This is a genomic window from Planktothrix pseudagardhii, assembly GCF_904830925.1.
Taxonomy (GTDB): domain Bacteria; phylum Cyanobacteriota; class Cyanobacteriia; order Cyanobacteriales; family Microcoleaceae; genus Planktothrix; species Planktothrix tepida.
Genome location: NZ_LR882967.1, coordinates 1 through 57671, shown reverse-complemented (window position 1 = coordinate 57671; position 57671 = coordinate 1). Strand labels below are relative to the sequence as shown.

At 39.8% G+C, this 57671-nt stretch carries 36 protein-coding genes and 2 pseudogenes (1 of these 38 running past the window's edge); 28 read left to right on the top strand and 10 right to left on the bottom strand.

Going from position 1 to position 57671, the window contains the following annotated elements; all coding sequences use genetic code 11:
* A protein-coding gene (locus tag NMK36_RS00180) for a DUF4347 domain-containing protein (protein WP_254172723.1) crosses the window boundary here: on the bottom strand, window positions 1-1310 show its 5' portion. Its footprint begins 3247 nt before the window's first position; only the first 1310 of its 4557 coding nucleotides appear in the window; its start codon is at window positions 1308-1310; its stop codon lies off the left edge, out of view.
* A gap of 747 nt (window positions 1311-2057) precedes the next feature.
* On the opposite strand from NMK36_RS00180, the gene NMK36_RS00175 reads away from it, so the two are divergent.
* The 5 genes from NMK36_RS00175 to fdhD all read left to right on the top strand — a co-directional run bounded on the left by NMK36_RS00175 (window position 2058) and on the right by fdhD (window position 7724).
* Window positions 2058-3449: an ankyrin repeat domain-containing protein gene (locus tag NMK36_RS00175; protein ID WP_072718815.1), complete on the top strand. Its 1392-nt coding sequence runs from the start codon at window positions 2058-2060 to the stop codon at window positions 3447-3449.
* Window positions 3450-3523: 74 nt separating this feature from the next.
* Window positions 3524-4051, top strand: a complete 528-nt coding sequence (locus NMK36_RS00170; RefSeq protein WP_139295034.1) for a cold shock domain-containing protein — start codon at window positions 3524-3526, stop codon at window positions 4049-4051.
* Window positions 4052-4191: 140 nt separating this feature from the next.
* Window positions 4192-4380, top strand: coding sequence for a CsbD family protein (locus NMK36_RS00165; RefSeq protein WP_254172722.1), 189 nt, complete (start codon window positions 4192-4194; stop codon window positions 4378-4380).
* A gap of 78 nt (window positions 4381-4458) precedes the next feature.
* Window positions 4459-6681, top strand: coding sequence for an FdhF/YdeP family oxidoreductase (locus tag NMK36_RS00160; RefSeq protein WP_254172721.1), 2223 nt, complete (start codon window positions 4459-4461; stop codon window positions 6679-6681).
* Window positions 6682-6890: 209 nt separating this feature from the next.
* Window positions 6891-7724 carry a formate dehydrogenase accessory sulfurtransferase FdhD gene (gene fdhD / locus NMK36_RS00155; protein ID WP_072718810.1) on the top strand — a complete coding sequence of 278 codons (834 nt, stop codon included), beginning with the start codon at window positions 6891-6893 and terminating at the stop codon, window positions 7722-7724.
* Here fdhD and NMK36_RS00150 read toward each other — a convergent pair.
* Window positions 7687-10971: an EAL domain-containing protein gene (locus NMK36_RS00150; RefSeq protein WP_254172720.1), complete on the bottom strand. Its 3285-nt coding sequence runs from the start codon at window positions 10969-10971 to the stop codon at window positions 7687-7689. The genes fdhD and NMK36_RS00150 overlap by 38 nt on opposite strands.
* A 492-nt stretch (window positions 10972-11463) precedes the next feature.
* On the opposite strand from NMK36_RS00150, the gene NMK36_RS00145 reads away from it, so the two are divergent.
* The 8 genes from NMK36_RS00145 to NMK36_RS00110 all read left to right on the top strand — a co-directional run bounded on the left by NMK36_RS00145 (window position 11464) and on the right by NMK36_RS00110 (window position 18346).
* Window positions 11464-12756 (top strand): glucosyl-3-phosphoglycerate synthase, encoded by a 1293-nt coding sequence (locus tag NMK36_RS00145; protein WP_254172719.1) that lies wholly within the window; start codon window positions 11464-11466, stop codon window positions 12754-12756.
* 265 nt (window positions 12757-13021) lie between these two features.
* Window positions 13022-14251, top strand: a complete 1230-nt coding sequence (locus tag NMK36_RS00140) for an RNA-guided endonuclease InsQ/TnpB family protein (protein ID WP_254172718.1) — start codon at window positions 13022-13024, stop codon at window positions 14249-14251.
* A gap of 56 nt (window positions 14252-14307) precedes the next feature.
* Entirely contained in the window at window positions 14308-15801 is a 1494-nt protein-coding gene (locus tag NMK36_RS00135; RefSeq protein WP_254172717.1) for a site-2 protease family protein, read from the top strand.
* Between the two features lie 20 nt (window positions 15802-15821).
* Window positions 15822-16139, top strand: coding sequence for a DUF3067 family protein (locus tag NMK36_RS00130; RefSeq protein WP_254172716.1), 318 nt, complete (start codon window positions 15822-15824; stop codon window positions 16137-16139).
* 76 nt (window positions 16140-16215) lie between these two features.
* Window positions 16216-17268 carry an endonuclease NucS domain-containing protein gene (locus NMK36_RS00125; RefSeq protein ID WP_254172715.1) on the top strand — a complete coding sequence of 351 codons (1053 nt, stop codon included), beginning with the start codon at window positions 16216-16218 and terminating at the stop codon, window positions 17266-17268.
* 75 nt (window positions 17269-17343) lie between these two features.
* Window positions 17344-17559, top strand: coding sequence for a hypothetical protein (locus NMK36_RS00120; RefSeq protein ID WP_254172714.1), 216 nt, complete (start codon window positions 17344-17346; stop codon window positions 17557-17559).
* A gap of 122 nt (window positions 17560-17681) precedes the next feature.
* Window positions 17682-17939 carry a hypothetical protein gene (locus NMK36_RS00115; RefSeq protein ID WP_072718803.1) on the top strand — a complete coding sequence of 86 codons (258 nt, stop codon included), beginning with the start codon at window positions 17682-17684 and terminating at the stop codon, window positions 17937-17939.
* Entirely contained in the window at window positions 17930-18346 is a 417-nt protein-coding gene (locus tag NMK36_RS00110; RefSeq protein WP_254172713.1) for a putative toxin-antitoxin system toxin component, PIN family, read from the top strand. Before NMK36_RS00115 ends, NMK36_RS00110 begins: the two co-directional genes overlap by 10 nt.
* A 6-nt stretch (window positions 18347-18352) precedes the next feature.
* On the opposite strand, the gene NMK36_RS00105 is transcribed toward NMK36_RS00110, so the two are convergent.
* On the bottom strand, window positions 18353-19333 hold the full coding sequence (locus NMK36_RS00105) for an aldo/keto reductase (RefSeq protein ID WP_254172712.1): 981 nt from the start codon (window positions 19331-19333) through the stop codon (window positions 18353-18355).
* A gap of 70 nt (window positions 19334-19403) precedes the next feature.
* Between NMK36_RS00105 and NMK36_RS00100 the strand changes: the two genes are divergently transcribed.
* Window positions 19404-20855: an aromatic ring-hydroxylating dioxygenase subunit alpha gene (locus tag NMK36_RS00100; RefSeq protein ID WP_254172711.1), complete on the top strand. Its 1452-nt coding sequence runs from the start codon at window positions 19404-19406 to the stop codon at window positions 20853-20855.
* Window positions 20856-21059: 204 nt separating this feature from the next.
* On the opposite strand, the gene NMK36_RS00095 is transcribed toward NMK36_RS00100, so the two are convergent.
* Window positions 21060-22310: a Zn-dependent hydrolase gene (locus NMK36_RS00095; RefSeq protein ID WP_254172710.1), complete on the bottom strand. Its 1251-nt coding sequence runs from the start codon at window positions 22308-22310 to the stop codon at window positions 21060-21062.
* A gap of 170 nt (window positions 22311-22480) precedes the next feature.
* On the opposite strand from NMK36_RS00095, the gene NMK36_RS00090 reads away from it, so the two are divergent.
* The gene (locus NMK36_RS00090; protein WP_072718631.1) at window positions 22481-22867 is read left to right on the top strand and encodes an allophanate hydrolase-related protein; all 387 of its coding nucleotides are present in this window, start codon (window positions 22481-22483) and stop codon (window positions 22865-22867) included.
* 141 nt (window positions 22868-23008) lie between these two features.
* On the opposite strand, the gene NMK36_RS00085 is transcribed toward NMK36_RS00090, so the two are convergent.
* Window positions 23009-26602, bottom strand: a complete 3594-nt coding sequence (locus NMK36_RS00085) for a PAS domain S-box protein (protein ID WP_254172709.1) — start codon at window positions 26600-26602, stop codon at window positions 23009-23011.
* Between the two features lie 102 nt (window positions 26603-26704).
* Window positions 26705-29503 carry a PAS domain S-box protein gene (locus NMK36_RS00080; RefSeq protein ID WP_254172708.1) on the bottom strand — a complete coding sequence of 933 codons (2799 nt, stop codon included), beginning with the start codon at window positions 29501-29503 and terminating at the stop codon, window positions 26705-26707.
* Between the two features lie 208 nt (window positions 29504-29711).
* On the opposite strand from NMK36_RS00080, the gene NMK36_RS00075 reads away from it, so the two are divergent.
* The 8 genes and pseudogenes from NMK36_RS00075 (at window position 29712) to NMK36_RS00045 (ending at window position 44835) form a co-directional block, all read left to right on the top strand.
* Entirely contained in the window at window positions 29712-31904 is a 2193-nt protein-coding gene (locus NMK36_RS00075; RefSeq protein ID WP_254172707.1) for a two-partner secretion domain-containing protein, read from the top strand.
* Window positions 31790-33409 carry a CHAT domain-containing protein gene (locus NMK36_RS00070; protein ID WP_139295033.1) on the top strand — a complete coding sequence of 540 codons (1620 nt, stop codon included), beginning with the start codon at window positions 31790-31792 and terminating at the stop codon, window positions 33407-33409. Before NMK36_RS00075 ends, NMK36_RS00070 begins: the two co-directional genes overlap by 115 nt.
* Before the next feature lie 2 nt (window positions 33410-33411).
* Window positions 33412-33849 (top strand): calcium-binding protein, encoded by a 438-nt coding sequence (locus NMK36_RS00065; protein WP_254172706.1) that lies wholly within the window; start codon window positions 33412-33414, stop codon window positions 33847-33849.
* Window positions 33850-34209: 360 nt separating this feature from the next.
* Window positions 34210-35151, top strand: coding sequence for an RNA-guided endonuclease InsQ/TnpB family protein (locus NMK36_RS00060; protein ID WP_245824163.1), 942 nt, complete (start codon window positions 34210-34212; stop codon window positions 35149-35151).
* The gene (locus NMK36_RS00055) at window positions 35129-35434 is read left to right on the top strand and encodes a zinc ribbon domain-containing protein (RefSeq protein ID WP_367997202.1); all 306 of its coding nucleotides are present in this window, start codon (window positions 35129-35131) and stop codon (window positions 35432-35434) included. The genes NMK36_RS00060 and NMK36_RS00055 overlap by 23 nt, the downstream gene beginning before the upstream one ends.
* Before the next feature lie 197 nt (window positions 35435-35631).
* Complete coding sequence (locus NMK36_RS00050; RefSeq protein ID WP_254172705.1) at window positions 35632-41787, top strand: DUF4347 domain-containing protein; 6156 nt, start codon at window positions 35632-35634, stop codon at window positions 41785-41787.
* A gap of 54 nt (window positions 41788-41841) precedes the next feature.
* Window positions 41842-42432: pseudogene (locus NMK36_RS28890) on the top strand (calcium-binding protein); the annotation flags it as partial.
* Between the two features lie 48 nt (window positions 42433-42480).
* Window positions 42481-44835 carry a beta strand repeat-containing protein gene (locus NMK36_RS00045; RefSeq protein WP_254172704.1) on the top strand — a complete coding sequence of 785 codons (2355 nt, stop codon included), beginning with the start codon at window positions 42481-42483 and terminating at the stop codon, window positions 44833-44835.
* On the opposite strand, the gene NMK36_RS00040 is transcribed toward NMK36_RS00045, so the two are convergent.
* Window positions 44755-45792, bottom strand: coding sequence for an IS630 family transposase (locus NMK36_RS00040; RefSeq protein ID WP_072718165.1), 1038 nt, complete (start codon window positions 45790-45792; stop codon window positions 44755-44757). The genes NMK36_RS00045 and NMK36_RS00040 overlap by 81 nt on opposite strands.
* 53 nt (window positions 45793-45845) lie before the next feature.
* Between NMK36_RS00040 and NMK36_RS28885 the strand changes: the two are divergent.
* The 3 genes and pseudogenes from NMK36_RS28885 to NMK36_RS00030 all read left to right on the top strand — a co-directional run.
* A pseudogene (locus tag NMK36_RS28885) lies at window positions 45846-46133 on the top strand (hypothetical protein); the annotation flags it as partial.
* Window positions 46134-46172: 39 nt separating this feature from the next.
* Window positions 46173-46757, top strand: a complete 585-nt coding sequence (locus tag NMK36_RS00035) for a calcium-binding protein (protein ID WP_254172703.1) — start codon at window positions 46173-46175, stop codon at window positions 46755-46757.
* A gap of 239 nt (window positions 46758-46996) precedes the next feature.
* A complete protein-coding gene (locus tag NMK36_RS00030; protein ID WP_254172702.1) occupies window positions 46997-49531 on the top strand; it encodes an FG-GAP-like repeat-containing protein in 2535 nt (844 codons plus the stop codon).
* Between the two features lie 53 nt (window positions 49532-49584).
* Here NMK36_RS00030 and NMK36_RS00025 read toward each other — a convergent pair whose 3' ends face one another.
* Both NMK36_RS00025 and NMK36_RS00020 read right to left on the bottom strand, forming a co-directional pair.
* Window positions 49585-50484 (bottom strand): IS982 family transposase, encoded by a 900-nt coding sequence (locus NMK36_RS00025; protein ID WP_254172701.1) that lies wholly within the window; start codon window positions 50482-50484, stop codon window positions 49585-49587.
* Between the two features lie 32 nt (window positions 50485-50516).
* Window positions 50517-50759: a hypothetical protein gene (locus tag NMK36_RS00020; protein WP_254172700.1), complete on the bottom strand. Its 243-nt coding sequence runs from the start codon at window positions 50757-50759 to the stop codon at window positions 50517-50519.
* On the opposite strand from NMK36_RS00020, the gene NMK36_RS00015 reads away from it, so the two are divergent.
* The gene (locus NMK36_RS00015) at window positions 50740-53301 is read left to right on the top strand and encodes a beta strand repeat-containing protein (protein ID WP_254172699.1); all 2562 of its coding nucleotides are present in this window, start codon (window positions 50740-50742) and stop codon (window positions 53299-53301) included. The two genes, NMK36_RS00020 and NMK36_RS00015, sit on opposite strands and share 20 nt — an antisense overlap.
* Before the next feature lie 99 nt (window positions 53302-53400).
* Here NMK36_RS00015 and NMK36_RS00010 read toward each other — a convergent pair whose 3' ends face one another.
* A complete protein-coding gene (locus NMK36_RS00010) occupies window positions 53401-54321 on the bottom strand; it encodes a transposase (RefSeq protein ID WP_254172698.1) in 921 nt (306 codons plus the stop codon).
* A gap of 63 nt (window positions 54322-54384) precedes the next feature.
* On the opposite strand from NMK36_RS00010, the gene NMK36_RS00005 reads away from it, so the two are divergent.
* On the top strand, window positions 54385-57671 hold a 3287-nt coding region (locus tag NMK36_RS00005; RefSeq protein ID WP_302184637.1), incomplete at its 3' end, for a Calx-beta domain-containing protein.

The window sequence follows — 57671 nt, the reverse complement described above, 5'->3', positions numbered from 1 at the left end:
GTTCCCGTAATATCTGTACCAATGTAATTTCCTAAAATTCGATTACCAATAGCATCAATTCCTGTAATATTAATTCCATTAAAGCCATTCCCAGAGATAATATTCCGATCGCTTGCTGTGGTTCCTCCAATAATATTATTAGGCGCATTTTCAATGACAATACCCCCACCTGAATTTGCTAAAGCTGCATTTCCTGTAATAGTTGTGCCGATAAAGTTTCCTAAAATTTGATTATTGGTAGCGATATTTCCTTCGATACGGATTCCTTGAGCCGAAGTGTTATTATTTCCCGAAATGAGATTATCTTGAATAATATTATTAGCAGAATGCAGAATAATAATTCCTGATCCATTCCCCCCTGGATCAACGGTTCCTGTAATATCGGTTCCCAGATAGTTATTTTCTATTTGATTGGCGTTACTATTATTAATTAAAATTGCTGCATTACTAAATCCAGCACGATTAATGACAAACCCTCGAATAATGCTATTTTCTCCGGCTGTAATTTCTATAACTCCATCATCTAATCCTGCTACATTAGTGCCATTAATTTCAATAATCGGAGCACCTGTAAATCCGGCTTGAGTCGTCGCATCTAAAATAACTGAATCTGTGATTGCTGGTAATCTGGATAATGGTAGAATTGTAAAGGAATTAGTCGCTGCATTAAATCCGGGATCACTATTCGGAATATTAAAATCAATTCGATCCGCGCCTGGGGTTGTATTTGCAACAGTAATTGCTTCTCGGAGTGTGGTAATGCCATTGCTTATATCATTATCATTCGTATCTCCTGTACTATTAACAATAAAAGTTGCTAAAACAGAAGGATAAGTTTGAAGTGCTTTTCGATTAAACGGTAAATTGACGTTAAGATTGCCAAGGGTAAATTCAAAATCCCAATTTCCCCCTAAGATTTTGTTTCCGGTTAAGCTTGTTGAAGCTGCTATTTTTGTACCCGTAATTTGATGTAATTGTTTAATAAAACTTTGACCTTTTTCTCCTTGAGCAAGATGACAGCCATAGAGAATTAAAGAATCGACAGCAGAAAAGCTTTGTTTTAAAAGTTGATGGTAGTTTTCTAAGTTTTCTAAATTAAGTTGACTTTTGGCAAACTTTAAACAACCTGAAGCACCATGACTAATTAGATGAACTTCTTGAATCTCCCGTCTTTGTCGTAGATAATCTGCAACTTGTTGAATACTATCTTGACTATTATTAAGTTGGACAACTTCTACTGATTTAACAATATTTTTAATGAAAAATTCACAGCTATTAATTGCTGAATCAATAAAAACACAGATCTTCATAGAGCGTTTCCTACTTGAATAACCGCTTTTAGTTTCCATTTATTTCGATAGGAATTTAACCCGTATTCTATTATAAGGGGTGAAATTTCCAATCAGTTTCTAACATTAATCGTTCTACATGACGAGGTAAGAACGAGCAAGAACTTGACGATTTAAAAGCATCAAAACCAAAGTTGTCTTAGAAGCCTGACAATGGGAACATAAATTTAAAAGAGCAATCTCAGCAGATGAAAGGTGATAAAGCACTGAACTAACCCTAAATAAAAAAATATTAATTAATTATAAAAACATTGTCAATAGGAAAAACACTGATTCCTATTGGTACTTATGTGTTAGTACCAAGATGCGCCAGTGTACAACTACCTAAAAAACGGGGAAACAGAAATTGACCCAAGCTCAATATACCTAAAGTTTGCTACTCAAATGATACAAACCAAGAGAGCATCCTATTACAACCGGAATTTGACAGCTACCGTAAAGTTTTTAAGGAATTTGAGCTAGGCCTAAAACTTTCAGCGATGCTCCTATCGTATATTTACCCGATTGAGGATTTCCTCAAGGACGGCAAGCCGGAGATTGTCACCAGCCGTGGTCGGATTTCAAAGAAGCCGACTAAAAAATATCTAAGTTTATCCAGACAAAAAAACGTCTAAAATGATTCAGGTAAATTGTTGATCGCAATTGTTAGACCCTGATACCCTATTTAACACACTTAACAGGTATGATGCCTGTTCCACAAAAGCCAACATGGGCGCAACTAAACAAAACAGCCAATTGATTCATGCCGTTAAAACCGGGAATATGATTAACACCCGTGCTTTACTCTATAAGGGTGTGAATCCCAATGTTAAGGATAAAGAGGGCATTAGCGTCCTCATGTTGGCAACAACGAAAGGATATACGGAAATTGTTCGGGTCTTACTGGATAGAGGGGCTGAGGTTAATTATGCCAGTAAACGTTATGGGATAACAGCCTTAATGTTGGCGGCGGCTCATCATCAATTAGATGTGGCTCGTTTGTTAATTCAAGGGGGAGCGAATATTAATGCCAAAAATGAAGATGGAAGTACGGCGTTAATGGTGGCGGCGTTGAAGGGCGATACAGAAATGGTTGATTTATTATTAACGGCGGGGGCGGATGTTACGATTGAAGATCAAGACCGAGATACGGCTTTAAAATTAGCCTTGTCTAAGGGGCATTTATCAATTATTGAGGCTTTGCTCAAGGCGGGAAATTCTGATCCCAATGTGGGTTTAGTGCTTTTACAAGCGACACAACAGCAAGCCATTCAAGGGGTACAAATGTTATTAGCTGCTGGGGTGGATGTGAATGTTTGTAACCGAGATGGAGAAACCCCATTAATGTTAGCGGTAGATGGGGGAAATATTGAGTTAGTCCGAATATTATTGGGGGCAAATGCTGATATTAATCGCAGCAATAATGATGGAGGAACGGCATTAATGGCGGCGGCGGCAGCAGGTCATTTAGCGATCGCAGAATTATTATTAGAGGCAGGTGCAGATGTTCATGCAAGCGATCAGGATGGAGAAACTGCCTTAAATTTAGCAGTAGTTGAAGGTCATATAGAAATCGTGGAATTATTACTTAATCACAAAGCTAGGGTTGATGTCAAAAATCGTTTGGGTGATACTCCCCTGATGGTGTCAATATTGCAAGGTTATCCTGGGATTTTTAAGTTATTAGTTAAAAAAGCAAATATTGAAAATTTGCCTAATATTTTAAATTACAAAGTATTTGGAGAAACAATATTAACGGCTGCAATTCAAGGAGGAAATATTGAATTAATTGAGATTTTATTAGAGTCTGGGGCTGATATTAATAGTTGTGCAGACCAGGGAAAAACAGCTTTAATGAAAGCAGCAATTCGGGGAGATATTAGTATTGTTAAGGTACTTTTAAATCGAGGAGCAGATGTTAATATCAAGGATGATTCGGGTTCAACTGCGTTAATGTGGGCGGCTTCACGGGGTTATGAAGAAACGGTTAAATTATTAATTCAGTTTGGAGCTAATATTAATGATAAAAATCAAGGCGGATACACCGCTTTAATGTTAGCTGAATTTCAGGGTTATAAATCTGTTGTTAAAACCTTTAGAAAGGCAAATGCTCAAGAATAATTCAGGTTTGGAGTTTAGGGAAAAGCAAAATACATTATAATTATACTCAATGAAACTGTGATATAAAAATTGTTATGAAAAAAGGGCAACTGACCACCTGGAAAGATGACCGAGGTTTTGGCTTTATTAAACCCGATGATGGGAGTAAAGAGGTTTTTTTGCATATTAGTGCGTTGAAGGGTGCAAGTCGTCGCCCAAAAGTTGGAGATATAATTTTGTATGAGCAGAAAACTGAAGCAAATGGAAAAGTAAGTGCGAGTAAAGCTTCTATTCAAGGTGTTCAATCTCGAAAGGAATTAAACTCGAATAAACGCATCAAAGGGAGTATATTCAAAAATTTTACTAAGATAGGAATTGTCGCTATAATTTTACTTTTAATTCAAAAATGTAGTCTGAGCAAATCTCCTCCTATAATTCTACCTACTATCAAACCCGGATGTAACATTAAAGGCAATATATCCTATAATACAGGCAATAAATTCTATCATCTGCCAGGTATGGAAGATTATGAATCAACTGATATTGATTTATCAAAAGGAGAACGCTGGTTTTGTACAGAGTCAGAGGCGATCAAAAATGGTTGGCGTAAAGCACCTAGATAGTTAAACCTATTGAGTATAACTCCTTATTTTTATGGTTCTGTTCCCTGTTTTCTATCTTGGGATAGAAGCTAATATTTTTTAATTTTTTTACAATTATAACTATAAAAATTAAACTTTGTTTAACAACAAGGAAGGTCAAAATGGGTATGAAAGAAAGAATGGACGCAACGGCTAAAAATATAGAAGGGAAAGCACAGGAAGCCATCGGTGAAATTACGGGTGATCCTCAAGATAAAGCCGAAGGAAAAGCAAAACAAGCTGAAGCTCAATTTCAACATTCGGTTGAAAATATTAAAGATCTCGTGAATCAAGCTTCACGAGATCTTTAAAATTCATTGTAGGGGTGGGTTTTCTCAGCCTTTTTAGGATAAAATTAATGATATCCATCGCAATTGAGGAATAAAGGAATGTTGCGAAAACCCAACAAATTATGGAACCCGGAATATTGGGCGAGTTGGAAACCTTTTGGTTTAGGAGAACAATATCCGAATAATTATTGGGAAGTATTTCGCGCAGCTTGGGTGAATAAAGATCAATTTTCATATACTTGGGATATCTTAAATAACGGGGTTTGTGATGGCTGTTCCCTGGGAACCACCGGGATGAAAGATTGGACGTTAGACGGGTTACATTTGTGTAATGTTCGTCTGCGGTTATTGCGGTTAAATACGATGGCTGCATTTGATCCTAAACTATTAGAAAATGTAGCGGAATTAAAACAAAAAAGTAGTGCAGAATTACGAGAATTAGGGCGAGTTCCCTATCCTATGCGACGAGATAAAGGGGATAAAGGGTTTAGAAGAATTAGTTGGGATGAAGCGTTAGATTTAATCGCCACAAAAATTAAAGCCACTTCTCCGCAGAAATTAGGGTTTTATATTACCAGTCGGGGGACGGTGAATGAAACCTATTATGCAACTCAAAAAGCAGTCCGGGCGATAGGAAGTAATAATATTGATAATGCGGCGAGAATTTGCCATTCTCCGAGCACGGGAGCCTTAAAATCAACATTAGGAGTCGGGGCGACCACTTGTTCCTATAAAGATTGGATAGGAACGGATTTATTAGTCTTTTTTGGCTCTAATGTTGCCAATAATCAACCCGTTACGGTTAAATATTTACACTGGGCAAAAAAAGCCGGAACTCGCATTGTTGTGATTAATACCTATCGAGAACCGGGAATGGAACGATATTGGGTTCCATCAATTCCTGAAAGTGCGTTATTTGGAACTAAATTTGCGGAAGATTTCTTTTTAGTGAATCTAAATGGGGATTTAGCCTTTATTAATGGGGTGATTAAACATTTAATTGAACAGAATTGGGTTGATAATAATTTCATTAAAAATTATACCACAGATTTTGATACTTTAAAAGCGAATTTAGACCAACAATCTTGGGAATTTTTAGAGCAAGTTTCGGGTACAAACCGTGAGGAAATGTACCGGTTTGCTCAAATGGTTCATGAAGCAGAAAAAGCGGTATTTGTCTGGAGTATGGGTATTACTCAACATGAATGCGGGGAAGATAATGTGAAAGCCATTATTAATTTAGCCTTAACGAAAGGATTTGTGGGACGAGAAGGCTGTGGTTTAATGCCCATTCGCGGACATTCTGGGGTACAAGGGGGGGCGGAAATGGGATGTTATGCAACGGTATTTCCAGGGGGGCGAAAAATTAACCCTGAAAATGCAGCAGAACTTTCAAATTTATGGGGGTTTACTGTTCCTGAAACACCGGGTTTAATGACCGCAGAAATGATTCAAGCTGCTTCAGAAAATAACCTAGATGTTCTATTTTCTGTTGGGGGGAATTTCTTAGAAGTGATGCCCGACCCTGACTTTGTAGAAACGGCTTTAAAAACGGTTCCCTTGCGGGTTCATGCGGATATTATTTGTTCTCATCAAATGTTAATAGAACCGGGAGAAACGGTATTAATATTACCTGCTACAACTCGTTATGAAGTACCCGGAGGAGTGACGGAAACCACAACAGAACGACGGGTGATTTTTAGTCCTGAAATTCCGGGGCCAAGGATAGGAGAAGCGCGTCCAGAATGGCAAGTTTTTATGGAGTTAGCGCGGCGAGTTCGTCCTGAATTAACCGAACAATTAACCTTTGAAACCACCGCCGAAATGCGTCAAGAAATTGCCAAAGTTGTACCGCAATATGCAGGTATTCAACATTTAAAAGAAGCGGGAGATCAATTTCAATATGGGGGAACACATTTATGTTTTGGTTGGCAGTTTCCAACAGCCAATGGAAAAGCTCATTTTTGTTCCTTATCTCCAACCCTTGAAACCTTACCAGAGGGGCATTTCTTCGTAGCAACAAGACGGGGAAAACAGTTTAATAGTATGGTACAGGAAAGCAAAGATGCTATTACTGGGGCGATGCGAGAAGCAATATTAATCAACCCTATTGATGCAGAACAGTTGGGTTTAAATAATGGAGATAAAGTCAGGTTAATCAATGATTATGGAGATTATCAAGGACGGATTTATCTTGCCCCTATGACTCCTAAAAATTTACAAGTTCATTGGCCAGAAGGAAACATTTTATTGGATAAAGATAAACGGTCTACTGAAGGGGTTCCTGATTATAATGCTGTTGTTAAACTGGAAAAAATATGATGTTGAAATTTGTGCCGATGTTGTAATATTTTATTGTAGGGGTTTGGTTTTCAAACCCTCTAGGCACCTGGGTTGGATTACCCAAACCCTACAGGACTGTTTTACAAATTCTACAGAGATAGGTAATTTAGAAACTAGGTTTCTAGGGTTAAACCTGGGTCTAAAGTTACAATATAAGGAAAAAGAACCGGGTTTTTAAGTTAGGAATTATGAATACAGGTAATAGTAAAATAAAAGCAAAAATTTGGGTAGTTTTTGAGGGAAAAGAACGTTCTCGTTTTGATGAATTAGCAACGGAAGAACCCTTAGAAATTCGCTTATCTCCGACTAACAAAACCCTGGCAGTGACGATGCGAACCCCTGGGGCTGATTTTGAATTAGTGGCTGGATTTTTGTATAGTGAAGGAATGATTAAAAATAAATCTGATATTGTCAAAATGAGTTATTGCGTTGACCCTAATATTGATGGAGAACAACAACAAAATATTGTTAATGTCGCCCTAAAACCCGAATTAAACCTTGATTTTAAATCCTTAGAACGTCATTTTTTTACAAATAGTTCCTGCGGAGTTTGTGGGAAAGCAAGTATTGAATCTTTAGAGCAAAAAGGTTGTCCGATTTTAACAGAAGATTGGCACGTTACGGCTAATATTATCTATAATTTACCCGAACAATTAAACCAGGCGCAGAGTGTGTTTCATAAAACCGGGGGGTTACACGCTGCGGCGTTATTTAATCCAGAGGGGAATTTATTAAAATTACGCGAAGATGTCGGACGTCATAATGCTTTAGATAAGTTAATTGGGTCAGCTTTTTTAGCGGATGAATTACCTCTAAATCAAGGAATGATAATGGTGAGTGGACGCACCAGCTTTGAAATTATTCAAAAGTGTTTGATGGCAAAAATTCCCATCATTTGTGCGGTTTCTGCACCCAGTAGTTTAGCGGTGAGTTTAGCCCAGGCGTTTAATCTTACTCTGATTGGATTTTTACGCGGTCAACGATTTAATGTTTATTCGGGTTTGTCTCGCCTCCGCTTTTAATAACTGGAAGAATAAAGGGTTGAGGTTTGCCAATTCCAAACCCTTGAACATAGTCAATGCCTATTTTTTTGAGTTCTGTTAAAATAGCATCGTTTTCTACAAATTCTGCAATCGTTTTAATCTTCATCACATGACCAATACGATGAATAGCTTCAACAATTTCACGGGCAACGGGGTCAGTTAAAATATCTTTCACAAAACCCCCATCAATTTTTAAATAATCAATGGGCAGGGTTTTTAGATAAGAAAAAGAAGACATTCCACTGCCAAAGTCATCCAGGGCAAAAGAACACCCTAATCTTTTAAAAGATTGTATCAGTTGTACTGCTTTTTTGAGGTTAGCAATAGCGAGGGTTTCTGTAATTTCAAAGCAAACAACTTGGGGAGGAACTTTATACTGTGCAAATTGGTCATAGAGAAACTCAATAAATTCATCATTATTCAAACTCGCCCCGGATAAGTTAATCGCATAAAATTCTTGAATCTCTGCTAGATTTTCGGAGAGATGGATAGAGAGATAATGCTGTTCTAAATGTTGAAAAACAGTGCGAATAACCCAACGGTCAATGCTTTTCATTAAATCATATCGTTCTGCTGCTGGAATAAATGCCATCGGTGAAATTAATTGACCGGATGTGTCTCGTAACCGCAGTAAAACTTCACCATGTTTATGGGGTTTTGTCGCGGGATTAATGTCCATAATAGGTTGATAATATAAACAGAAGCGATTTTCTTCTAGGGCTTGAGGAATTCGCGCCGCCCAGCGAATTTCACGACGTTGTTGAATCAACTCTTGGTCATCGGCGTGATAAAGGTGAACCCGGTTACGACCTTGATTTTTTGCTGCATAACAAGCCGCATCTGCTGCACTCAAAACCGTTGCTAAATCATGAGTTTTATCAGTGATTTGCACTAATCCAATACTCACTCCAATGGAAAAAACTTTTTCGTCCCAAGCAAAGCGAAAATCTCGAACTACATTACACAAATCTACGGCTTTTTTTTGGGCTTCATCTAAGGAATAGTAATTTAACAATAAACCAAATTCATCTCCTCCTAAACGGGCTAAGGTATCTCGTTCTGTGACTTGATTTTGTAACAAACAACTTAATTGTCGTAGAAGTTCATCCCCAGCTAGATGCCCACAGGTATCATTGACAATTTTAAATTGGTCTAAATCTAAATAACAAATGGCATGATGATGGGGAGATTCGCGCACTAATTTTAACGTTTTTGTCACCTGTCTTTCAAATTCACTGCGATTAATTAATCCCGTTAAGGAATCATGACAAGCTTGCCAAGATAATCGATGAGCGAGTTCTCGTTCTTGGGTAACATCTCGAAATACTAAAACAGCACCAATAATCGCACCATCTCGGCTGCGGATAGGGGCCGCAGAATTATCAATTGCCCGTTCTTTCCCATCCTTTGCCCTTAAAATAACATTATCGGAAAAATCAAAAATACACCCTTCTTTTAAAACTTTTTCAACGGGATTTTCACTAAAGAGATGAGTTTTTACATCCAGAATTTTGAACACATCCTTTAAGGGTAAACCTTTCGCTTCTAAAACTGACCAACCTGTTAATTCTTCAGCCACAGGATTAAGGGATTCAATCTGTCCTTGACTATTAGTGGTAATCACGGCATCACCAATGGATTGTAACGTGACTTGGGCTAATTCTTTGCTTTGTCTTAACTGATGTTCACTGGATTCTAAGGCGGCTAACATTAAAGAATTTCTTAATTCTTGGGCTGTTTCAATTTCAATAGGTTTCCAAGGTAAGGATTTTAATTGAACGATTTCTTTCCAGAGTTCAAAGGATTGGCGTGGGGTTAATCGACGAAATCCTTGTTGTTCAATTTCAATAGAGTCTTGGGGATTTCCAGCCCAGTTCACCGTTTGAATCACTTCTGGCCTAAACCAAATTAAATGATATTCACTTTGATTTGGAGATAAAGAAATAGCCATAATTCCACTGATTAAATCTTTATAAGATTCGGCTTGGGGATACAATTTTGGCAAACAATCCGTATAAAATATTTCTTGATGGCAATATTGAGATAACCAGTCAATTAGTTTTTGGACTTCTCCTAAAGGAGGGGTTTGACCAACTAACATGACATCTTCCCCAAACCGAATCACAGCCCCTTGAGCTTTAACTAAATTCAGTAAATTGGTTTGGTCTTGTACTAAAGTTTTGATAAAAGAGGTTTCTAAAGCAGGGGCATTCAGTAAATTTTTACGCACTAATTTAAGTTTTTCACGGTAATAGAGGTAATCTTCACTAATTTCTTTATAGGGTAATTCTACCGCCATAACTTGCCCTAGAAATTCACAAGCTTTACGGATGGTATAAGAGACATAACGAGGAGAATAATGATGACAAGCAATTAAACCCCAAAGGCTTTCTTTTTTAATTAAAGAAATACAAAGGGTTGCTTGAACCCCCATATTTCGGAGATATTCTAAATGACAGGGAGAAACAGAACGCAGCACCGAAAAACTTAAATCTAAGGGTTTTTGGGTTAGGGGATGAATCGGAGGCACAATATCAACGGGTTGATGATTAATATCAACTAATAATCGCAGCCAATTTCGCTGATAAAGGTCTCTCGCAAATTCAGGAATATCTAGGTGAGGATAATGAAGCCCTAACAAACTTTCTAAATCTTCCTGTTTATCTTCAGCAATCACAACTCCATTTTTTTCTTGATCAAATTGATAAACCATCACTCGATCAAATTCGCTAATTTTGCGAATTTCCTGAGCTAAAAATAAACTTAAATCCTTAAAACTTGTGGCACTTTGAATCTTACAGACAGAGGATCTAACCAGATGATAAAAATTGATAAAAGTGACATTTTCATCCTGATTTAGCTCTAGTTCTAAAATCACAGTATCCTGATATCGATGGAGAATTCCATCACAGATAACTTTTTTATTTTTAATATGGAAAATCAGATGAATCGGGTTATAATATTGAAAATTGTTACTAATTAAACAGTCTTGGATTTGAAAAAATTGGAGTTTGTTTAAAAAATGGCTCAAGGGTCGATTTAGAAAAGCAGACACAGAAACCCCAAACAGCCTTAAAGCATTTCTGCTGACTTGTAAAATTTTTAAATCAGGCTCTTGTAACGTTAACAAAAGACCATGAGGTTGTATTCTACCCGGAGTATTAATAAATTCTTCTTCTAGTGCCACAAAATCCTGATTGAGGATACTTGCTTCTTCCTGTTGCATAATATAAGATTAGGTTAATCGCTCTGGCGGTTGACTGAGTTTATGGTATAGTCTGATACAAAAGCATACCCGATTGAATATTAAAAGTCAAAACCTGGACATAAATCATCACAATAAATTCAAGAATGCTGTTTTCTAACTATTAAGATACTATCTCCTTAGTGTTCAACGAACCTCCCCATTGTTTGGGTCGCTCAAACAGAGTTTGAACGGTTGACTGAATCTCAACCTCTTATCCCTGATGATAGATGCGGATTTTGGCAGACTATTATTAATTTTAAAACTAACTTTAGTATGACACAAATCAAGTTTTTTTTAAAGAGTAAATTTAAACCCTGAACAGCCTTAAAATCCACTGCTAATTCATCTAGCTCTTAACCCTAGGTGAGGCTTTCCTGAGACTATGTTGTAAAAATTTGTATCCGTCTTTGTCATTCAGTGTTAGGATGGAATTTATCATTGGCTTGCAGCCTTGGGAGTTGGGTAACGATAATGGACTATAAACAAGAATTAATTACCACGATTCACGACTTTGGTTGTGATCTTGATTTATTGGAAGCCCGACTCACTCAACTGTGTGAAACTTTCCCCACGGCTGTATTGATTCCGGCTTTATATGAGGAATTAGAACGCCCTGCTTTAACTCGAATTCGAGATTGTCTGACAACCTGCCAGTTTGTGAATACTGTTGTGGTTTGTTTATATGCTAAAAGCCTTGAACAATACACAAAAGCGGTTCACTTTTTTAGTGTTTTACCCCAACCGACTTTGGTGATTTGGGAAAATAGCCCTAGAGTTAATCAATTATTAGAAAAATTGCGGGAAAAAGGCTTAGACCTGATGAGTTTCAAAGGCAAAGGTCGGGCAGTGTGGATTGGTTTAGGGGTGGTATCTTTACAAGCAGAAGCGATCGCCCTTCATGATGCTGATATTATTACTTATGATAAATCCTATCCCCTGAAACTATTATTTCCCCTCCTAGAAAAAGAACTGGGAATTTCTTTTAATAAAGCCTATTATGCTCGTTTAGGAGGAGATCCTAGAGGCTTTCATGGTCGCGTCATGCGTCTATTTGTCACGCCGTTATTAGTCGCTTTAATGGATTTATATGGTTATAACAATTACTTACGTTATTTAAGTGCCTATCGTTATCCTCTATCCGGTGAATTTGCCCTCACCAATGATATTGCTCTCAATACTCGAATTCCGAGTAATTGGGGTTTAGAAATCGGGTTGTTAGCAGAAGTCTATCGCAATCTTGCTCCTCAAAGAATTGCTCAAATTGACCTCGGAAATTTTGATCATAAACATCAAGTGATTGGCACCTCTTCCCAAGAAGGATTACGCAAAATGTGTTCCGATGTTCTGCGGTCAATTTTGCGAACCTTAATCGAAACAGAACGAGTCGTTGTCACCCGTGAACAAATTCACACCCTGCGAATTAAATTTACACGAGAAGCTCAAGATTTTACCCGTCAATATTTTGTTGATGCTCGATTTAATAATTTACATTACGATCGTCATCAAGAAGAGGCAACGGTTGATATCTTTCAACAAGTCATCGCTGAAGCTGGGGAAGAATTTTTTCAAAATCCAGCCGCTGCTCAAATTCCCGACTGGACAAGGGCTTTAGCTGCTATGCCCGCCCTGCGCGAACAATTGCGGGAAGCCACCCGTCGAGATATGGCCGAAGCCAAAGCCATTTTAGCCGCCAATCCTGACTTCATCCCCCTAGAGGATTCCAACCCCCAGCCCAAGAGTCCTAACCCCTTAAATTCGATCTAAATCGAGTCAGAGAACTCCTATTAAGGGCGACTTGACAGGAGAAGTTCCAGGAGTTAGGACACCCCAACCGCTAAAGAGCCGATTGCTATTATGCTTTTATCTAGGATCTCGGTTTGAAGACTCCCGTTACACCGCCCGGTTAACGCCGGGCTGTGAATAAAGATGAAAAACCGAGCAACAAAACCAGATTGGCACGACATAGAAACAGTTGACACCAAACAAAAACTTGTGCTAACCTAGATTTAGGTCGAGATAGGTAGCATAAATGTTGGTTTTAGAATTTAAAGTTAGAGCCGGATTGCAACAAAGCAAGGCAATAGATGAAGCCATTCGTACAGCCCAATTCGTCCAAAACAAATGTTTAAGATATTGGATGGATAACAAAGGGGTTAATAAGTACGATTTGAACAAATATTGCCGTGTATTAGCTCATGACTTTAAATTTGCTAACGAACTAAACTCTCAAGCCAGACAATCAAGTGCCGAGAGAGCATGGTCAGCTATCGCTCGATTCTACGATAATTGCAAGCGGAAAGTTCCGGGCAAAAAAGGCTTCCCTAAATTCAAGAAAAATTGCCGTTCGGTTGAGTACAAAACAACCGGATGGCAATTAAACTTAGAAACCCGTAAAGCCATTACCTTTACTGATAAAAAAGGGATTGGGCGGTTACGATTAGTAGGGAGCTATGATCTGCATTTCTATCAACCCGAACTAATCAAACGAGTGAGATTGGTTAAACGTGCAGATGGCTATTATTGCCAATTTCTGATTTCAATTGACGTTCAAATCAAAACTGAACCAACTAATAAAACAATTGGTTTAGATGTAGGGTTATCTGCTTTTTACACTGACGACCAAGGTAATAAAGTAGACAACCCTAAATTCTTGAGAAAGGGAGAGAAGAAAATTAAGCGGTTACAGAGACAACTTTCTCGAAAACAGAAAGGGTCTAATAACCGCAAAAAAGCCAGACAGCGATTATCTAAGGCTCATCTGAAAATCAGTCGGCAACGAAAAGAGTTTAGCAAGCGTGTTGCATACTCCGTCATCCACTCTAACGACGTGGTAGCCTACGAAGATTTAAGGATTAAGAACTTAGTTAAAAATCATTGTCTGGCTAAGTCAATTAATGATGCAGCTTGGTATCAATTCCGTATTTGGTTAGAATATTTTGGGAGAAAGTACGGCAAGGCTACTATTGCTGTTCCTCCTCAATATACAAGCCAAAACTGTTCAAATTGCGGAAAAACCGTCAAAAAATCCCTATCAACAAGAACCCATGTTTGTAGTTGTGGATGTCAGTTAGATAGGGATGAAAATGCTGCGAAAAATATTTTAAGAATTGGATTAAGTACCGCAGGACATACGGGAACTTTCGGTTTAGAACCGATAAACGCTTTGGGAGAATTGACCTCTACTTTAACGGGAGCAATCCTGTTGGGGCAAGTCGATTCGTTGAACAAAGAATCTCCCGTCACATCGCTTGGCGATTGACGGTGAGAGTGTCAAGTATGTAGATTCTCTCCCAAAGCTTAAAATTAAGGTCAATAATGTTTACTGCATCTGATAACACCACTGTTCTAGTTCTTTTTGTTGTCCTTGGCATCCTAGGTTGGGGGTATTATCGCGCTAGACCTTACGGAAAACTAGGTTTATTATCCTGGTTGCAATCCGTCGCGTTAATGTCCCCTTGGTTGCTATTTTTCACCTTGGCAGCCCTAGGAATCTACCTGAATGTGGTTAGTATCTTATTCTTATTTGTAGCCTCCACAGGGTTATATATAATGATTGGCCGAAAACTCCGCGAAATCGCCAATCAAGATGCAGTGTCTCCCCCGGAACCCAAACTTGATGCTGTGGACAGTTCAACTTCATCGGAAACGACCCATCACACACCCCCGGCTTCTGACCCGATTTCTCCTTTGCAACCTGTTCCTTTATCTCCCGAAGATCTCAAAATTATTCAAGGGATTTTTGGCGTTGATACGTTTTTTGCCACAGAAACCATTCCCTATCAAGATGGGGCAATTTTTAAAGGAAATCTTCGCAGTGATCCTGAAACGGCTTATCAACAATTATCTACGAAATTACAACAACGAATTGGTGATCGCTTACGGTTATTTTTAGTGGATAATCCTGATGGTAAACCCGTTGTGATTGTTCTTCCCCGCACCAATGAGCCCGCAACAACTTCAATCACTCAAAAAATTTTAGCACTTATTTTAGGGGTAATTACGGTTGGTACTATTTTTGAAGCGGCGGGTTTATTATTAGGATTCGATTTTTCTGAAAATATTAATCGCTATCCTGAACTTTTACCGATTGCCATCGGGATTATCACCATTTTAATGCTCCATGAAATTGCCCATCAAGTCCTCGCCAAACGTCATCATATTAAATTTAGCTGGCCGTTTTTTATTCCGACCATTCAAATCGGAACCTTTGGCGCCTTCAACCGTTTTGAATCGGTTTTACCCAATAGAACAGTTTTATTTGATGTTGCTTTTGCAGGGCCAGCCGCCGGAGGGGGATTATCGTTATTAATGTTAATTAGTGGGTTATTTCTATCTCATCCAGGGAGTTTATTTAAAGTTCCAACGGAATTTTTTCAAGGATCAGTTTTGGTCGGAACTTTATCACGGGCAATTTTAGGCTCACAATTGCATCAAGCCACCGTAGATATTCATCCTTTGGCGTTAATTGGGTGGTTTGGATTAGTGATTACTGCCTTAAATTTAATGCCTGCGGGACAATTGGATGGGGGACGAATTATGCAGGCAATTTATGGTCGAAAAATTGCCGGACGTTCAACCTTAGCGACCTTTATTGTATTAGCGATCGCATCTTTAGCTAATCCTTTAGCGCTGTATTGGGCTTTAGTAATTTTGATTTTACAACGGAATTTAGAACGCCCCAGTTTAAATGAATTAACCGAGCCCGATGATACTCGCGCCGCCTTGGGATTATTGGTTTTATTTTTAATGATTGCAACCCTATTTCCCCTGACACCAGGGTTAGCTAGAGGGTTAGGAATTGGCAGTTAATCTTAGGGGGAAAAGTAGCGATGACAGGTGAAGATCTACATCAACTTTTATTAGATAAATGGGGCGTGTCCTACGATCTACAATTACGACGGACACGGGGTAAAATCTTCCTACAAATTATGTGGAAATATTTAGAACAAATGTCTTTTCCCCTGAGTGAAGCTGAATATATTGCCCATTTGAATGCGATCGCCGATTATTTGAATAGTTGGGGAACTACTGAACAGGTGAAACATTATATTCTCAATACCCGTGAAAAACCTCGTTTAGGAAAAGCCGTTAGTATTCCCCTAGATTTAGGCGGGAGATCGTCAGAATGGATGGTGGAGGAGTTCTAAACCTGGGTTTATTGTTAGGTTAATACTTTATGAGGTTATTCTCGAAATTATGTTAAGGTCGTCCAAGGGAAAACTTTTGTTTAAGTCAGAAGCCTTACTCGAAGAATTTATCTGGTTACACCTCCAACCATTACTTAATTTAGAACCCGTTAAAAGACAATATTTTATTAATAAACAAAATCGTTCTGATATATTAGGAGTTAACCCAGACGGTAGACTCGCAATCTTAGAGCTTAAAAAAGGAGAAGGAAAAGCCAGTATAGATCAATTATTAAGATATCAAGATTTTTTCAGAAAAGAATCTCATCAAGATCCTAATTTTAAACGAGTAGATTTTAGTAAAAAATTTCTTTTAATTGCGATCGCTTCACATTTTAATAGTTCAACTATTGATTATGCTCAAAAGATGATTCCTGATTGCTTATTATTAACCCATGAAGTCAAACAATACGACAATGGAGAATATTTTTTAGTTTTAAAAAAACTTGATAATAGAATTTTATCAAAAATTCCAATTGAAATTATAGAAGATTCATTATTTGAGTCTTTACCTTCCTTTATTCAGGGATATTTGTTAGATAAACCAGAAATTAGAGAAAGAGTTTTAAAGATTACTCAAAAAATACTGTCTTATAATTCAGAGATCAAAATTGAAGAAAAGGTTAATTATACAGGGCGAACTAGCAAAGAAGTTTTATTTACAAAATTTGATTCAAAACAAAAAAATTTAACAAATAAAACCTGTGCTGGTTTTGTTTATTTTCCTGAAGAAAATATAGAATTAGGTAAGCTGCAATTGTATGTTTGTTTACCGACTGTTGAATTTAAGCCTAGACAAGCCAAATGGATTAAAGGAGTAGATCAAATAGATATACAAACTCAAGATTTTGTTCACGTTACTCAATTGTTAGATTTTAATACTATATTACACTTAGACTGCGGTTTTCAACTTAAATATCCTTTTCAAGTGACTGGTATTAATGAAATTTACGACAATTTCCAAGATTACTATATCAATTATCGAAAATATATGAAATCTCGTAAAAAGCTAAGACCAGTTGATGCTTCTGATTTTACCTCAGTAGACAGTATAATCCAGATGGCTTTAGAGGATTGGTCTGTTAGATAATATTTGTGTTATACTAAAAAATACTATATCCTTCTCATATTCCCTATCATGATTTAATCTTTCAGAATAATCTTTATGCCCACCTTAACTGTAACAACAGAACAAATTATTGATCTGATCCAACAATTGCCACTAGAACAAAAACGGATAGTGTTGCTAGAACTTGCCAAAGAAACCGAAACCCAAAACCCAACAGGAAAATTAAGAGGGATTTTAAAATCTAAGTACCCTGAACGTCATTTAGTTGATGAGTTCATTCAAGAACGACGAGAGGAAGCAAGTTGTGAGTAATTTTATTTTAGATAATTTAGCTTCAATCTACCGTAAGTTTAATCATATTGATTATATCAATTATTAAAAATAAAAGCTACAATCATTATTGATAGTAGATTTATATACTGGAGGTAAAACCATTGTCAACATCAACCTTAACTTTAACTTATGAACAAGTCCTAGATTTAGTCAAGCAACTTCCTTCTTATTGTCAAGCGGAATTAGTCGGATTTTTAATCGAGTCTCGTTGGGGTTCCCTCGACCAGTTTACAAAAGATGGAGAAGAAAATGGGCGACTTTTAGCTTGGAAAAGGGGGAAAGATTGGGATAAGATGAATGAGGAGGAACGATTAGATTTTATTAATGATATTTTGCATGAGGATAGAAAGTGTCAATAAGAGTTGTTTTTGATACTAATATTCTGATTGCAACTGTTCTCTCAAAACGGGGTAGCCCCTATCAGTGTTTGCAACTTGCTCATTTAGGTCAAATTCAATCTGTAACTTGTCAAGAAATTCTGGATGAGTTTCGAGAAAAACTACAGTTTAAATTTCGCTATTCATTAGAAAAAGTTGAGTCAGAAGTTGAAATGATAGCTAACTGTTCAGAGTTGGCTATCATTTCTAATACTCTTAATGTAATTATTACTGATCCTGATGATAATATGGTATTAGAATGCGCGGTTATAGGTCACGCCAATTATATCGTAACTGGAGACAAAAAACATTTACTTCCTTTAAAAAATTATCAAGGAATTGAAATTGTAAATGCAACAGATTTTTTGAGTTTAATCGCTCAGAAATGATAAAAATCAAGAAGTCTGGAAAATATTCTGCACCATTTGTTGATTAGAACGCATCACAGCATTATCTAACCCTGCTACTTCTCCTGAGTCTAAAGACCATCCTAACGCCCCTAAATTATCCTTAGCTTGCTCTAAATTTTTAGCCCCCGGAATCGGAATTGTCCCTTTACAAATACACCAATTTAAAGCAACTTGGGTAACAGTTTTAGACCGAAATTCAGCAATTTCTTTCAAACAATTTAAAATCGGTTGAATTCCGGGTAATAATTTTTTAAATAATCCCCCTCGAATTCCTTTCGGTAACGGGCTATTTTCCGAGAATTTCCCCGTTAATAATCCTAACCCTAACGGACTATAAGCAATTAATTGAATCCCCAATTCATCACAAACCTCTTTTAACCCTAATTCCCTGACCGGATAAGTCGATAATAACGAATATTGTACCTGTAGAGTTGAAATCGGAATTCCTCGGTCTACTAATTTTTGATACACTTTTTTTAACCGTTTCGGCCCATAATTAGATAATCCCACTCCCTTAACGAATCCCTGTTCATATAAATCCCCTAAACCTTCTAATAAATTCCATTCTTGCCAAGGAGCATAATTAGCCGTAGACCAGTGCATCTGAACTAAATCGACATTTTTTCCTAACCGTTTAGCCGAATTTTCACAGGCTTGAATCATCGATTTGCGCGTTAATCGCCAAGGATAGGGTGCTAATTTTGTAGCGATACAAATTCGGTCTTGATTAATGCCTTGATACTGTTGAGAAAACTGTCCTAAAAGCGATTCACTCCGTCCATTTAATTTACCCGTCCCATAGGAATCACCCGTATCAAATAACGTTACACCCTGACTCACACACAAGTTAAAAACCTGTTGTAACTGTTCATCCATACTGGGATCATAACCCCATAATAGGCGATTTCCCCAGGCCCAAGTTCCACATCCCATCACAGGAAGATTTAAGGTTTGATGGCTTTCCATTGCTTTCGAGTTTTCAGAATAATGTCTATATTAGTAGTTAAACTATTTCGGTTCAACAGGCAGAAAATTTATGACTTCCCTGCAACAAAACCTAAACCCCACATTCATCGAACATCCCCAAACCGAAACTGAACAATTTCAATGGACAAAACAATGGTATCCCGTCGCTGCGGTGGAATTCATTGACCCCACTCGTCCCCATCCCGTGCAATTGTTAGGAAAAGATGTTGTTTTATGGCGGGATGCTTCGGGTCAATGGTGCTGTTTTGCGGATGCTTGTCCCCATCGCCTGGTTCCCTTGTCTGAAGGTCGGGTAGAGTCCGATGGCACACTTCTGTGCGCTTATCATGCTTGGCGGTTCGATGGTGAGGGAAATTGTGTTAGCATTCCCCAATCTCAAGATAGCGAAACCGAAGCGAAACATTGTTCTAACCCGAAATCCTGCGCTGTGGTTTATCCCACCCAAGAACGTCAGGGTTTATTATGGGTTTGGGGAGAATCCGGTTCCGAAGCCCAACAAGAAAGCTTGTTAAAATCCCCTCGTCTGATTCCTGAATTAGAAGAAAATTCAGATCAAATTGTTAAGTTACCTTGGAGTTTTCGGGATATTCCCTACGGTTGGGATTTCTTTATGGAGAATATTTCTGACCCCGCCCATGTTCCGGTTTCCCATCATGGAATTATCGGCAATCGCTACAAAGATGCTAAATATTATGACATGATTTCCTTGCGAAAAATATCAACTCAAGAGGGATTTGCCTTTAAAATTATACCGACTCAACCCCATGTTGTAGAAGCGGTTCATGATTTTCAACCCCCCTGTCATCAGAAAATTTACGCGACTAATGTAGATGGGGGAAAAATGATTTTAGCGTTGTATGCAACTCCCACTCGTCCGGGGTGGTGTCGGACTTTTGGGCGTCAGATTTTAATTAAAAGTAAGCAAGGTAAAACACCGGGCGGGATAGGGTTTTTTGCCCTACCGATGCCGATTTGGTTAAATCATGTTTTAGCTCCCTTATTTATGCACCAAGATTTAGTGTTTTTACACTATCAAGAAAAAATATTAGCCAAACGGAAAAATAAACGCTGGTTAGAGGAAGTTTTTACACCGAATCCCCAGGATAAAATGGTTATTACCTTCCGTCAATGGATTGAAAAACGGGCAGGCGGTGGTATTCCTTGGTCTGAAGAATGTGACCCCCATCTTCCCCTTCCTGAGTTAAATAAACAACAATTATTTGATGTTTGGTCAACCCACACCCAACATTGTCAAGTCTGTCAAAATGCCCTAAAAAATATTAACCGATTAACGGTATTTTCCTATATTATGGCTATCGTTTGTTTTGGGTTGGGTGTTATGGTTGATGCCCGAACCGTTGGGCAATTAACTGCATTTCCGCCGATAGGTTTTTGGGTTTTATTGGGATGTGCGATCGCCTTTGCAACGGCTGGATATTACTTAAAAAAATTCAGTCGTTTATTCTATATTTATGAGTTTGAACATACTCATAATGATTAATTGAATCCGCGATTATAATTTCAAAAACCCTTTAAAATTGTCATCCTGAACGTAGCGAGATTTTTCGCAAACTCAGAATGACAATAAGAAACTGTCATCCTGAATGTAGCGCAGCGAAATGAAGGATCTTTGATAATTTAGCTAGAAAATAGTAAGATTCTTCCCAAGCTCAGAATGACAATAAAAAACTGTCATCGTTCCCTGTTAAGCTGTTCCCTGTTCCCTTTCGATTAATAATAAAGTTTGTAACAATACATTTGCCCCTTGGCTGCATTGTTCAGGGGAAGTATATTCCGCTTCGGAATGACTTACTCCCGCTTGGGAAGGAACAAAAATCATCCCCATATTGGTAATTCTTCCCATTTCTAACGCATCATGTCCCGCACGACTAGGAAGGGATAAATAACTTAATTCTAACTGTTGACAAACGGATTCAATGGTGTTTTGAATTTCCTGTGCTGCTAAAGTTGGTTTAACACTCAATAACGGCGTGATGGAAATTTGGGTATTTGTTGAATTAGCGATCGCTATAATTTTATTTTGCAATTGTGTTAACATTTCTTGTAAACAATTCTGGGATAAATCCCGCATATCAACGGATAATTCAACTTGTCCGGGTATAATATTAACCGCATTCGGGAATACATTAAGATATCCCACCGTTGCAACAGGTTCAGAAGGCATTTTTAACGCAATTTCTTGCACCGCTAAAATTAATTCTGCCGCCGCGACTAACGCATCCTGTCGCATTTCCATCGGTGTTGTTCCAGCGTGATTCGCTTGTCCAAGAATGGTGATTTTTTGGCGTTCCATTCCCACCACTCCCTGAACAATTCCAATCGAAACCTTATTCCGTTCTAAAATTGCTCCTTGTTCAACGTGAAGTTCTAAAAATGCTGCCATATCCTGCCGTGAACGTCTTGCGCTGGCTAACTGTTCCCAATTTCCCCCCACCCGTTTTAAACAAGATTGAATCGACTCTCCGGTTTGAGAACAATAACGCTCTGGGTTATCCAGTAACACCGTTCCCGCCATCGCCTGAGCGCCAATCATGGTACTTTCTTCATCGGTAAACACAATGACTTCTAAAGGATGATGCAGTTTTAGATGATTTTCCTTCAAGGTTTGTGCGACTTCAATACCTGCTAATACCCCTAAAACGCCATCATAGCGTCCTCCTGTTGGCACAGTATCGAGGTGAGAACCCGTTGCTAAAGCGGGAGCCATCTGATTTTGACCCGGATAACGACCGATGAGATTTCCCGCCGCATCGGTTCTCACGCTCATTCCCGCTTCTAGCATCCATTGTTTGACAACTTCACGAGCCTGCAAATCTTCCGGGGTAAACGCCAAACGGCGAATACTTCCTGACGGTTGTTGACCCATCTTAGCTAAATCATAAATTCGATGGTGTAGGCGCTTATGATTAATTCTCAGTTCTGTGATCACAGCCATAATTTTTAATTACGAATTACGAATTACGAATTACGAATTGCGAATTGGGAGAAAAAAGTTCATAACTCTTGATTTTTTCAATAGTCTATATTAATAATCGAAATACTGACGGTCAGATAGAAGCTAAAGTTATTGGCCTATTCCCTGTTCCCTGTTCCCTCCTATTATTTATGACTAACAACACGAAACGCCTATTTATTTGTGGTTCTGCTCTCCGGGGCCAACCGGATCATGGTAATTTAGGAAATGCAACATTTGTTAAACCTGCGAAAACCCGTCCTTTGTATCGGTTACACGCGGCGGGAAACGGTTGGCATCCGGCGATTTATGAAGTAGTAGAAGGCGGAATTTCTATTCCGGGGGAAGTGTATGAGATCTCCTTAGAACAATATGAACATCTCCTCTCAACTGAACCCCCAAATCTCTATCCTGGGGATGTGATCTTAGAAGATGGGGAAGTCTTAACAGCAATGCTCTATTCCCGTGAATTAGTCGAACAATATCAATGGCCTGATATTTCTGAGTTGGGCGGTTGGGCGGCTTATAAAAATCTATAGCATTAAGGAACAGTAAGCTGTGAAAGACTTATATTCCATCCTTTAATGTTTGCTACAGATAGTTGATCAGATCAGTAATCACTTTTGTCTATTTCCTTTTCCCTTCTGTTCCCTGTTCCCTGTTCCCTATATGTTGAATTCTTAACCGTAATAGTCGGCTAGTTTAGCGACTTTATGGATTAACGTCATCGGTTCAACGGGTTTCGGGATATGATCGGAAAACCCAGCCCGTAGTGCTTGGTTTCGATTCATTTCCCCCGCATAACTGGTTAATGCCAGCGCTGGAATATTCCCCCCTCGTTCTGGAGGAAGGGTGCGAATTTGACGCAGAAGACTATAACCATCCATTTCCGGCATCCCAATATCACTAATAATCATATCTAGGGGTAAATGCAGGAACACTTGTAATGCTTCATGGGCCGAGGAAACCGTCGTCACCCTCATTCCTTGCTGTTCGAGAATAAACGAAACCATCTCCAAAGAATCCGATTCATCATCAATCACCAAAACCCGTAACCCATGTAAACAAATCGATTCATCACTACCCGAAGGAGAAACTTTAAGTTCAGGATTTACCATCAAAGGCAACCGAACGGTAAAGGTTGCTCCCAGTCCCTCCCCAGCACTTTCTACTGTAATTGTTCCGCCATGGGCTTCAATTAATTGTCGCGCGATCGCTAATCCTAATCCTAACCCCCCAAATTGTCGAGTTGTAGATGTATCTTGCTGACTAAATAACTCAAATAGATAAGGTAAAAAGATCGGGCTAATTCCTTTTCCGGTGTCTTTCACTTGCAGAGTAGCCCAACCTTCCACTTGTTGTAATGTTAGGGTGACTTGTCCTCCTTCCGGGGTAAATTTAATGGCATTAGAGAGCAAATTCCAAATCACTTGTTGTAACCGACTGCTATCTCCTAAAATGGGAGGGATGTCAGTTTCTAAGTGGGTTTCTATCTGAATTAACTTAACTGTTGCGGCTAACTGAACCGTTTCCAACGCCGCCCGAATCGGTTCAATTAAAAAAACAGGCTCTAATTCCAGACTCAACTTTCCTCGCATAATTCGAGAAATATCTAACAAATCATCAATCAATTGCACCTGAAGTTTGGCATTACGTTCAATCGCGGTTAATGCTTTTTGAGTTTGTTCAGGACTATGGGAACGACTTTGTAACAGTTTAGCCCAACCTAAAATTGGATTTAAAGGAGTTCTCAGTTCGTGGGATAAAATAGCCAAAAATTCATCTTTAACTCGATTCGCCGCTTCAGCTTGTTCACGGGCGATTCGTTGACGTTCCAAGGCTTGATCCCGTTCTTCTAAAGCTTGTTTTTGATCATGAATATCCGTTGACGAACCAAACCACTTAACAATCTGTCCTTGGGGGTCTCGCAAGGGGAAAGCCCGTCCTAGATGCCACCGATATTCCCCATCCGCTGCCCGTTTAAAACGATACTCAATCTCATATTTCCCCCCGGTTTGCACCGCTTGCTTCCAAAGTTCTACACAAGGCTGTTGATCATCAGGATGCAGAATCGATTTCCACCCCCAAGCCTGAGACTGTTCAAAGGTCATCCCTGTATAATCGTACCAACGTTGATTATAGTAATCTACAGATCCATCGGGTTGGGCTGTCCAAAAGATTTGAGGCATCGAGTCCGCCAACGTCCGAAAGTTTAACTCACTTTGTTGTAACGCTTCTTCCGCTTGTTTACGCTCTGTGATATCTGTTGAAATACCAATTAAACCAATAATTTCTCCGTTTTCATCTCGATAGGGGGATTTGGTGGAGAGGTGGATGCGCCGACCTTCAGGAAAATCAGCGACTTCTTCAAAACTCTCCACGACTCCAGTTTCAATCACGAGACGATCATTGGCCATAATCCTTTGCGCTTCTGCCAGATTCAGCAGCACCTCAGCATCGGTTTTTCCCACCACCTCCGATTCGGATTTTCTTAACAGCCGTAGGACAGCAGAATTTGCCATCAGAAATTTTCCCTGACGATCTTTCACAAAAATCAACGTTGGGGTCGATTCGTTAATCGCATTGAGAATGGCGGTACTCTCGCGTAATGCGGCGGCAGCTTGCTCCCGTTCGGTGACATCAGCCGTCATCCCCAATAACCTAAGTAGATTTCCCTGATCATCAAAAAAGGCACGACCGCTTTCTTCTAAAATCACATTCATACCATCGGGTCGCAAAATCCGATATTGGGTTTTATAAGTGTGATTTTCCGGTGTTAAGGATTTAAGCAAGCTTAGAAAAACCCCTCTATCTTCGAGAAAAAGTCTCTGAAAAAACTGTTGTCCGGTGTCTTGTTTGGCTTCCGATACAGGCAGTCCTAATAAGGGTGCACAATGGATAGAACGCTGCACTTGATCGGTTACGGCATCCCATTCAAAAGCAAACATCCGGGCAACTTCCATCCCCAATTGATTCCGTTCCTCGCTTTCCCGTAGGGCTTGCTCCGTCAAATGACGTTCCGTTACATCGGTAATCATCCCCAACGCCCCGATCACGTTTCCTTGGCTATCAATCAAAGGATTTGTGGAGATAATCACCCAGAGAATAGAGCCATCTCGACGGCGAAAGGCAAAATCGTGTTGTTCACTAAGTCCCTTCATCCGTCGGCTAAAGTTCCGCTTCGCTTGCAACGCGGCCGTTTCATCCATGAAGTCATACATACTAGAACCCAGCATTTCGGCTTCGGTATAACCGAGCATATGAGCCATTTTCTGATTCACAAAGGTGGTTTTGGCATCGGTATTGAGAATCCAAATCCCTTCATTAGCTGTTTCTACAATCAGCCGATATAGAGCTTCCCGCTCTGCTAAATCGCTGTAGGCTTTTTCCAGTTGAGCCGTTCGTTCTGCGACTCGTTGTTCCAACTGTTGATTTGCCCGTTGTAAAAAATCTTCGAGTTGTTTCCGTTCAGTAATATCCTTATGGGAACCCGCCATCCGAATCACAGTTCCCGTTTCATCTCGACGGGCTTTTCCCCGATCCAAAATCCATTTATAGGAGCCATCTTTGCACAGAACTCGATGTTCACTGATATAAAATGGAGTTTTTCCTTGAAAATGATCTTGCAAAAGTTGAGTTACCGAGGGCAAATCTTCTGGATGGACTCGATTTGCCCATTCATTAATATGATTGCTAATCTCATCTTCGGCATAACCTAACATCGTTTTCCATCGGGTTGAGAAAAACACTTCATTGGTGAGTACATCCCAATCCCACACCCCATCATTTGTGCCTTCTAAAGCTAACTTTAACCGCTCTTCACTTTGTCGTAAAGCAGCTTCTAACCCTCGATGTTCCTGTTCTATGCGTTTGTGTTCACTAATATCTCGTCCCACACCATAAATTAACTGGGTTTCCACAATGGGAAATGCTGTCCAAGCCAGCCATTTATAAGACCCATCTTGACAACGGTAGCGATTTTCAAAATAAGTCGTTGCTGTTCCTTGCCGAAGTTTCTCAACCTGAAGTTGAGTTGAAGGGTGGTCATCGGGGTGGATAAATTCGATGAAAGGACGAGTAAGTAACTCCTCAGTATATCCTAGGGTGGTTTTGAATGCCGGGTTGATCCGTTTAAAATAACCATCTAATCCGAGAATACAGAGTAAATCGAGGGAGAGATTAAAAAAATCCGTTGCTTCATCTGGTGTAATAAACTCTGAATAGGCCGGGGATACGGGGGTGTCTGGAGCCTCAGATGTTTCTGAAACGTTCATAGGATCAGTTTGTTTGGACACTTAGGATCAAGTCAGGAATCGTTATCGGATTGAGATTGTTATTTGATTTTAACTCCGGTTTCGAGAGTTGGTTGTGAGTTTTCAACGGTTAGCACCTCTGACAACCCTTGAAATCATCAGGGCTAAGGCCAACGGATCAACGGGTTTCGGAAGATGCTGCTCAAAACCAACAGCCAGAGCTTGTTTGCGATCTTCGGCACTCGCATAGGCGGTTAAAGCGATCGCCCGAATCTGTCCCCCAGCCTCTGGCGGTAGGGTTCTCACCGTTTGGATTAAGGCATAACCATTCATTTGTGGCATTCCCAAATCACTCACTAACACATCAAAGGGGAATTTCTGGAGGAATTCTAAAGCCTCTAAAGCCGTTTCCACCACCGTTACCGTTGCCCCATATTCTTGTAAGGTGACTTGAATTAACTTTCTTGTGTCTGCTTCATCTTCCACCACTAACACTTGCAAACCCGATAACAAAACTTGAGATGTTGTTAATTCAACCTCAGAAACCTGATCTCCAGAAATCGGAACTTTCAAGGATTCGGGTTCTAGTAACGGTAACTTCACCGTAAAAGTTGCCCCTAGTCCTAAACCCGGACTTTCCGCTTGTACCTGACCTCCGTGCATTTCCACCAAATGACGAACAATCGCCAATCCTAATCCTAATCCCCCATGAAGTCGGGTGGTGGAACCATCTGCTTGCCTAAAACGCTCAAACACAAAAGGTAAAAACTCAGGACTAATGCCACACCCGGTATCAATGACTTGAATCTGAACCCAGGACATCGAAGTTTTGTTTTCTAAATTCTCCTCAACCCTCGACACCTTCACCGTGACCTGTCCTTCCGACGGGGTAAATTTAACCGCGTTCGAGAGTAAATTCCAGACAATTTGTTGCAAACGATTGATATCTCCAAAAACCGATGCTGAGGTTGCCGTTTCCCAAACCGTGATAATCTCAACCCCTTTAGCAATGGCAGTGGAACGCACCATTTCAAGGGCTTCTTCAACCATCGGCATGATTTTAATGGAATAACAATTCAGGCAAAGTTTACCCTGAATAATCCGCGACACATCTAAAATATCTTCAATCAGTTGATTGAGTAATTTTGTATTCCGTTCAATGGTTTCTAAGGCACGGGTAATCACAGCCGAGTCTAACCGACGGGTGCGGAGTAAATTGGCCCATCCTATAATGGCATTCATCGGTGTCCGCAATTCATGGGAGAGGGTCGCTAAAAAATCATCCTTAATTTGATTGGCGGTTTCAGCTTCGGCCCTAGCCGCCTGTTCCCGCGCTAAGAGTTTTTCTCGTTCGGCGGTGGCTAACTTCTGTTCATGAATATCCGTTGCGGTTCCATACCATTTAACAATATTTCCCTGTTGATCTCGTACCGGGACACCTCGACTTAAATACCAGCGAAATTCTCCATCAAACCGCATCAGGCGGTGTTCACATTCATAGATTTGTCCAGTTTGCACCGATTGTTGCCAAACGTCTACGGTGCGTTGCTGATCTTCTGGATGAAGAACGGGTTGCCATCCCCATCCTTGACCGTCAGTTTGAGTAATGCCACTAAATTCTGCCCATCGTTGATTATAGTAATCGACGGAACCATCAGCATTCGCACTCCAGACAATTTGGGGCATAGATTCTGCTAAATTTCGGAAGCGTTCTTCACTTTCGCGTAAGGCGGCTTCTGTTTGTTTACGTTCGGTAATATCCAGGAAATAAACAGATAATCCCTGAGTTGAAGGATATAAACGCACTGCAAACCAGCGACCAAATAAGGAATAAAACTCTTCATATTCGATGGGAATTTGTTCGTTTAAGGCTTGATGAGCATAGGTATAAGTAGGAGATTCCATTAATTCAGGAAATACCTCCCAGAGGTTGTGACCAATTAGCTCCGCCGCCGATTTGCCTAAAAGTTCCTCTGCCTTTGCGTTAACAAAGGTATAACACCAACGATGATCAAGACTGACAAAACCATCGGTAATACTTTTAAAAATATTAGTAATTTGACGATTTTTGGCTTCTAAAAATTCTTCAAACCGTTTGCGATCGGTAATATCGTAAGTAATCCCCAAAACTTGATCAACTTCCCCTTCAGTATTGAGAACGGGAACATAATTGACAATCGTGGTGTAGCTTCCTAAGTCAGAAGCAGTTTTAGTCACTTCTAACTTTTGAATTGTGCGAGTTGCGATCGCTTTTTTGAGAGTGGGTACATAGGTTTGAGTGAGTTCTAGCGGAAATACATCCTCATCTTGATAACCGATCAGTTCTTCCCAGGACTTCCCACTGCGACGAATTCCTTCTGCATTCACAAACTGAAATCGTCGTTGAGCATCATAAATTACTAAGGTATTGGGAATACTATCGAGCGCCATCCGAAATTGTTCTTCATGATCCCGAAGGGTTTGTAACGCCGGATTTTGCCTATTGCTTTCTTGGGGTTGCACCAGTTCGGTAAAGGTCGTAACCACCACCGATGGAGACCTTTCCCCCCCTTGAAACAAAGGTTGAGTGTTGAGCAACAACTCAATCAACTCGCCATCGGGTTTACGACAATAGACAATCACATTCAAACAAGGTCGTCCGGTTGCCAATGTGAGGTAAACTGGGCAAGACTCTACTGGAATCGGAGATCCAGCTTGATCTAGGAATATCCAGGGAGATTCAATCGGGTTGATCATCCTTTGAATGGGATATCCGAGAATCTTTTCCGCCGTTAGATTACAGCTTTGAATCTGACCCTGAGCATTTTGAAGGATCATCCCCATGTCACCCTCAGTTCGGGAATGAGGTTCGGGTTTTAAATAGGGTTCTTGTTGTAACGGTGTATAGCTCAATCGGGATTCAGACTGTTTGGAATTCTGCATTATAACAATCCGATTGGGAGTTTTAAGTAATCATTCCTTTCGTCAAAATGAAATTTCTGACGAGAGCAAATTTCCTGTCTTAGGGGGGATGTCATTCAAAAATTATAATATAAGCAATGGCTTTTTGGGATTCACCGTACTGTATTCTTGATAGGTTAAGATTCCTCACAGGCTGACTCTGGTTTTATAGGATTAATTTAGAGCCCCCATGATAAAAACATCCCCTTTGCCTTTATTCTTTGTATGTTTAGGGACTCCCTTAATTCTTTTAATGGAATCTTCTACTGTTGGGGCACAATCAGTGATTTCGGCTGCTGATGGTACAGGAACTCTGGTGACACCAATAACCCATCCCGGCGGTTCCCCCATGCAAATGAATATTACAGGCGGAAAAGTTTCTGGGGATGGAGTTAATTTATTTCATAGTTTTCAACAATTTAATATCCCTCAAAATCAAGTTGTTAATTTTATTACCACTCCCAACATTCACAATATTTTAGGACGAATTAACGGGGGAAGTCCTTCTTTTATTGATGGGTTAATTCAAGTTAGCGGAGGAAATGCTAATTTATTCTTAATGAATCCGTCGGGAATGATTTTTGGTTCCCAGGCGCGTTTAGATGTTCCTGCTGCTTTTTTAGCAACAACCGCCGATGGAATTGGTTTTAATTCAGGAAGTTGGTTTAATGCGATTGGAGATGCAGATTGGAGTCAATTAGTCGGAAATCCTAACGCTTTTCAATTTAACGCTTCTCAACCCGGAAGTATCATTAATTTAGGTCAATTAGAAGTCAAGCCTGGGCAAGATTTAACCTTACTTGCGGGAACAATTGTCAATACAGGTTCCCTGGAAGGCGGCACAATTTTACTACAAACTGTACCTGGAGAACATTTAGTTCGTTTGAGTCAAACGGGTTATTTACTGAGTTTAGAAATTAGTCCCAACAGTGATATTAACTCATTAGCGATCGCTCCTTTATCTCTTCCCCAACTATTAACAGGTTCAGGTATAAAAGAAGCAACAAACTTAAGTATTAATCAAGCTGGAGATATTGTTTTAACACAAGGGAAACAGGTACAACCGGGTGATATTGTCCTATTAAATACAATAGCAACCGCAGAAAATACCATCCTCAACGCTCATCAAAATTTAACCTTAATTGAAAGCCAACTGTTCACAACAGCCGACTTAAATCTATTAGCTGGAAATATAGTCACCATTCGGGATGGTCAAACCCCCTTTCAAGCCTTATCTGGGGGAAATCTAACGATTCAAGGAAATCAAACTATTGATATATTAGCTTTAAATTTTCCTCAAATTCCCCTACAAGCGGGAGGAAATTTAACCTTAATCAGTGATGGCATCATTTCAGGAGATGCTCATTTTGCAGCCGGAGGGAACTTTCAAATCTTGAATTTATCGGGAACGGTCGGAACCTTTTTTAGTCTTTATGACCCGATTATTTATGCGGATGGAAACGTCATTTTTGGAGATTATAGCGGAGCGTCCTTAAAGATAGAAGCTCAAGGTTCAATTCAGGGCGGAGATATTAATATTACCCAAGGGGATACTGAGGTCAATACCAGTGATGTTGATGCCGAAATTTTAAGGAGTAGTCCCAGTTTAATCTTACGTTCAGGACAAACCTTAACAACTTCCCCCACTCTCCAGGAAAATACCACCATTAACGATACCTTTTTTATTAATTCTACTCAAAACTTAGGCAATAATATCTCAGTCGGAAATATTACCACCGCCGGAGGGCCTGTTATTCTAAAATCCCCTGGACAAATTGCTGTTGATTCCATTTTTACGTCCGGTGGAGATATTACCTTAGAAAGTATTGGAAATATTGCCTCATCGGGAACATTATTTTCTAGTGGCGGTAATATTTTGATCAGCACAGATAATTTATTTCGAGTGCAAGAAACGGTTACGGACTCCACCGGAACAAACGTGAGTATTTCCTCTGCGGGAGAGAATCGGGATGGTAATATTACGATTCAACATGGAGGGGGTATAGAGACACCTTTTATTATTGGAGATGCGAGTCAAAATGGAACGGCTGGAGCGATTAAAACCGGTTCAGAAACTTTACTATTAACCTTTGAAGTTCCTGTTCCTCCCGCAACATTTACTCAAGGAAATATTACAATTAGTACCACTTATACGCCCCCACCTGTCCCCACCATACCCCCCCACCCCCAACTCCCGAACCCCCTTCTACACCGCCACCAGCACCGCCTGTACCCACCTCCCCACCCACTCCGTCCCGTCCACCAATTGTGGTACCAACCCCAACACCCATTCCCACACCCATTCCCACCCCTATTCCCACGCCTATTCCCACACCCATTGCTACACCCATTCCCACACCAACACCCATTCCTGAAACCTTGACCGAACAAGCAACACAAACCCTCCTGCAACCTGTCCCTAGGGTGTGGATACAACCTGATTCGGTCGTTGAAAATCTGCCTACCATTCAGGGGGCAGAAGTATTAGTGATTGAACCCTCTATTGATACCAGAATTAACGATGAATTTTCGGAATTAGGCGGGGGATTGGTTGTTCAGGTGAATGCAGATAATCAACTCACCCTGGAAAATCCATCTGTAAATAATCCTAATCTGGTAGAAACTTCAATTAAAAATCTTCGTTTAGGGATTAATCAGAGTTTTGACTCTAACAATGTAGAAACTGCGATCTCGCAAATTGAAGAATTAGTGAATTTGGAATATCTCAATTATTTGGGCAAACCCGCATCAATTACACAATTAACGGTAAAGGAGATGCAATATCAATTAAGGTCAATGCAAGCTCAAACGGGTAAAGAATCCGCTCTCATTTATGTCTATTCTCGACCTGAAGGATTAGAACTGGTAGTCGTGACAAAAAATACAATTGTTCACAAAACGGTTCCAGAAGCCATTCCAGAAAAATTGTTTGCTACCACCAGGAATTTTGTCAAAGAAATTACCTCCCCTCGCCAACGAGATACCACCAGTTATTTGCCACCAGCCCAACAACTTTATCAATGGATGATTGCTCCCCTTGAGGCAACCTTGAAGGCAAATAAAGTGGATATTATCATGTTAACTTTGGATTCGGGATTAAGATCCCTTCCCTTAGCCGCCCTTCATGATGGCAGTCAATTTTTAATTGAAAAATATGGCTTGAGTCTGATTCCCAGTTTTAGCTCTTTAGATACTCGCTATCGTTCCATTTCTCAAGCGGACGTTTTAGCAATGGGGGCTTCTATTTTTCAAGATCAAGACTTTTTACCCAGTGTACCTGTTGAAGTCGAAACCATTGCCGAACAACGGGCTCAAGGCGAATATTTTCTGAATGAAAAATTTACTTTGGAAAATCTTAAACAACAATATAAAATGCAACCTTCCCCCATTGTTCATTTAGCCACCCATGCAGATTTTAGAGCCGGTAGTCCCGCCAATTCTTTTATTCAATTATGGGATACAAAATTAACTTTAGATCAAATGGAGCAAATGGGGTGGAGTCGCCCAACGGCAGATTTATTAACCCTTTCTGCTTGTCGGACAGCCATTGGAGATGATCAAGCGGAATTAGGGTTTGCGGGGTTAGCGATCGCCTCTGGAGCAAAATCTGCTTTAGCCAGTTTATGGTATATTAGTGATGCCGGAACCTTGGCATTAATGACGGGATTTTATCACCATTTAACCGAAACTACAACCAAAGCAGAAGCTTTACAAAAAGCACAAATTAGTTTACTTCGAGGAACGGCTGTTTTTGAGCCTGAGCACTTATTCTTATCTGAAGAAAAAATAAAAGTTTCCCTTCCCCCAGAACTGAGAAATTTAGATGATTTTTCCTTAGTTCATCCTTACTATTGGGCGAGTTTTACCTTAATTGGGAGTCCTTTGTAAAAATGACTCCATCCTTTCAAGGTCAGGAGGGAAATGATCAACTCAATGGTGGGGGTGGAAATGATACTCTGACAGGAGGTACGGGTGCTGATCAATTTGTTTATGATACTAATGTTGCCTTTTCAACTTCTGGGGTGGGTATTGATACAATTACGGATTTTAATATCTCCCAAACTGATCAAATTGTTTTAGATAAAAACACCTTTAACACAATTATTTCTAATGCAGGAACCGGATTTTCTGTTAGTAGTGAATTTGCCACAGTTACTAACGATACTGTAGCAGCGACCAGTGCTGCTGATCTTGTTTATAACACGACAACCGGAGGATTATTTTACAATCAAAATGGTACAGCATCAGGTTGGGGTACTGGGGGTCAATTCCTAACCTTAACTAATAAACCTGCCTTAACTGCTAATCAATTTTTAATTCAGGACTAAATTCCTTTAGGATGCTTTTGTTACTATCGGAACACAATTGCATTCTCTCAAACTCAGTTATAAGTACCCGAACATCATTATTGACACCTTGGGTGATTCCCCGTTAAGCTGTTCCCTCTCTCATAACAGTAATTGATTTGGCACAAGCACTTATTAATATCAGCCAGCGTCCTCCCTGGCACTATCTTAATCGTCGTGAGAGGACTCCCGCCACAGCGTCAGCTTGGCGGTGAGATGAATCACGACAAAATAAAAACATGAGCGGTAGCGAATACGATTTAATTGACATAGATAGAGGTTGCACAAAAACCAAATAAATGTTATCTTAAAACAAGATTTTTTTTTAAAAAAATAGCAGCAATGTTGGATTCTCTCAAGGTAAGGTTATATCCAAACAAGGAACAGCAAACAGCTTTAGCGAAAAGCTTTGGCTGTTGCAGATTTGTTTGGAATTATTACTTAGAGAAAACTAACAATCAGTACAAGGAAACCGGGAAAGGGTTAAGTTATTGTGATATGGCAAAGGATTTAACCCAACTCAAAAAACAACCGGATTACCTGTTTCTGAAAGAAGTAACTGCTGCTGCATTGCAACAATCACTCAAAAATTTGGAATCGGCATTTAAAAACTTCTTCCAAAAAAGAGCTAGATTTCCTAAATTCAAGAGTAAACACAAAAAGCAATCCATTCGTTATCCCGAAAGTTGTTCAATCAAAGGAAATGGCGTAAAACTTCCTAAGTTGGGGGTTGTTAAGGCTAGAATTCCAAAAGCAATTAGCGGCAAAATCAAATCTGTCACCGTGTCTAAGACCAGTACAGATAAATATTTTGCCGCTATTTTGTTTGAAACTGACGATTTAATCCTTGATAAAACCGGGAAAATCTCAGGGATTGACTTAGGGTTAACGAATTTAGTAACGGTGTTTGATGGTGAAACCTATACCAAGGTTGACCCGATTAAACCTACCCGAAAATATGCTAAACGATTAAAAAGAAGACAACAAGCATTATCTCGAAAGGTAAAAGGGTCTAATAATCGTAAAGAGCAAGTTAAAAGAGTCGCTAAAGTTCATGAAAAAATAGCAAATACTAGACAAGATTTTCTTCATAAACTCTCTCGAAAGTTAGTTGACGAGAACGTAGAGACGCGCCATGGCGCGTCTGTACTTGTAGTGGAAAACCTTTGTGTTAAAGGGTTAGCTCGTACCAAGTTGGCAAAATCTGTATTAGACGCTGGATTTGGGATGCTAATTAATTTCCTAAACTACAAACTGGCTCATAGAAGGAGGAAAGTTAATTGAAGTTGACAGATTTTTCCCTAGCACAAAACTTTGTCATTGCTGCCAGTTCAAGAATAATTCATTAAACTTAAGTATTCGTGAATGGGTTTGTCCGAACTGTCAAACTCACCACGATAGAGATGAAAACGCAGCACGAAACATTCGGGAAGTGGGTATAAGAATCCTGTCAACAAATACCGTAGGACATACGGAAATTCAAGCTTGTGGAGAGGATGTAAGACTCGTTGGTGCTTGCGCTAAAAAGCATTCTTCTATGAAACAAGAATCCCCCGTCACAGCGTAGCTTGACGGGGGAGTGTCAACACAAGACAAGTTTATATTGATTAAAAAAATATTAAATTATAGAAAAATAAAAAAATCTGTTATTATTAGTTATATCCCGATCTTTTCGCTACTACAAACTGGATTTGTCCCCTATCTCTACAGTCTAACCCTGTATTAACTGGGTTGTTTTGTTATTGCCAATTCAAATATACCACCATGACTCAACCATCCTGTCTCTCACCCGTCAAATTCCCAGTCTCTAATCCCTCAACAACCCTGGTCTTTATTGATAGCCAAGTTGAGGACTATCAGAGTTTAATCCCAGGAGTCAAAGCCGGAGTAGAAATCGTTGTCCTCGACTCCACAAAAGATGGAATTCAACAAATCACAACAATTTTGTGCCAGCGTCCCCAGCGTCCAACGGTACATCTGGTGGCTCATGGCAGTCCGGGTTGCTTAAACTTGGGCAACAGTCAACTGAACCTTGAAACCCTAGAAAAGTATAAAACTCAACTCAAAGGTTGGTCAATTCGCAGCTTGTGTTTATACGGCTGTGAAGTTGGGAGAGGAGATAAAGGAGAAGAATTCATCGAGAAACTCCATAAACTAACCCAAGCACCTATTGCAGCCTCAGCGAACTTCATCGGTAAGGGTAACTGGCAGTTAGAGAAAACAACTCATCCTGTATCAGTGGAAGTTGCATTTCAGCCCGAAGTCATCGCTAACTATACAGGAGTTCTAGCAGCCGGAGACTTGGATACCAGCTTTGGGGGTGGGGATGGCATTGTCACTACCCCTGTTGGCACTGTTGATGCCTACGGCTGGAGTGTAGCGGTGCAGGGAGATGGCAAGATTCTGGTGGCGGGCTACTCCTACAACAGCACCAACTCTGACATTACCCTGGTGCGTTATAATGGCGACGGCACACCGGATTCCCTCTTTGGTGGGGGAAATGGCATTGTCACTACCCCTGTTGGTGCTGCTGGCGACGAAGGCTGGAGTGTAGCGGTGCAGGGAGATGGCAAGATTCTGGTGGCGGGCTACTCCTACGGCTTCAACAATAATAATACTGACTTTGCCCTGGTGCGCTACAATGCCAACGGCACATTGGATACCAGCTTTGATACGGATGGCATTGTCACCACGGCTGTCGGCAGTTCTTACGACTTAGGCAGAAGTGTAGCGGTGCAGGCAGATGGCAAGATTCTGGTGGCGGGCAACTCCTTCAACGACAGCAATAATAATGACTTTGCCCTGGTGCGCTACAATACCAACGGTACATTGGATACCAGCTTTGATGCCGATGGCATTGTTACCACTGATCTCAGCAGTTCTTACGACGAAGGATGGAGTGTAGCGGTGCAGGCAGATGGCAAGATTCTGGTGGCGGGCGACTCCTTCAACGACAGCAATAATAATGACTTTGCCCTGGTGCGCTACAATACCAACGGTACATTGGATACCAGCTTTGATACCGATGGCATTGTTACCGCCGATCTCAGCAGTCTTGACGGCTCCGGCTACAGTGTAGCAGTGCAAGCTGATGGCAAGATTCTTGTGGCGGGCCAATCCTACAACTCCTCCAACAGCACCAACGATGACTTTGCCCTGGTGCGTTATAATGGCGACGGCACACCGGATTCCCTCTTTGGTGGGGGAGATGGCATTGTCACCACGGATTTCGGCACTTCTTACGATGACGTCGGCAGAAGTGTAGGGGTGCAGGGAGATGGCAAGATTCTGGTGGCGGGCTATTCCTACAACAACGGCATCGACTCTGACATTGCCCTGGTGCGTTATAATGCCGACGGCACACCGGATTCCCTCTTTGGTGGGGGAGATGGCATTGTCACCACGGCTGTCGGCACTTCTTACGACTTAGGCAGAAGTGTAGCGGTGCAGGCAGATGGCAAGATTCTGGTGGCAGGTTTCTCCAACAACGGCAGCAACAACTGGGACATTGCCCTGGTGCGCTATGATGGAACACTCTTTGGTACTTCCGGCTCTGATACCTTGGTGGGAACCCCCAACGCCGATGATATCAACAGTTTAGCCGGAAACGATACCCTTGATGGCTTAGGTTCCAATGATACTTTAAGGGGTGGAGACGGCAACGACCTACTCATTGGCGGTGTGGGTTCTGATAGCCTGGTGGGAGAAACGGGTAACGATACTTATGATGTCGATAATGCTGGGGATATTGTCACAGAATTAGCGGGAGAAGGAACGGATTTAGTTCAATCTTCTGTTAGCTATACTTTACCCGCCAATGTAGAAAACCTCACCTTAACAGGAAGTGCTGCGATTAATGGCACAGGTAATAATTTAAATAATATTATTACAGGAAATACCGCTAATAATATTCTCGATGGCAGTAGCGGAGCCGACCAACTCCAAGGTCAGGGCGGAAGCGATACTTATAATGTCGATAATGCTGGGGATATTGTCACAGAATTAGCAGGTCAAGGAACGGATTTAGTTCAATCTTCTATTAGCTATACGTTACCTACGGAAGTAGAAAACCTCACCTTAACAGGAACAGCAGCTATTAACGGTACAGGTAATAGTTTAAATAACATTATTATCGGAAATAGTGCTAATAATATTCTTGATGGCAGTAGCGGAGCCGACCAACTCCAAGGTCAGCTAGGAAACGATACCTATAATGTCGATAATGCTGGAGATATTGTCACAGAATTAGCAAGTCAAGGAACGGATTTAGTTCAATCTTCTATTAGCTATACTTTAGCTACAGAAGTCGAAAACCTCACCTTAACAGGAACAGCAGCTATTAACGGTACAGGAAATAGTTTAAACAATATTATTACAGGAAATATTGCTAATAATATTCTCGCTGGGAAAGCCGGAAACGATACATACATTGTCGATAATGCTGGGGATATTGTCACAGAATTAGCAGGTGAAGGAACGGATTTAGTTCAATCTTCTGTTACCTATACTTTACCTACAGAAGTAGAAAACCTCATCTTAACCGGAACAGCCACCATTGATGGTACAGGAAATAGTTTAGATAATAGTATTACAGGAAATACCGCTAATAATATTCTTGATGGCAGTAGCGGAGCCGACCAACTCCAAGGTCAGACTGGAGACGATATTTATAATGTCGATAATACTGGGGATATTGTCACAGAATTAGCAGGTCAAGGAACAGATATAGTTCAATCTTCTGTTAGCTATACGTTACCTACGGAAGTCGAAAACCTCACCTTAATAGGAACAGCAGCTATTAACGGAACAGGAAATAGTTTAAATAACATTATTACCGGAAATATTGCTAATAATCTTCTCGATGGCAGTAGCGGAGCCGACCTACTCCAAGGTCAGGCAGGAAACGATACTTATAATGTCGATAATGCTGGAGATATTGTCACAGAATTAGCAGGTCAAGGAACAGATATAGTTCAATCTTCTATTAGCTATACGTTACCTACGGAAGTCGAAAACCTCACCTTAATAGGAACAGCAGCTATTAACGGAACAGGAAATAGTTTAAATAACATTATTACCGGAAATATTGCTAATAATCTTCTCGATGGCAGTAGCGGAGCCGACCAACTCCAAGGTCAGGCAGGAAACGATACTTATAATGTCGATAATGCTGGAGATATTGTCACAGAATTAGCAGGTCAAGGAACAGATATAGTTCAATCTTCTATTAGCTATACTTTACCTACAGAAGTAGAAAACCTCACCTTAACAGGAACAGCCACCATTGATGGTACAGGAAATAGTTTAAACAATATTATTACAGGAAATATTGCTAATAATATTCTCGCTGGGAAAGCCGGAAACGATACTTATAATATCGATAATCCTGGGGATATTGTCACAGAATTAGCAGGTGAAGGAATCGACTTAGTTCAATCTTCTATTAGCTATACTTTACCTACGGAAGTAGAAAATCTCACCTTAACCGGAACAGCAACCCTTAACGGTACAGGTAATAGTTTAGATAATAGTATTATCGGGAATATTGCTAATAATATTCTCGATGGAAGTAGCGGAGCCGACCTACTCCAAGGTCAGGCAGGAAACGATACTTATAATGTCGATAATCCTGGGGATATTGTCACAGAATTAGCAGGTGAAGGGACAGATGTAGTTCAATCTTCGATTACCTATACGTTACCTACAGAAGTAGAAAACCTCACCTTAACAGGAACAGCCACCATTGATGGTACAGGAAATAGTTTAGCTAATAGTATTATCGGAAATACCGCTAATAATCTTCTCGATGGTAGTAGCGGAGCCGACCTACTGCAAGGGCAGCTAGGAAACGATACATACATTGTTGATAATTCTGGGGATATTGTCACAGAATTAGCGGGAGAAGGAACGGATTTAGTTCAATCTTCTGTTACCTCTACTTTACCCGCCAATGTAGAAAATCTCACCTTGACAGGAACAGCAGCTATTAATGGTATAGGAAATAATTTACCTAATATTATTACAGGCAATATTGCTAATAATATTCTCGATGGGAAAGCAGGAAATGACACTTATGTTGTGGATACTTCTGATGATATTGTTATAGAATCAGCAGGAGAAGGAACGGATTTAGTTCAATCTTCTGTGACTTATACCTTACCTGATCATGTAGAAAACCTCACCTTAACAGGAACAGCAGAGCTTAATGGTACAGGAAATAGTTTAGCGAATAGTATTATCGGAAATAGTGCTAATAATATTCTCGATGGGAGTAGCGGAGTCGATCAACTCCAAGGCAAGGCAGGAAACGATACATACATTGTCGATAATTCTGATGATATTATTACAGAATCAGCTTCAGAAGGAACAGATTTAGTTCAATCTTCTGTGACTTATACCTTATCCGATAACGTGGAAAACCTGACCTTAACAGGAAGTGGTACAATTAACGGTACAGGAAATAGTTTAGCGAATAGTATTATCGGAAATACCGCTAATAATACTCTCGATGGCAGTAGCGGAGCCGACCAACTCCAAGGTCAGACAGGAAACGATACTTATGATGTTGATAATACTGGGGATATTGTAACAGAATTAGCGGGAGAAGGAATCGACTTAGTGCAATCTTCTGTTACCTATACTTTACCAGCCAACGTAGAAAACCTCACCTTAACAGGCACAGCCGCCATTGATGGTACAGGTAATAGTTTAAATAATATTATTATCGGAAATATTGCTAATAATATCCTCGATGGCGGTAGCGGAGCCGACCCACTCCAAGGGAAGACAGGAAACGATACATACATTGTCGATAATCCTGGGGATATTGTCACAGAATTAGCAGGTGAAGGAATCGACTTAGTGCAATCTTCGATTACCTATACCTTACCCGATCACGTCGAAAACCTCACCTTAACAGGAACAGCAGTGCTTAATGGTACGGGTAATAGTTTAGGGAATAGTATTATCGGAAATACTGCTAATAATATTCTCAATGGCAGTAGCGGAGCCGACTCATTGCAAGGGAAAGCCGGAAACGATACATATATTGTCGATAATTCTGATGATATTATTACCGAATTAGCGAGTGAAGGAACGGATTTAGTTAAATCTTCTACGACTTACACCTTATCGGATAACGTAGAAAACCTCACCTTAACAGGAACAGCAGCACTTAATGGTACAGGAAATAGTTTAGGGAATAGTATTATCGGAAATACCGCTAATAATATTCTCGATGGCAGTAGCGGAGCCGACCAACTCCAAGGTCTGACAGGAAACGATACTTATAATGTCGATAATACTGGAGATATTGTCACAGAATTAGCAGGTGAAGGCATCGACTTAGTGCAATCTTCTGTGACTTATACCTTACCCGCCAACATAGAAAACCTCACCTTAACAGGAACAGCCGCCATTGATGGTACAGGCAATAGTTTAAATAATATTATTATCGGAAATACTGCTAATAATATTCTCGATGGCGGTAGCGGAGCCGACCCACTGCAAGGGAAAGCAGGAAACGATACATACATTGTCGATAATGCTGGGGATATTGTCACAGAATTAGCAGGAGAAGGAACAGATTTAGTTCAATCTTCGATTACCTATACCTTACCCGATCACGTCGAAAACCTCACCTTAACAGGAACAGCAGTGCTTAATGGTACGGGTAATAGTTTAGGGAATAGTATTATCGGAAATACTGCTAATAATATTCTCAATGGCAGTAGCGGAGCCGACTCATTGCAAGGGAAAGCCGGAAACGATACATATATTGTCGATAATTCTGATGATATTATTACAGAATTAGCGAGTGAAGGAACGGATTTAGTTCAATCTTCTACGACTTACACCTTATCGGATAACGTAGAAAACCTCACCTTAACAGGAACAGCAGCACTTAGGAATGAAAAATAAATAACTTGCACAACTAAACCCTGGAAACCTTGATCCACTGTAAACTATTTCTCAATTAGTCACCTTATTGGTTTTTCATTCCTTAATGGTACAGGAAATAGTTTAGCCAATAGTATTATCGGAAATCCTGCTAATAATATTCTCGATGGCAGTAGCGGAGCCGACCTACTCCAAGGTCAGACGGGAGACGATACTTATAATGTCGATAATACTGGAGATATTGTCACAGAATTAGCGGGAGAAGGAAACGACTTAGTACAATCTTCGATTACCTATACCTTACCTGATAACGTAGAAAACCTTACCTTAACAGGAACAGCAGCCATTAATGGGATAGGAAATAGTTTAGCCAATAGTATTATCGGAAATAGCGGTAATAATATTCTCGATGGCGGTAGCGGAGCCGACCCACTCCAAGGCAAGACAGGAAACGATACATACATTATCGATAATCCTGATGATATTGTAACAGAATTAGCAGGAGAAGGAACAGATTTAGTACAATCTTCAATTACCTATACCTTACCCGATCATGTAGAAAACCTCACCTTAACAGGAACAGCAGCCCTGAATGGTACAGGTAATAGTTTAAATAATATTATTACCGGAAATACTGCTAATAATCTCCTTTATGGGGATACAGGAAATGACACATACATTGTCGATAATCCTGGGGATATTGTAACAGAATTAGTGGCAGAAGGCACGGATTTAGTAAAATCTTCTGTTACCTATACCTTACCCGATAACGTAGAAAACCTCACCTTAACAGGAACAGCAGCCCTGAATGGTACAGGTAATAGTTTAAATAATAGTATTATCGGAAATAGTGCTAATAATATTCTCAATGGAAATACCGGAGCCGACGCACTGCAAGGGAAAGCAGGAAACGATATATACATTGTCGATAATATTGGAGATATTGTCACAGAATCAACGGGAGAAGGAACAGATTTAGTTCAATCTTCTGTTACCTATACTTTACCTACGGAAGTAGAAAACCTCACCTTAACAGGAACAGCAGCGCTTAATGGAATAGGAAATAGTTTAAATAATAGTATTATCGGAAATAGTGCCAATAATATTCTCGATGGAAGTAGCGGCGCAGATCCCCTCCAAGGAAAGGCTGGAAACGATACTTATATTGTCGATAATATTGGGGATATTGTCACAGAATCAGCTTCCGAAGGAACGGATTTAGTTAAATCTTCTGTGACTTATACTTTACCCACCAACGTAGAGAATCTCACCTTAACAGGAACAGCAACCATTAATGGCATAGGAAATGGTTTAAATAATATTATTACCGGAAATATTGCTAATAATATTCTCGATGGGAAAGCCGGAAACGATACTTATATTGTCGATAACCCTGGGGATACTGTTACAGAATTAGCTTCAGAAGGAACAGATTTAGTTCAATCTTCTGTGACTTATACCTTACCTGCGGAAGTAGAAAACCTCACCTTAACAGGAACAGCAGCCCTTAACGGTACAGGGAATAGTTTAAATAATATTATTATCGGAAATACTGCTAATAATATTCTCAATGGAAATACCGGAGCCGACCCACTGCAAGGAAAGGCAGGAAATGATACTTATATTGTCGATAATATTGGGGATACTGTCACAGAATTAGCTTCAGAAGGCACTGATATTGTTCAATCTTCTGTTACCTATACTTTACCCGCCAACGTAGAAAACCTCACCTTAACAGGCACAGCAGCCATTAACGGAACAGGAAATAGTTTAGCGAATAGTATTATCGGAAATACCGCTAATAATATTCTCAATGGAAATACCGGAGCCGACCCACTGCAAGGGAAAGCAGGAAACGATACATACATTGTCGATAATATTGGAGATATTGTAACAGAATTAACAGGAGAAGGAACAGATTTAGTTCAATCTTCGATTACCTATACTTTACCCGCCAATGTAGAAAACCTCACCTTAACAGGAAGTGCTGCAATTAATGGAACAGGGAATAGTTTAGCGAATAGTATTATCGGAAATACCGCTAATAATATTCTCAATGGAAATACCGGAGCCGACTCATTTCAAGGGAAAGCAGGAAACGATACATACATTGTCGATAATACTGGGGATATTGTAACAGAATTAGCAGGTGAAGGAACAGATTTAGTTCAATCTTCTGTGACTTATACCTTACCTGACAACGTGGAAAACCTCACCTTAACAGGAAGTGCTGCGAACGGTACAGGGAATAGTTTAGTGAATAACATTATAGGCAATAGTATTAATAATATTCTCAATGGCAGTAGTGGAGCCGACCTACTGGAAGGGAAAGCCGGAAACGATACATATATTGTCGATAATACTGGGGATACTGTGACAGAATTAGCAGGTGAAGGAGACGACTTAGTTCAATCTTCTGTTAGCTATACTTTACCGACAAATGTAGAAAACTTAACCTTAACAGGAAGTGCTGCGATTAACGGTACAGGCAATAATTTAGCTAATATTATTACAGGAAATAGTGTTAATAATATTCTCGATGGGAATGCAGGAAATGATACATACATTGTCGATAATCCTGGGGATATTGTAACAGAATTAGCAGGTGAAGGAACGGATTTAGTTCAATCTGCAATTACTTATACTTTACCCGATAACGTAGAAAACCTCACCTTAACAGGAACAGCAGCCATTAACGGTACAGGGAATAGTTTAGTGAATAGTATTATCGGAAATACCGCTAATAATATTCTCAATGGCAGTAGCGGAGCCGACCCACTCCAAGGAAAGGCAGGAAATGATACATACATTGTTGATAATATTGGAGATATTGTAACAGAATTAGCGGGTGAAGGAATCGACTTAGTTCAATCTTCCATTACCTATACTTTACCTGCTAATGTGGAGAATCTCACCTTAACAGGGACAGCAGCCATTAATGGCACAGGAAATAATTTAGATAATATTATTACAGGTAATATAGCAATCCTAAATAGGTTGTGGCAAAATCCCGTACATAAAAAGCTTGGGAAAATCAAAAATTTGCCCCTGAGCAAAAAACTCAAATAGCCACTTAACTACTTTAAAAGATGGGCATAAATGATAGAATTTTCTCACGAAATTTTTGGTTTGTAACCAAATATCTTCAACCGGATTTTGCTCCGGCGCATTAGGAGCAAAATTTACACAAGTAATCCGCCATTCTTCTTCCGATAAATTTTGATTAACTTGAGTTAAGTAATCTCGAAAGTTTTGAGAACAATGATAAGTGGCATTGTCCCAGACTATAGCCAACCTTTTCCCCGGATTTTGCTGTTGTAAATACTGGAGAAAGTCTACGGTATTTTCTGTATTGCCCGCCGCATAACCTTTGATAATAAATTCTTTCGTTTGGTAATCTAAAGCTCCATAATAAGTTTGCCTTTCTTTTTGATTTTTGATGGGAATTTCTATTCTTCGATCCGTCCTTCCCCAAACATACCCTAAAATATCTCCCCAAAGAAGATGACATTCATCAATCATAAACACTGTCAGCTTTCCCGCCCCTATTTCCTCTTTCCAACTCGCTAACTTTTTTTCAATTTCTTCCTTTTTCTCTTGGACTAACTGCTCATTTTTAGCCGGATTCTTTTTTTGGCTTTTTTTCCAACTGATGCGAGCCTCTTCCAGCAAGCTATAATAACTTTGATGGGATTGAAACACGACTCCATACTCCCTTTCTAACAAAACTTGTAAATCAGACAATCTTAACCAATCTCTTTCCCTTAATTCTTCAATAATTTTCTGTTTGTCTTCAGGGCTTAGATAACCTTTCCTTCCTTTATATTGAAGTTTTAAACTGTCTACTCCTTCCACAAGCACCCGATTTTTCCATTGGCTAATAAATCCTTGAGAAACTTGTAATAAGTCTTGAATTTCCCGGTAGGCTTTACCTTGTAATTTGAGTTTGACAGCGATCGCTCTTTTAATTTCTCTAGGATCTTTTGTCTGATTGATAAAATCGTCTATTTCGTCGATTATATTCATTTTCCGTTGCCAGCTTTGGGGGATTATTGCTAACCTTACATTTATTATAACTCATTTGGAAGTGCTATAGTGTTAATAACATTCTCAATGGCCAGGCAGGAAATGATACATACATTATTAATAATACTGGGGATACTGTAACAGAATTAGCAAATGAAGGAACGGATATTGTTCAATCTTCTGCTACTTATATTTTACCTGCCAATGTAGAAAATCTCACCTTAACTGGAACAGCAACAATTAATGGCACAGGAAATACTTTACCCAATACGATTATCGGCAATAGTGCTAATAATATTCTCAAAGGAAGTAGCGGAGCCGACCAACTGCAAGGGAAAGCCGGAAACGATACTTATATTATCGATAACGCAGGGGATATTGTGACAGAATTAGCAGGTGAAGGCACGGATATCGTTCAATCTTTAGTCAATTATACTTTACCCGCACAAGTCGAAACCCTAATTTTAGTTGAAACAGCTACAAATGGAACAGGAAATACTTTAGGAAATACAATTACAGGAAATGCGATTAGTAATACCCTTCAGGGTCAGGAGGGAAATGATACTCTTAATGGTGGGGGTGGAAATGATACTCTGACAGGAGGTACGGGTGCTGATCAATTTGTTTATGATACTAATATTGCTTTTTCAAGTTCTGGGGTGGGTATTGATACAATTACGGATTTTAATATCTCCCAAACTGATCAAATTGTTTTAGATAAAAACACCTTTAACACAATTATTTCTAATGCAGGAACCGGATTTTCTGTTAGTAGTGAATTTGCCACAGTTACTAGCGATACTGTAGCAGCGACCAGTGCTGCTGATCTTGTTTATAACACGACAACCGGAGGATTATTTTACAATCAAAATGGCACAGCGTCAGGTTGGGGTACTGGAGGTCAATTCCTAACATTAACTAATAAACCTGCTTTAACGGCAAATCAATTTTTCATTCAGGACTAAATTCCTTTAGGGTGCTTTTGTTACTATTGGAACGTAATTGTACCTTGTTGAACTTTTGTTAAATAGGTGATTATCCCTGTTGGATAAAAATGTTTTTTGGGTATAATTATAAAACCTGTGATCAATCAAATTGAATGAGCATAATCCTAAATTGTTATCTTTTCCAGCACGGATCACAAGCAATATCAATTTTCTAATATTACTGATAAATTGCGATCACAAACGGGGAGTCAGGACAAATGGCTGAGAATAATAGTTATATTTGGGCGAAGAATTTAGGGGGAATTAACTCGGATATTAGCCGTGATATCAGCGTAGACAGTGCCGGAAACGTCTACACCACTGGATTTTTTGATGGGACGGCAGACTTTGACCCCGGAATAGGCACATTCAACCTCAGCACTAATGGGTTAGATGACATCTTTATTTCCAAGCTCAATAGCCAGGGAAACCTACTTTGGGCAAAGAATTTAGGGGGGACTAATAACGACAATGCCTATGGCATCAGCGTAGATAGTGCAGGGAATGTCTATACCACAGGCGGTTTTCAAGGGACGGCAGATTTCGACCCTGGTGCAGGTACAGCCAACCTCACCAGCAATGGACTTGAGGTCTTCCTATCCAAGTTAGATAGTAATGGTAACTTCCTTTGGGCGAAGAATTTTCCCCAAATCACCCCTGGACTGACTAGCATTGCCTATGACATTAGCGTAGATAGTGCTGGAAATATCTATACCACTGGATATTTTGATGGGACAGTAGACTTTGACCCCGGTGCGGGCACATTTAACCTCACGTCTAATAATACTGATATCTTCATATCTAAGTTAGATAGTAATGGCAATTTTCTATGGGCGAAAAATTTCGGGGGAAGTGGAATTGACTGGGCTTTCGGTATCAGTGTAGACAGTACCGGGAACGTTTACACCACTGGATATTTTAATGGGACAGCAGACTTTGACCCAGGTGCAGGTGTAGCCAACCTTAACAATAATGGTCTTGAGGATATTTTCGTATCCAAGTTAGATAGCAATGGTAACTATATCTGGGCGAAAAATTTCGGGGGAAGTGCTTCTGATACTGGTAGTGACATCAGCGTAGATAGTGCCGGGAACGTCTACACCACCGGAGGTTTTAATGGGACAGTAGACTTTGACCCAGATGTAGCCCTCGTTAACAACCTGACCAGTAATGGTGCTGACGATATCTTCGTCTCCAAGTTAGATAGTAATGGCAACTATGTTTGGGCAAAAAATTTAGGAGGACTCAACAGTGATACTGGCTTTGGTATCAGCCTCGATAGTACAGGAAATGTTTATACGACTGGAAGTATTCAGGGAACAGCAGATTTTGACCCTGGTGCTGGCACAGCTAATTTACCGACCAATGGTCTTGACGATACCTTTATATCCAAGTTAGATAACAATGGCAACTATATTTGGGCTCAAAGTTTTGGTGGTGTAGGTCAAGATGTCGCGACAGGGATAACTCTTGATGAATCCTATAATATTTATACCACAGGCTATTTTAGTGGAACAGTAGATTTTGATCCCAATGCAGGCACAGCCAACCTGACCAGTGCGGGGGCTGACGATGGTTTTATTTCTAAGTTGGGTATTATTCCTTTTGAACCTATAAATGCTGGACTAACAGGGGTTACGGGTAGTGATGGAGTTTGGGGAGATTATGACAATGATGGTGATTTAGATGTGTTAATTTCAGGGGTTAATTCTCCAACTAATCTCTATCAGAATAATGCAGGTACTTTTAGCATAGCAACAACCCTTCCTGAAGCCTCCAGTGGTGCGCTTGCTTGGGGAGATTATGACAATGATGGCGACCTTGATATTGCGTTCACAGGATATAATGAATTCTCAGTTGGGACTGCCCAAATCTATCGAAATGATGGAGGAATTTTTAACAATATTGGGGCTGGATTCCTTAATTTTTACGCGAGTGATTTAGCTTGGGGAGATTACGATAATGATGGGGATCTCGATCTTTTAATTAATGGAAGTGATTATAGTAACAATATTCCCACCACTAAAATTTATCGCAATGAAGGTGCTGATACCTTTGTTGATAGTGGAACAACCATTATTGGCTTAGAATATGGTTCCGTTGCTTGGGGAGATTATGATAATGATCAGGATTTAGATGTTGTAATCACAGGCCAAAGTTTAACCGATACTTTGACAAAGATTTATCGCAATGATGGTGGAAGCTTTACTGATATTAATGCAGTCTTAACAGGTGTTAATCATAGTGATGCAGCTTGGGGAGATTATGATAATGATGGTGACTTAGATCTGGGTTTGACGGGAATTGATAGTCTTTCCAATCAAGTCACACAAATCTATAATAATACTGGGGGAGTTTTCTCTCCAGTCGCTGCTTTAGTCGGTGTTACCGATAGTTCTATTGCTTGGGGAGATTATGATAATGATGGGGATCTGGATCTGGTTGTAACAGGTTCTAATAGTGCTATTGTTTATCGCAATGAAGGTGCTAATACTTTTGTTGATATTAGTACACAATTACCCACAATCCTTGAAGGTTCAGCGACTTGGGGAGATTATAATAATGATAACACACTCAATCTTTTATTAACAGGGAGTGGATTATCTGAGATTTACAAAAATAATTCTCTTCTGACGAATACTATTCCCACCTCTCCCACAAACTTAAATAACGTGAGTTCGACGGAGTTCGATCGCTACACCGTCCGGCTGACGCTCACAGCGAAGCCCCAAGCTGTAAGTGCTAAGGCTTGATCGAAATTTGCTTGTCAGTTTTAATGTTTATTTAAGGCGCGGGAAATTTAAATTTATTCAAAATGATAAACGGGTTGTTCAATGTCATACAATGATGGCTTTTCTGGTTGATAAGTATAAGCTATCATTCCGGCTACTAAATTCACCATAAAATTAGCTACACTTCGATGTCTTGTATGTTCAATTTGGCATAAGTTTTTCAGTTGATCGTTCACTGATTCTATTATACCTCTTTTTCTTAATTTCATTTTATCTGACCACAACATTAATTTATTTTTCATGTTTTTCTTCAGCCTAGTTATCAGTTGTAAACCTTTTTCATGTAATTGCCTAAATAATTTTTCCGAAATATATCCCTTGTCTCCAAAAATTTTCCCCACAATTCCTTCTGTTAATTCTGGGACTACTTTTCGGTCATCAACATTGGCAGGTGTGACTTGAAAATTTAAAATTTCCCCATAGTCGTTGATGATTAAATGTAACTTAAATCCAAAATAAAAGCCCATTGAACTTTTCCCCCATTCCGCTAGTCCAGCAAAGACTTTATGGCTATTTGCTCGATTTTTATGACAGACTTTTAAGGCGGTTGAATCGATAAAACTTGTTCCAGTTACCTCGCCTTTACAACAATACTCAAAGTAACAACATAGTGCTAATAAAGCATAAGACATTAACTCAACAAAACGATTATAACTGACTAAGTTAGGCATAGCTTTCGACCAATATGCCATTACTTGTAATCGGTAAAAGTCTTTAAATGTTCGGTAACGTGAACCATGAAATCCGATCAATATTGTCATTATTTCACTTAAAGTCAAGCGGGTTTTGGGTCGGCTTTGACCCACCACTTCTGGTAACAACATTTGTGCCAATAAGGGTTCAAATACTTGACAAAAGTCATCCACGTCACAAAAAACTTCTGTCATGTCTAAGTGTGATGCTCTGTGATCCATAAAAGCCTCCCTAATTGTCTAATATTTGCTGGTTACATCTCTATTTTCCCACGCTTACTGATTAGATCATCTGCCAAATAGCCGTCTGTTTTATCGCGATCGCCTGCCAAATAGCCGTCTGCTTTATCGCGATCGCCTGTCCAATAGTCGTCTGTTTTATCGCGATCGCCTGTCCAATAGTCGTCTGTTTTATCGCGATCGCCTGTCCAATAGTCGTCTGTTTTATCGCGATCGCCTGTCCAATAGTCGTCTGTTTTGTCGCGATCGCACTCCATCGAACTCACGTTAAATACAATTGTCACTTCCCAGACCCTCAACTTAAATTGGAACCCCGCAACTGATAATCAAACTCCTACAGCAGGTTTAACTTATAATTTACGAGTGGGAACAACACCCGGAGGGTCTGAAATTGTTTCTCCTCAATCTTCTTTACCTCAAATTGGGAATGTTAATCATAATACAAACTGGACATTAAATTTACCCTACGGAACCTATTATTGGAGTGTACAAGCGGTTGATACCGCCTTTGGACGTTCTAGTTTTGCACCAGAAGCCACATTAATTGTACCTCCACCAACCTATGATTTTGGGAATATTACTTACACCACACCAGAAGGAAATATTACAGCGACTCCTAATGTTGTAGAAATTGTTAGAACGGGTGATACTACGGTAGCAGAAGATGTGACAGTTACTGCGATTTCAGGAACAGCAACCGCAGGGAATGATTATACAACAGCACTATTTACAGTTAGTTTTGTAGCCAATGAACCCAGTGCGTTTGTTCCCATTGAAATTTTAGGGGATTTGGGAGTTGAACCCGATGAAACCCTGGATTTACAGATAACCGGATTTAGTGGTTCAGGAGTAGTTGGAACCCAAGGAACTACGACATTAACCTTAACAAATGATGATACCTCCTATCAGTTTAGTGCAGCCAGTTACACCACACCGGAAGGAAATACTACGACGACTCCTAACCTTGTAGAAATTGTTAGAACTGGTGATACTACGGTAGCAGAAGATGTGACAGTCACTGCGATTTCAGGAACAGCAACCGCAGGAAGTGATTATAAAGCTGGGCCGTTTTTAGTGAGTTTTATTCCCAGTCAAACTAATGCGTTTGTTTCCCTTGAAATTTTAGGAGATTTAATTGATGAATCAGATGAAAATATTGATTTACAAATTACTGGATTCAGTGGAGATGGCGTATTAGGAACCCTAACTAATGCAACCCTTTCTTTAACCGATGATGATACAACTGGTGTTAGTATTACTCAAACGGGAAGTAGTACGGATATTGCAGAAGGTGGATTATCCGATACTTATAATATTGTCTTAAATTCTGTTCCCACTGCGCCTGTTACCATTACTGCGACTCCTTCAAATCCCGAAGTTGATTTAGGTTTAGGCGCAGGAGTTCCTCTTAACTTAAGCTTTGCTGCTGATACTACTGCATTAACCCCTCAAACTGTTAATATAACAGCCACTAATGATAATATTGCTGAAGGAAATCATAGTAGTATTATCACCCATTCTCTTTCTAGTTCTGATCCCAACTATAATGCTCCGAATACTCCCTTTACTGTTGATGGAATAGCAGGAAATACGGTTACAGCTAATATTACAGATAACGATAGTATTGGGATTAACCTGACAACCACAGACACCCTAACATCAGAAGCCGGAGACACCGGAAATTTCAGCATCGCCTTAACCTCCCAACCCACATCAGACGTTCTGATTACTCTCAATAGTAGTAACCCCAACGAAGCCAGTTTATCAACCCCTAGCGTGACCTTTACCGCCCAAAATTGGAGTAGTCCTCAACTCGTTACCATCACCGGAGTCGATGATAATATTCGAGATGGAGATATTAGCTATTCTATTATTAGCAGTATTGACCCCAGTAGTGATAGCAAATATACAACTTTACCTCCCGATACCTTAGATTTCATTAACCAAGATAACGATAGTATTGGGATTAACCTTACCACCTCTGATACCTTAACATCAGAAGCCGGAGACACCGGAAATTTCAGCATCGTCTTAAATTCCCAACCCACATCAGACGTTCTGATTACTCTCAGCAACAGTAACCCCCAAGAAGGAAGTTTATTAACCCCCAGCGTGACCTTTAATTCCCAAAATTGGAGTACCCCTCAAGTTGTTACAGTTACCGGAGTCGATGATAATATTCAAGATGGAGATATTGGCTATTCTATTATTAGCAGTGTTGACCCCAGTAGTGATAGCAAATATACAACTTTACCTCCCGATACCTTAGATTTCATTAACCAAGATAACGATAGTATTGGGATTAATCTCACCACATCAGATACCCTAACATCAGAAGCCGGAGACACCGGAAATTTCAGCATCGTCTTAAATTCCCAACCCACATCAGACGTTCTGATTACTCTCAGCAACAGTAACCCCCAAGAAGGAAGTTTATTAACCCCCAGCGTGACCTTTAATTCCCAAAATTGGAGTACCCCTCAAGTTGTTACAGTTACCGGAGTCGATGATAATATTCAAGATGGAGATATTGGCTATTCTATTATTAGCAGTGTTGACCCCAGTAGTGATAGCAAATATACAACTTTACCTCCCGATACCTTAGATTTCATTAACCAAGATAACGATAGTATTGGGATTAACCTTACCACCTCTGATACCTTAACATCAGAAGCCGGAGACACCGGAAATTTCAATTTAGTTTTAACCTCCCAACCCACATCAGACGTTCTGATTACTCTCAATAGACATCTCCGAAAATCTCCAAATGCCCTCTATCGCTACTTTTGGAATCTCTAGCACTCCTGTGCCGGCTTCTCCAAAAGTAACGGATTCATAGGCTTTTTCAGTCACATTAATAATAACTAATGAATTTTATCTCTGATATGCAATCATTTCTCAAAAGAATTCTGGGCAATTCTTAGATGGTAATACAATCGCTCCTATTCGCCATCTTATTAATCCACATACTGTCAAGATTATTGCTTCATAATTTTGCCTCTTTAACCGAAATCTTTCTGAAGCAACTCGATAAATTTTTATCAGTCTTATTAAATGTTCGACTACAATCCTTTGTTTAGCTTTTAATCGATTTTCTTCTTGCTTTTCAGCCGATATCTCTTGATTCCTCGGTTTCTTATGTGGTGTATTAATTGCTGTTTCTCCTACATAAGCTTTATCCCCTCTGTATTTTTGATTATTCCCCAATTCCTGGCTTCTTTCTCTCCACAATTTCAGATCACTTGTTGCTCCGGTATAACCCACAGCTACATCCACTATTTCTTTTCCATTTGGCATGACAATGACTTGATTTTTAAAGGTATGTGTCTTTTTCTTTCCTGAGTAATATTTTTTCTGCTCTTCATTGTCTGTTGGTCTTTCCCTGGGCTGTTCATAGCTATCTACTACTAACTCAAATTCCACCAGAATTTTTTCTACCCACTCCCAATCACTCTCGTTTTTTTTTACTTGCTCTAGCAAACTCGCTGGTAGTAATTCTCTCAAGATTTTTATCCAGTTATGGAAAATATCATTCGCTGTTGATTCACTGACTTCAAACTGTAACCCTAACATTTGAAATGTGGGCATTTGATGCAGATAAATTAGAGTCAGTAAGATTTGTTCCTCCACAGATAATTTCTGCCGACGACCCCCACCTGCTTTAATCAACCTGATTTTAGTTTTTTCTTTTTCCTGTCGTTTTTCTTCTTCTAATAACTCCGCAGCTTGAATGAGTTCTATCATCTGTTCATATTCCATCCCTAATAGCCTTTTTGCTTGCTGGGGATTCTTGTCCAGATAGTCTCTTAATTTACTCATCTCTAATCCGGGGTAAAATTTAATTTTATCATCTTTTTACCCCTCCTTTTTTCTATTTTGGAGATGTCTAATAGTAGTAACCCCAACGAAGCCAGTTTATCAACCCCTAGCGTGACCTTTACCGCCCAAAATTGGAGTAGTCCTCAACTCGTTACCATCACCGGAGTCGATGATAATATTCGAGATGGAGATATTGGCTATTCTATTATTAGCAGTGTTGACCCCAGTAGTGATAGCAAATATACAACTTTACCTCCCGATACCTTAGATTTCATTAACCAAGATAACGATAGTATTGGGATTAACCTTACCACATCAGATACCCTAACATCAGAAGCCGGAGACACCGGAAATTTCAGCATCGTCTTAAATTCCCAACCCACATCAGACGTTCTGATTACTCTCAGCAACAGTAACCCCCAAGAAGCCAGTTTATCAACCCCTAGCGTGACCTTTAATTCCCAAAATTGGAGTACCCCTCAAGTTGTTACAGTTACCGGAGTTGATGATAATATTCAAGATGGAGATATTAACTATTCTATTATTAGCAGTATTGACCCCAGTAGCGATCGCCAATATATTAATTTACCCCCCGACACCCTCAATTTCATTAACCAAGATAACGATAGTATTGGGATTAATATTAATCCGATTAGTGGTTTAACTACAACAGAAGCAGGAGGGATAGCTACCTTTGATGTGGTGTTGAATTCTCAACCTACTGCGGATGTGATTCTAAATTTAAATAGTAGTAACCCCAAGGAAGGAACCCTATCAACTTCTTTATTAACCTTTAATTCGAGTAACTGGAATCTTCCTCAAACTGTTACCCTAACCGGGATAGATGACTTAGGAGTTGATGGGGATATTATTTATCAGATTATTACCGCAGCTATCCAGAGTAATGATATTAATTATAATAATCTCAATCCCGATGATATTACTGTTACAAATCTCGATAATGATACCCCCTTAACCTATAATTTTAGTGCAGCTAGTTATACTGTCCCGGAAGGGAATAGTTCTACTATTTCTGAAGTAATTAAAATTAACCGTAGCGGGAATATTAATCAAGCAGAAACCGTTACCCTCAGCATTACAGGGGGAACTGCTACCCCAGAAAATGATTATTTAATTGAAAGTTTAACCGTTAACTTTGCTGCGGGTCAAACCCAAGCATTTTTACCCGTCGAAATCTTAGGCGATACCACCCCCGAACCCGATGAAACCATTAATTTGCAACTCTCTAGTTTTAGTGCTGGCGGTATAACCGGAACCCAACCCACCACAACCTTAACGCTGCAAAATGATGATAATTCTCCGGAAACAATTGAGTTTTCTCAAGGGAATTATCAAGTGAATGAAGATAGCACAATTATTAATAATCAAATTACCTTAAATCGTACCGGAAACCTCTCTCAAGCATCCTCCCTAGAAGTACAACTTAACACGGGAACTGCTGTCGCTGGAGAAGACTTTATTGCTACACCCATTTCCGTTAATTTTGTGGCGAATGAATCCTCAAAAACAATTCTAATTCCGATTACCGATGATAACCTCATTGAAGACTCAGAAAACCTAACCTTAACTTTAAATAACCCTAGTGAGGGAACCCTTCTTGGAAGCCAAACCACCGCCACTTTAGAAATTATTGATAACGACCAACAAGCGCAACCCACGATTCTTATTAACCCTACCCAAATTTCAGCAACTGAAGGCGGAGTCACCGGAAATTATACCCTTGTTCTCAATAGTATTCCCACAGAACCTGTTACCCTAAAATTTAATACCGATAATCAAATTAATCCACTCGAACCTATAACGTTTAATAAAACTAACTGGAATATCCCCCAAACCATTACCATAACCGCAACAGATGATAACTTACTAGAAGGGAATCACCTCAGTTTAATTCGTCATAGTATTGAAACGACAGATGAACAATATTCTAATGTATCCGTTCCCGATGTCAATGTTAATATTACCGATAATGATTCCGCCGGAATTTCTATTTCTCCCTTAGTGATTACCGCTACAGAAGGCGGTGTACCAGGAACTTTTCAAGTAGTATTAACAACACAACCCACCTCACCTGTTACCCTAAAATTTAACTCAGGAGAGCAACTGCAACCTTTATCAGAAATTACTTTTAATTCTAATAACTGGAATCAACCCCAAATCGTTACCGTCCAAGCCAGCGATGATAACTTAATTGAAAATCTGCATCAAGCAACCATTACTTCTACCGTTACCAGTTCCGATACTAGCTATAACGAGTTAGAAACCAATCCAATTACAGTTGAAATCACTGATAATGATACGGCTGGAGTCTCAATTAATCCCAATAATTTAGACCTTATAGAAGGTGAGAAAAACCAAACCTATAATATTGTATTAACAACACAACCCACCTCAACTGTCACCCTAAAATTTAACTCAGGAGAGCAACTTCAACCTTTATCAGAAATCACCTTTAATCCTGAAAATTGGAATCAACCCCAAACGATTACAGTAGAAGCCATTGATGATCAAGAATTTAAGGGAAATCGTATCGCTACAGTTACACACACAGCAACCAGTTCAGATCTCAACTATAATGGGTTAAATATTAGTAATATTAACGTTAAAATCACCGATAATGATTCACTTCCTGCGATAAAAATAAGTCCCAAAACACTCGTCGTAACAGAAGAAGGAAATAACAGTACCTACCAAATTAGTTTAACCGCAGAACCTATCGCACCAGTTACGATTAATATTGAAACCCAAGACCAACTCCAACCGATTTCATCCATTACTTTTGATAGTAATAATTGGACAATTCCCCAAACCATTGAAGTCGCCGCCGTTGATGATGAGATTACGGAATCTGAGTTGATTACCACAATTCGTCATCGCATCACCACGACCGATCCAGAGTATGCTAAGGTAGCACCTACTGAAGTCTCCACCATTGTTAAGGATAATGACTCCGCCTCTGTCCAAATTACCCAAACCGATAAGAGTACCGATGTCAGCGAAGACGGACTTACAGATACCTATACCCTCGTTCTCAATAGTGAACCGACGGCTAATGTCACCGTTACCATTACCCCCGATAGCCAAACCAACTTAGGTAACGGAGAAGATAACCCAATCAAACTCACTTTCACTTCACAAAACTGGAATTTACCCCAAAAGGTGACGGTCAGTGCGGTGAATGATGAAGACATAGAAGATAAAATTCATACGAGTACCCTAGTTCATACAGTTAATAGTTCCGATAACAATTATCAAAACGCAGTTCCGATTATTATTAATGGTGTTAATAGTCAATTTCTCACCGTTAATATTACTGAAAATGATAATCC

Excerpts from the sequence above, each read along its gene's own strand:
- NMK36_RS00145 (WP_254172719.1), top strand. The coding sequence starts at position 11,464 with ATGGACTATAAACAAGAATTAATTACCACGATTCACGACTTTGGTTGT.
- NMK36_RS00105 (WP_254172712.1), bottom strand. The coding sequence starts at position 19,333 with ATGGAAAGCCATCAAACCTTAAATCTTCCTGTGATGGGATGTGGAACT.
- NMK36_RS00135 (WP_254172717.1), top strand. The coding sequence starts at position 14,308 with ATGTTTACTGCATCTGATAACACCACTGTTCTAGTTCTTTTTGTTGTC.
- NMK36_RS00120 (WP_254172714.1), top strand. The coding sequence starts at position 17,344 with ATGCCCACCTTAACTGTAACAACAGAACAAATTATTGATCTGATCCAA.
- NMK36_RS00170 (WP_139295034.1), top strand. The coding sequence starts at position 3,524 with ATGAAAAAAGGGCAACTGACCACCTGGAAAGATGACCGAGGTTTTGGC.
- NMK36_RS00060 (WP_245824163.1), top strand. The coding sequence starts at position 34,210 with ATGTTGGATTCTCTCAAGGTAAGGTTATATCCAAACAAGGAACAGCAA.
- fdhD (WP_072718810.1), top strand. The coding sequence starts at position 6,891 with ATGAATACAGGTAATAGTAAAATAAAAGCAAAAATTTGGGTAGTTTTT.
- NMK36_RS00175 (WP_072718815.1), top strand. The coding sequence starts at position 2,058 with ATGGGCGCAACTAAACAAAACAGCCAATTGATTCATGCCGTTAAAACC.
- NMK36_RS00020 (WP_254172700.1), bottom strand. The coding sequence starts at position 50,759 with ATGGAGTGCGATCGCGACAAAACAGACGACTATTGGACAGGCGATCGC.
- NMK36_RS00080 (WP_254172708.1), bottom strand. The coding sequence starts at position 29,503 with ATGCAGAATTCCAAACAGTCTGAATCCCGATTGAGCTATACACCGTTA.
- NMK36_RS00030 (WP_254172702.1), top strand. The coding sequence starts at position 46,997 with ATGGCTGAGAATAATAGTTATATTTGGGCGAAGAATTTAGGGGGAATT.
- NMK36_RS00025 (WP_254172701.1), bottom strand. The coding sequence starts at position 50,484 with ATGGATCACAGAGCATCACACTTAGACATGACAGAAGTTTTTTGTGAC.
- NMK36_RS00050 (WP_254172705.1), top strand. The coding sequence starts at position 35,632 with ATGACTCAACCATCCTGTCTCTCACCCGTCAAATTCCCAGTCTCTAAT.
- NMK36_RS00130 (WP_254172716.1), top strand. The coding sequence starts at position 15,822 with ATGACAGGTGAAGATCTACATCAACTTTTATTAGATAAATGGGGCGTG.
- NMK36_RS00040 (WP_072718165.1), bottom strand. The coding sequence starts at position 45,792 with ATGAATATAATCGACGAAATAGACGATTTTATCAATCAGACAAAAGAT.
- NMK36_RS00140 (WP_254172718.1), top strand. The coding sequence starts at position 13,022 with ATGTTGGTTTTAGAATTTAAAGTTAGAGCCGGATTGCAACAAAGCAAG.
- NMK36_RS00160 (WP_254172721.1), top strand. The coding sequence starts at position 4,459 with ATGTTGCGAAAACCCAACAAATTATGGAACCCGGAATATTGGGCGAGT.
- NMK36_RS00150 (WP_254172720.1), bottom strand. The coding sequence starts at position 10,971 with ATGCAACAGGAAGAAGCAAGTATCCTCAATCAGGATTTTGTGGCACTA.
- NMK36_RS00065 (WP_254172706.1), top strand. The coding sequence starts at position 33,412 with ATGACTCCATCCTTTCAAGGTCAGGAGGGAAATGATCAACTCAATGGT.
- NMK36_RS00100 (WP_254172711.1), top strand. The coding sequence starts at position 19,404 with ATGACTTCCCTGCAACAAAACCTAAACCCCACATTCATCGAACATCCC.
- NMK36_RS00090 (WP_072718631.1), top strand. The coding sequence starts at position 22,481 with ATGACTAACAACACGAAACGCCTATTTATTTGTGGTTCTGCTCTCCGG.
- NMK36_RS00010 (WP_254172698.1), bottom strand. The coding sequence starts at position 54,321 with ATGAGTAAATTAAGAGACTATCTGGACAAGAATCCCCAGCAAGCAAAA.
- NMK36_RS00075 (WP_254172707.1), top strand. The coding sequence starts at position 29,712 with ATGATAAAAACATCCCCTTTGCCTTTATTCTTTGTATGTTTAGGGACT.
- NMK36_RS00095 (WP_254172710.1), bottom strand. The coding sequence starts at position 22,310 with ATGGCTGTGATCACAGAACTGAGAATTAATCATAAGCGCCTACACCAT.
- NMK36_RS00085 (WP_254172709.1), bottom strand. The coding sequence starts at position 26,602 with ATGAACGTTTCAGAAACATCTGAGGCTCCAGACACCCCCGTATCCCCG.
- NMK36_RS00165 (WP_254172722.1), top strand. The coding sequence starts at position 4,192 with ATGGGTATGAAAGAAAGAATGGACGCAACGGCTAAAAATATAGAAGGG.